The sequence below is a fragment of the Desulfobulbaceae bacterium DB1 genome (genome assembly GCA_001914235.1).
GTDB lineage: Bacteria > Desulfobacterota > Desulfobulbia > Desulfobulbales > SURF-16 > DB1.
This window is the reverse complement of sequence record MQUF01000022.1, coordinates 1-57,671: the sequence shown is the minus strand read 5'-3', so window position 1 is coordinate 57,671 and position 57,671 is coordinate 1. Positions and strand designations below refer to the sequence as shown.

Below are 57,671 nucleotides of genomic sequence, written 5' to 3'. Positions count from 1 at the left end.
CATGAAAAAATCAACCGGCAGGAACCGGAGGCCCTGAAACTGCTGGTCGCCCTGGCCAATGCCAGCGTCAGACCCGCGGGGTCAAAACCTGAACCTGCCCCAACTACGCCCAACGACGAGCTTGCTTCCTGGCTCGCGGCCCTGGATGATCTGCGGTTGCGGCGACCGGACGACTTGCATGTTCAGCTCAACAACGGCCAGGGTGTGGCGGACGCCCAGTATAAGGCCGTTCGTGCCCTGATTTTTTTGCATGAGCCGGACCCTGCCTTGCTCGCCTATGCACTGGACCGTGGCTGGCGCGTCCTCCATTTCCCTCCAGGCGCCGAGACGTGGCCCGCCCTGTTTGCCGAATATCCCGATATTTTCGGACAAGGCGAATAACTGGCGGATGATGAAGGGAAAATATGTTAAAGTCAGTCGTGATATTTAACGAGAGACACCCCAATTGATGGAGACGGCAAATGTACATTACCTGTCTGAAGTTGAAAAACTGGCGCAATTTTCGGGAAGCGGAAGCCCGTTTCGCCAACAATTCCTATATCATTGGCCCGAACGCTTCCGGCAAATCGAATCTGCTCGATGTATTTCGTTTTCTGCGCGATATCTGCAAGCCGGAGGGTGGCGGCCTGCAGAAGGCAGTGAAAGATCGGGGGAAAATTTCCAAACTGCGTTGCCTGCATGCCCGACGCGATCCCGAGGTGAGAATTGAAGTGCATTTTTCTGATCGGGTGGATGAGCCATCGCTCTTGTGGCGGTACGTGCTCGGGTTCAGGCCTGAAGGTACCGGAGCCCATCGGTTATTGGTTTCCATTGAAGAGGTATGGCATGGTAATGAGCGCATTCTATCCCGTCCTGACCCCGAGGACAAAAAAGACGGGCAGTTACTCACCGAAACACATTTGGAGCAAACGCGGGCGAATGGTCTCTTTCGAGAGATTGCCGATTACTTCAGCGGCGTTACTTACCTCCACCTGATTCCTCAGTTGCTTAAATTCGACGACAAGATCGGGGGAAATCGGCTTGAAGATGACCCCTTTGGGCAGGGTTTTTTGGAACGGATAGCCAAGTGCCCGGAAAAAACCCGCGACAAACGTCTGGAAAAGATCAGTAAAGCGCTGTCCGCCGCTGTGCCGCAATTCAAGGAATTACGCTTCAAGCCGGATGCCGTAACAGGCAGACCCCATCTTGAGGCCCTTTATGAACATCACCGCCCCAATGCCGGTTGGCAACGGGAAGATCAATTCTCCGACGGCACCTTACGGCTGCTTGGCATCCTGTGGTCTCTGCTGGAAGGCAATTCCCTGCTGCTCATCGAGGAACCGGAACTGTCGCTGCATCAGGCCGTCGTTGAACAGATACCGCTTTTGATCCAAACCATCCAGCGGGCATCCAAACAACGCCGTCAGATCATCATCAGTACGCATAGCCAGGCCATGCTTGATAACCCGGGGATTGACGCCCGTGGGGTTGTGGTGCTGGAACCGAGCCACGAGGGGACCCAGGTCCGCCGGGTTTCCGAGGCGGAGCAACAAGGTCTTGACGCAGGGTTGTCGGTCGCGGATGTGGTGTTGCCTCAAACACGTCCGAAAAAAGCCGTGCAGTTGGGCTTGTGGGGATGACCGGAATCTATATCGCCACCGAGGATGCCTTGAGCGAAGCAGTGGCTGATCGGCTTGTTGCGGAAACCAATCAGGGGCTGTGTGTCGCGGTACGGCTTGGCCGCAGAGGCAACAGCTATCTCAGGAAAAAGTTGCCTGAACTGGTCAGAACGGCGAAGGCTATTCCCGTGCTGTTGCTGACGGATCTGGATCGTATTGATTGCCCACCAACGCTGCTCGCCAATTGGCGCGGCGAGCAGATCATGCCGTCCGGCATGTTGTTCCGGGTGGCCGTGCGGGAGATTGAAGCCTGGCTGCTTGCCGACAGGGAAGGGTTTGCCGAATTTTGCGGGGCTCCTCTTGACAAGCTGCCGGAGCGACCGGAATTGCTTGCTGATCCCAAAAAGACGCTGCTTGACCTGGTTCGTCGCTACGGCAAACGGGTGATAAAGGCAGGGATTCTTCCTGAGCGTGGTTCTACCGCCAAGGTAGGTTTTATGTATAATCAGACTTTGGCCGGTTTCGTCTCGGATTCATGGTCTGTCGTCAGGGCTGCCCGCAATGCCGACAGCCTCGGTCGGACATGCCGCCGTCTTGATGAATTGGGCAAACGCTGCAATGAACAGGGGAGTATGAAAAAGGAAATACCATGAACAGCCTTGCCTTTGATTTTGCCCCCGGCGCGCTCATCCGTGCCCGTGGCCGGGAATGGGTGGTTCAGCCCCGGTCGGACGCCAATGTCCTGCGTCTGCGCCCCTTAGGCGGATCCGACGAAGACATGGTTACCCTGCTGCCGGAACTTGAACTCACCCCTCCAGAGCCCGCCACCTTTCCCTGGCCCGATCCAGCCCGGCCCGGCGCCCATGACGCCGCCATTCTTCTGCGCGACGCCCTGCAGCTTAAACTGCGTGCCGGTGCCGGGCCGTTCCGGTCGTTTGGCAACATTGCCGTCGAGCCCCGCGCCTACCAGCTGGTGCCGCTTTTAATGGCCCTGCGCCTGCCCACGGTGCGGCTCCTCATCGCCGATGATGTCGGCATCGGCAAGACCATTGAGGCGGGCTTGATTGTCCGCGAACTGCTTGACCGGGGCGAGATCGCTCGTCTCGCCGTGCTCTGCCCCCCGCACCTGGTGGAACAGTGGCAGCAGGAATTGCAGACCCATTTCCATCTCAAGGCCGTGGCATTGACCTCGGCCAGCGTTGCCCGTCTGGAGAAAAGCCTACCTCACGGCATCTCCCTGTTCGATCATCACCCCTTTGTCGTGGTCAGCCTCGATTACATCAAAAGCGAACGGCATCGGGAGCATTTTCTCGCTATCGCCCCGGAGTTCATCATTGTTGACGAAGCTCATACCTGCGCCACTGGCGGCCAGGGTAAACAACTGCGCTTTGAGCTCCTGCAGAGGCTGGCAGCCGATGAGGCCCGCCACCTGCTCATGCTCACCGCCACACCCCATTCCGGTGACGACACCGCCTTTCATAATCTGCTGTCGCTGCTCAAACCCGAGTTCTCCTCCCTGCAGGGAGTTGGCCCCGAGGCCAGAAAACCATTGCGCGAGGAACTGGCCCGTCACTTTGTCCAGCGGCGGCGCAAGGACATCGAGGAGTGGCAGGACGCAAATATCTTTCCCCGTCGTCTGACCGCTGAGGTCACCTATACCTTGACTGGCCGCTGGGGCAGATTTTTTGATGATGTTCAGGACTATTGTCTCGATCTCGCCAACCGCACCGAAAGACAAAGCGGCCAGGCGGCGCGCCTCATCTGGTACGCGACCCTTGCCTTGCTCCGCTGCGTGTCATCTTCGCCCCAGGCGGCGGTCAAGGCTCTATCCACCCGGCTTACCGGCACCATGGAGGAGATGGAGGCTCTGGCTGATGACGAACGGTTGCACGATGGGCATGGCGACGACCTCTCCGGTAGTGACCTTGAACCAGCCGCCGCCCTGGACGATGCCACTCGCCTCCAGGTCTTGATTGATCAGGCAACAGCACTTTCGGGCAGCCGAGATGATCCGAAACTCGCCGCCCTGATCCGCCACCTGGAACCCCTGATTGCCGCTGGCTTCCGGCCTGTGGTCTTCTGCCGTTATATCGCCACGGCCCATTATGTGGCCAACCACCTGCGCCACCACTTCCGCGAGGCCGCGCTCGATGCCATCACCGGTGAATACACCCCGGAGCAGCGGGATCACCGCATCGCCGAACTGGGCGAGAACGAGCACCCCATCCTGGTGGCCACCGATTGCCTCTCCGAGGGCATTAATCTCCAGCAGCACTTTAATGCCGTGGTGCACTATGATCTGGCCTGGAACCCCACCCGCCACGAGCAGCGGGAAGGCCGGGTGGACCGTTTCGGCCAGAAGGCGCGGGAGGTGCGCTGCGCCATGCTCTACGGCCAGGACAACCCGGTGGACGGCTTCATCCTGAATGTCATTCTCAGAAAAGCCGAGGCCATCCGCCTGGAACTGGGGGTCCTGGTCCCCATGCCCGAAGATGAACAACGCATCAACCAGGCCCTGATCAAGGCTTCATTGATGAAGCGCCAGCAGCGCCAGAGTCCGCAGCTGAGTTTGCTCGATTTTGTTGAACCGGCCAAGATCATGGAGCCGGTGGAGACCATGTGGCAGGACGCCATGGAAAAGGCCAAGGCCAACCGCACCGTCTTTGCCCAGCGTCGGCTGAAGCCGGAAGATGTCTTGCCGGAGTGGCGACGGCAGCGCGCAGTCCTTGGCAGCCAGGAGGATGTGGCCCGCTTTGTGAAAAACGCCTGCGCCCGCTTGAACGCCCCGCTCGAACCCTATCGAAAGACGGGCTTTCGCATCCTGCCCCAGCATCTGCCGCAAGCCATCAGGGAACGGTTGGCCCAGGAGGCGCATATCGATAAACCCCTGGCCATTGATTTTCAGTATCCGCCGTTGCCCGCCGCCCAGTTCGTCCATCGCAGCCACCCCTTGGTTGCCATGCTGGCCGATACCCTGCTGGAAGGAGCGCTTGCTGACGAACGACCCTTGGCCGCCAGGGCCGCCGCCACGGTCACCTGCGATGTCAAGATCGTTACGACCATTTATCTGCTCCGCTTTCGGCACCAGCTCACTTACAGCCGTAAAGGGGAGACCCGCACCCTGATGGCCGAGGAGACGGCGGCCATTGCCGTGCGCGGCAGGAGCAATCCGCAATGGATCGAGGCTGCCGAAGTCGCCTCCCTGCTCAATGTCACCCCCACCGCCAATTTAAGCCCTGAGCTGGCCAGCCGGGAGATCAACGTCGCACTCGAGTTTCTACGGGACAATCAAACCAGGTTGGAGGCCTTGGCCCTGGAGCGGGCCAATGCCCTGCTCGCCGATCATCGCCGGGTGCGCGAGGCGGCCCGTGATCTGGGCAGCTACTCGGTGCGACCCTGCCTGCCGGTGGACGTGATGGGGGTTTCCGTGTTGCTGCCGGATGGGTTATGAAGATGTGAATAGGGAAGATGAGGCAGGGGAAATATTATGAAGGAGAGAATAATGCCGGGAACTGAGGGAGTGCGGGCAAGCTGCGGTTACTGCGGCGCCACCGTCGGTGCGATCAGCGGCAGGACAGAGGAAGAAGTGCATGCTGTATATGACTGCGCGAAATGCGATACCTACTACTGTGACCAATGCAGCTACTTCAGCAAAGACGACCAAGTCCAGCGCTGCCTGCGTTGCGAGAGCGCCTTGGAAAAAATAATCTGACATGGCCAGAAAGATCCACGACACCCTGCCGTTTGACACCATGCTCCTCGAAGGGGCTCTCTTTGTCCCCGACCTCCTGGAGAAATGCGTCCGTGGTGAGCACACAGGGCAGCGGGAGAGCGACTACCATACCCCGAAAGGCCTGAAGCTCCATGATGAATACGGCCGGGCCTTCCAGATCGCCCTGGCTCAGTGGCAGGCCTTTGCTCCGGCCCTGAGCCGCCAGGATATTGACCAGGCTGCTGCCACCCGGACCTTTGCCTTTGAGTTTCTGCGCGACGCCCTGGGATATGCCGACCTGCACGAAGCCGGCGTCATTGAGATCAGTGGACGTGGCTACCCCGTCACCTTGTTGGCCTGCGGTCAGGTGCCGGTGGTGGTTGCTCCCTGCACCCTGTCGCTCGACGACCCTGATTCCCGTTTCGCCGTGGCAGGCTCCGGCAGCCGAAGAAAGAGCGCTTTTCGCCTTGCCCAGGAGTTCCTGAACGCCAGTGTCGAAAGCACCTGGGCCTTGGTGACCAACGGCCGCGAGCTTCGCCTGCTGCGTGATGCGGCAACCCTGACCCGGCCGAGTTTTCTGGAGTTTGACCTCGCCACCATCCTCGGCGCTGCCCGCTATCCGGACTTTGCCGCCCTTTGGCGTATCCTGCACAGCAGCCGGGTCGGAGAACCAGGCAGGCCAGGCTATAGCTGCATCTGGGAGGCCTGGCGGGAGGAGGGCAGGGGGCAGGGCACCAGGGTCCGCGAGGGACTGCGCCATGGTGTTACCCAGGCTCTCATCGCCTTGGGGGAAGGCTTTATCTCTCATCCGGCCAATGATTCCTTGCGCCGCGCCCTGGACGAGGGTGCCCTCTCCACAGACAGTTATTTCCAGGAGTTGCTGCGCCTGGTCTACCGTTGCCTCTTTCTGTTTACCCTGGAGGAGCGCGAATTGCTCCACCCAGGGGGCGACCGACCGGATGGAGGGAGTGTCGCGGGTGCCAGGGATGGCACAGGAGCGACCGACCGACCGACCGGCCGGCCCGAGGCCCACACCGCCCGCACCCTGTACGCCGAGGGCTATGCCGTGAGAAGGCTGCGGAATCGCGCCTTGCGCCGCACCGGCTTCGATGGTCACGACGACCTCTGGCAGGGGTTGCGCATCGTCTTCCGCAGTCTCTATCACGGCGAGCCGCGCCTGGCCCTGCCGGCCCTGGGCGGGCTCTTCGCCCCGGAGCAATGCCCGATGCTCGACCAGGGAATGCTTACTAACCGGGCGCTGCTCACCGCCATGTATCACCTGCGCTGGGCCACGATCGATGGGGCATTGTCGCCGGTGGATTACCGCAACATGGGGCCGGAAGAGCTGGGTTCGGTGTACGAAAGCCTGTTGGAACTGGTGCCCAGTGTCGATCTCGCCAGTCGGGGTTTCGGCTTTGTCGGTCTCACCGAGGAGGGGAATACCTTTGGCAATGACCGCAAAAAATCCGGCAGCTACTACACGCCGGATAGCCTGGTGCAGGAGCTGATCAAATCCGCCCTCGATCCGGTGATCGAGGCGCGGCTCGCGGCCCGGCCCGACAACCCCACCGAGGCGCTGCTCGCCATCAGTGTCATTGATCCGGCCTGCGGCTCCGGCCATTTTTTACTCGCCGCGGCCCGCCGCCTGGCTGAAAAACTGACGGAGTTCCGGGCCGTGGATGGCGCGGTAAAATCCGAGGATTTCCGTCATGCCCTGCGCGAGGTAATCGCGCATTGCATTTACGGGGTGGACAAGAACCCCATGGCACTCGAATTGGCCCGCACCGCCCTCTGGCTGGAGGGCTATGAGCCGGGCCGGCCCCTGTCGTTTCTCGATCATCATCTGGTCTGCGGGGATGCGCTGCTCGGATTGACTGATGTAAAGCAGCTTGCCGCCGGCATTGCCGATGCCGCTTTCAAGCCGCTCTCCGGGGACGACAAGGCGCTGTGCAGGACCTTGGCTCAAGCAAATCGGACCGGCCGCAGGTTGCTCGAAAAACGGCAGCGGGGGGTGTCGGGCCTTTTTGCGGAGCAGGGAGGTGAAGACATCCTCAGGCAACTCACAGCCCTGGAAAACATGCCGGACGGCATCCCGGCGGAAGTTGAGGCCAAAAAAGCTGCCTACGGCGCTTTTATGCAACAGGCCCGGGACAGCCGCCTGGCCCATGCCGCGGATCTGCTCATCGGGGCCTTTCTTGCCCCCAAAAATGATGAACAGGCCCTGGCCACGACACCCACCAATGAGAATCTGCTGGTCGAACTCTTCGGCGGCCAGGGCGACCCGGCGCATGAAATCCGTCTGGCAATGGCCCGGCAGCTCTGCTCCGAGGCCAGGGTGCTGCACTGGCCGCTCGCCTTTGCCCACCTTGCCCAGGGCGGTTTTGACTGCGTGCTGGCCAATCCTCCCTGGGAACGGATTAAACTGCAGGAGGAGGAGTTTTTCGCCACCCGCCATCCGGAGGTGGCGAAAGCCAAAAACAAGGCCGAACGCGGCCAGCGTATCCAGTGGCTCAGCCAGGGAATGCTCAATTATCACCTTTATCCCGAGCTCAGCCGTGACGACAAGGAGTGTGAGGCTGAACAGAGACTCTTCGCCGCCTTCATTCGCGCCCGCCGCACCGCCGAGGCCGCCAGCATTTACGCCCATCTGAAAGGTGACGAGGGAGGCCGCTTCCCGCTCACCGGGGTGGGTGATGTCAACACCTATGCCCTTTTTGCCGAGACCATCAGTCAAATTTCGGCCAGGGACGGGCGGGCCGGCTTTATCGTGCCCACCGGCATCGCCACCGACGACTCCACCAAGGCCTATTTCGCGCACATCGCCCAAATTAGCCGCCTGGTCAGCCTTTTTGATTTCGAGAACCGGGAAGGATTGTTCCCGGCCGTGGACAGCCGGATGAAATTCTGCCTGCTCACCCTTGGCGACAGCGCCAAGGCCCGCTTTAGTTTCTTTCTCACCGCCACGGCGCAACTGGCGGATGAGCGGCGCGGCTTTACCCTGAGCCCGGAGGATTTCCGCCGCATCAACCCCAACACCCGCACCTGCCCGGTGTTCCGCAGCCGGATGGACGCGGAGCTCACCCGCAAGATCTACAATGGGGTGCCGGTGCTGATCCGTGAGGCCGGCGACGACGGGCCGGAGGAGAACCCATGGGGAATCAGTTTCATGCGCATGCTGGATATGTCCAATGACAGCCATCTGTTCGCGGACCACGATGGCGACCGGCACTTGCCCCTGTACGAGGCCAAGATGATCCACCAGTTCGACCACCGCTGGGCCAGTTATCAACTCCCCTCGCCCTCAGGGAGAGGGGCCGGGGGTGAGGGCCTGTCGGCCGGCGATGTGGCCCTTGTCGATAAAGAAAATCCCGCCTTCATGGTGCAGCCCCGCTACTGGGTGGAGAAACGCCAGGTGCTGGCCCGCCTGGCCAACGTGCCGCACGCCATGGCCCAGGCCTATGCCGACGATGACGGGGAAAAGCTGCTGGCCGCCCTGGCCAACTGGCTGGTGGCCTGCCACCGGGAGATCGTGACGCTGACCACCGCCGCCCGGTTGCACGAGAACCTGCTCGCCCTGGCCGGCCCGCTCTTTGCCGCCCTGCCCCAGAACCCCAGGGACTGGCTGGACGAACGCACCCAGACCGAGGCCAGGAACCATCCTGCCCTGACCGGCGAAGAACTGCGCGCCCTGCGCCACGGGCAGGACCTCCAGCAGGCCGCCGACACCCTGATGGATGGCCGCAGTCCCCGCTGGCTCATGGGCTGGCGTGATATCTGCCGCGCCACAGACGAACGAACTGTGATCGCCAGCGTGTTGCCGAGGGTAGGGGTGGGGAATAACTTCCCGCTAATGTTGTTTGATCAACCCATTTTAACCAACAACTACGCAGCGCTACTTGGCAATCTCTCAGCGTTGGCGTTTGATTTTGTTGCCAGACATAAAGTTGGCGGCACTCATCTCAATTATTTTATCTATAAGCAGCTTCCCGTCCTCCCACCCGACACTTACACCGAAACAGACCTCGCCTTCATCGTCCCCCGTGTGCTGGAACTGACCTACACCAGCCACGACATGCAGCCCTGGGCCGAGGACCTGGGCTATTCCGGCCCGCCCTTTGCCTTTGAACCCGACCGCCGCGCCCAACTCCGCGCCGAACTTGACGCTTACTACGGCAGGCTTTACAATCTTACCCGCGACGAGCTGCGCTACATCCTTGATCCAGCCGATGTCATGGGTTTGGACTACCCCTCCGAAACCTTCCGGGTCCTCAAAAAAAACGAGGAAAGACAGTTCTGCGAATACCGCACCCGGCGGCTGGTGCTGGCGGCCTGGGATAGCTTGGAGAATCCATTGCAACATAAGGAGAACTCATGTTTACCAGTTTGACACTCAAAAATTTCAAGACATGGCGTGAAACAGGAAAGATAAACTTGGCTCCGGTTACTGTCCTGCTGGGGACCAATTCATCCGGCAAGTCTTCCCTGCTGCAGAGTCTGCTTCTCCTCAAGCAGACTGCCGCCTCGCCGGATCGCAGTATTCATCTGAACCTGGGCGGGGATGAAATCAACGACTACTTCAATTTTGGTCATTTTGACGATGTGTTAACCAAAGGGGCGTCGCCACGCCAGTTCGAAATCGCCTTTACTTTCCGCAGAGGGGGGCTGAGGAGAAGAATAGAACCTTTTTTCCGTGCGGTCTACGGCAAGACAGCAGCAGGTGCCGCTATCATACAGGAAATGGTCATGGGTGGCGGGAAGGGAAAAACGTTTAGTGTCATACGCCGGGAAAAAGGTGCCTACTCACTTTATATCAATGAAGAGGACCACGAGAGTGAGCTTCGCGGCAAGGGCCGTAATTACGCCCCAGAACGTTCGATAGCCTTACCTGTCGAGGCCATCCAACATCTTTCGGCGGACGGGCCACTGGCTGAGGACATCAGTCTCGCCATCCGCCGCGAGTTGGAGAACATCGCCTATCTTGGCCCGTTGCGCCGCAAGCCGGAACGGGACTACGCATGGAACAAGGGACGACCTGGTGACCTTGGCATTGACGGAAGCAGTGTCATTAATGCTATTCTAGCGAGCGCGCTCCTCCGTAACAAAGAGGAAAAGAGCGGGCAGATGATCAGCGATGTGTCGTCCTGGCTGGCCCGCATGGGAGTTGCCGAACGTCTTGAAGTCAAACAACTGGGGCATTCGACACGCTACGAAATCGTGGTCCATCGGGATGGCGTGGCTGCCAATCTGCGTGACGTGGGGATCGGTATTTCGCAAGTTTTGCCGGTGATCGTGCTGGCCTATTTCGTAGAATCCGGCTCGACCATCCTGCTTGAAGAACCGGAAATCCACCTCCATCCGCTAGCCCAATCGGTGCTTGCCGAACTCTTTGTTGAGGTCAGTAAGGAGAGAAGGGTGCAATTCATAGTAGAGACCCATTCCGAGCATCTTTTCCGCCGGCTGCAAACATTGGTGGCCAAAGAACAGTTAGAGCTGAGAGATTGCCGGCTTTACTTTGTCGAGCGCCAGGGCGCGGACGCCGTCCTTAAAAATCTGGAGCTTGATCCGTATGGCCGCGTTAAGGAATGGCCGGCCAATTTCTTTGGAGATGCACTTGGCGAAACCAGTGAACAGACCCGCCTGATGTTCGAACGGCAGAAACGGGAGCGTCAGCAATGAAACCTCGCTATGTCGTGGACACCAATGTCTTGATTGCGGCCAGCGCCGTTGATGCTGATTCTCCTTTAGCAGGAGACGCGACGCCAAAAGACCCGGAGTTGCGCTTAAAGGTATGGGGCTGGCTGGACTCTTTCCGGGCTTCAAGTTCCCATCTGGTTCTTGACGGGCAGGGCGGCATCGAAAAAGAATATCGACACAAGGTTGGTTTTAACGATTTTGGCCGGCAGGTGGTGATCCACAAGTACAGCACCTGCGCCGTTGACATTGTGGATGTTCTGTATGACGAGAACGGCGACGGCGTGCTTGATGAACCGTTGCAGAGTGTAGTTCATGACCGTGCCGACCGGAAGATGGTGGCTGCCGCCCTGGATGCCTTGAACATCCATGGAGAGAGCGCCATCGCTTTTGCCGGTGAGAGCGACTGGCACGGCTGGGAGGGTGATCTTCTGGCTGCGGGGTTGGAATTGGAGCCGATTATTCCTGAATGGTCCCGCGCCAAATATAAGGAAAAGTATGGCAAATGAAAGACTTTTTCCGTTTTCCGCATACCCCCCACCTCATATGGCTGGGCAAGGGAACACCGAGGGACGACAAGGTTCTCGCTCCCGCCGAGGCCGCTGATTTTTTGTCAGCCGAGGTGGTGGTGGAAGAAAAACTCGATGGCGCCAACATGGGCATATCCGTGAGCCCGGAGGGGGAAGTGCGCATACAGAATCGCGGGCAGTATCTGGCCGCCCACCATGCCGGTCAGTTCAAGAAGCTGGATGCCTGGCTTGCACTCCATGCGGATGCGCTGTTTGATGCTTTGGGAGAGGACTTGATTCTGTTCGGCGAGTGGTGCGCCGCCCGCCACAGCCTCGATTATAACAGACTGCCGGACTGGTTTCTGGTGTTTGATGTGTACGACCGCAAGTCTCGGCGTTTCTGGAGTACGGCGCGACGGGATATGCTGGCGAAACATCTTGGCCTGCCAGTGGTGCCGGTGCTTTTACGCGGCACGTTTTCGTTGAGCACATTGAAGGATTTTCTGCTCAAGCAGTCCAGTGCCTTCCGTCCCGGTGTCCTGGAGGGAATTATTGTCCGGCGTGAAGCCGGTGACTGGCTGGAAGCCCGCGCCAAGCTGGTGCGCCCGGATTTTACCCAGGCCATCGGTGAGCATTGGCAGCGACGTGCTATTGAGTGGAACAGGCTGGACAGGGATTGGCCGGTCAATGCTGGCCGAAACTGTTGTCAAGCTGTAAACCGGGAAGGGTCATGAAACGAAGCATACCCCATGCCTTGAAAAAAAGATGAACACCCTGGACCGCGCACTGATCGAAAAAGCCGCCTGCGAGCATGGCTGGGAGAACGTCCTCGAAAGCCAGGCCTCGGCCATTGTGCTGGCCTCGGCCCGGCATCGGGCAACGGCCCGGATTGTCCCCTGTGCAACAGGCCCCGGCTGGTGGATAGAGGTACCGGCCGGTCTCATCCGCCAGGAACTGGCGCGATCCCTGCCTGGGGCTGTTGGACAAGAGAGTGTCATGGCGGCGGATGACATCGACGATTTGTCACGCATCCTGCGCCGGACTGCGGAACTCGCCATGTCCCTTCCCAACCAGGCGGCACTGACCTACCGGGAAGCTGTCAGCAGGGAACTGAAAAAGTCCCGCGTCAATGCCACTGAAGTGGAGCGCCTGGTTAAACAACGGATCGGACAGGAGACTTTCCGGCAGGCACTCATGGACTATTGGGGCGGCGCCTGTGCCGTCACCGGCATCGATCTGCCCGAGGTGCTGCGGGCGAGCCATGCCAAACCGTGGGCGGCCTGCGAGAGCGACGAGGAGCGGCTGAATGTCTTTAATGGGTTTCTCCTCACCGCGCATCTCGATGCCTTGTTCGACCGGGGGCTGATTACCTTTGCTGACAGCGGTCTCATGCTATGTTCACCCCGAATCAGCAATGATCAACAATACGCTCTTCATCTTGACAAGAGGCTTGCATTGCGCTGGCTGTCACAGGAGCACCAGCCCTATCTCGCATGGCACCGTAAAAATGTGTTTTTCGCTGCAAAGTAGGGGAAGAGTGGAAGACTTTGGATTACAATGCAAGGCTATCAGGGATATGGCCTCCCAAGATATTTCAGTTTTTTGAGGAAGCTGATTCGTACTGACCCGACCGACCAGGGGCTTTATTCTGAATGGGAGCAGCAAGCAGGCAAATGATACTGATAAAAGGTTCTGATTCTCCGGCAAAAAGCAATATGGCCAGGAAGGTCAGCCAAAGCGTTGACCGGGAAGTGAAACGTTATCTGGAGACCGGCGAGCATGAGCAAAACTATTCAGCTTGGCCATCGCATAACATCATCGAGTGCGCCAGGGAGATGAACCAGATATTGGTCAATGCTCTTGTTGCGGAAGTTCTGCGTCGAGAAAGCGGGGCCAGGCGACATCAATTACCCGAGGGGTTCAGTCCTATCACGTTTGCTCGACGGAAGCTCAGGCCCATGGTGAATGGGCTTTTTCCCACCAGGGAGCGGCAGACGATTCTCGATCTGCTCGAAAAGTCACTGGTCTTTTTGACGCATGATAACATTGAACAGGTGTTGCGTAACGAGACATGGAAGTGCACAGCCTGGGATCTGGCCAATCTTTATCTCGGCAGTATCGGCGCCCAATGCCTTGACGGCAAGCCCTGCCGATTAGTCGGTTTGAGCCAGGAAACAACCTGTTACATCTCCATGGCCTATTTCGAAGAGGATGATCCCTTTGCCGATTTCGTGGTTCACGAAGCGGCCCACGTTTTTCATAATTGTAAACGTCAGCGGGTAGGCCTCCCTCACACCCGCTTCCGCGAATGGTTGTTGCAGATCGATTTCTGCAAACGGGAAACTTTCGCCTATGCCTGCGAAGCATATGGCAAAATCCTGGAACGGGCCAGGAGGCCGGCTGACCGGAAACGTCTCCAGGCTGAATATATTGAAAAATGGCTCCCTGCCGCCGATGGTCGAATTGATCGGGAGGAGCTTGCAAACATTGTCGCGGAAGCCGCTGCTGCGCGAAATGGGTGGAAGCGGATACTGGCTCGCTGTGCGCCACGCAACCGGGTTGTCTCCCCTGAATTTCAGTAAATTCTTGAATGAGACGAGAGGAATACCTTCTGGCGGTAAAAAAAGTTTGGATCACTGCTCGCCGGAAGGAATGGAAAGATGCCGTGGAAGCAATTGGTGCGGAGAGAAGTTCGGAGAAAATCATGAGGCTTTAAAGAATATTCCTGAGCTTTTCGCACTTGAGGTGGCTGGCCGATTTTGGGAGTGGAAAGCACAGATAGTAAAGTTGCGGGAAGAAGGAAGAATCGCCGGGTCGGCCCTGCCAAGGGCGGGCATTGGGAAGTCCTTTAATAGACGGTTTTTTTGAAAGAAATGATTAAATTCAAATACCAAATATCGGGTAAAACCGCCGAGGAGATCTGGGTCTGTGAAACCTGCAGGAAAGAGAAAAACGAGCTGATCTTGACAGGGAAATGGAAACTTGTCGACCGGTGTGACCACAGCGGAATCCCCTGTGCCATCTGTAAAGGTGATAAGGTTACAGCAACAAACGAGACTTGACTTGTGAGAATAAACTGCCGATATTGAGCAAAAGGAAAAAAGATTTGATAGTAAGACAGAACAAGATGACAACCGCTTTTGAAACAGATAGTGTTCTTTGCCCGCACTGCGGGGCGGAACCGATGGACGACGATGAGCTGTGCCGGTTCTGCGGCAAGGCTGTGGTGCCGGTGGGGTCTGCCCAAAGTGCATCTACTATCGTGAGTGCCGGGTTGCGGTCTTTAAAGGAAAAGATCAGACCGATGACTGCCGAAGAACTTGAGGAACATGAGGTTGCGCCAGCCAATTTTTCCGATCCTGCCGATCCGATATGGGATGATTGGCAGAGGGTGTAAAATAGTTTGTGTAAATGGCTATGACTGAGTAAGTCAAAAAACTACCCTTTAAAAAGGAGCTCATATGGCCATTGATAAAGAAATTTTGGATCGTTTACTTGCCGACTACAATTACCAGAAGCCCGAAGAACTGATCGGTGAAAACGGGCTGCTCAAGCAGCTCACCAAGGCCTTACTGGAGCGGGCGTTACAGGCGGAAATGACCGTCCACCTGGGCCACGAAAAACATGGAACCATCGTCACCAAAGGCGGTAATGCCCGAAATGGTAACTCTGCAAAGACCATCAAGGGCGACTTCGGTAAAATGCCGATTGAGGTCCCGCGCGACCGCGACAGCAGTTTCGATCCGGTCATCATTCCCAAAGGGCAAACCCGCTTTCCCGGCTTTGACGACAAGATTATCTCTCTCTACTCCCGAGGGATGACTACCAGGGAGATTCAGGGGCACTTGGAAGACATTTACGGAGTTGATGTCTCTCCCACCCTGATTTCAACGGTCACCGATGCCGTTGCTGACGAGGTTAAAGTTTGGCAAAATCGCCCGTTGGACCCCATTTATCCCATTGTTTACATGGACGCTATCCGGGTTAAGGTGCGCGACAATGGGCATGTTAAGAACAAGGCGGTCTATCTGGCTATTGGCATCACCATGGACGGCGTCAAGGATGTCCTGGGAATGTGGGTTGCCGAAAACGAGGGCGCCAAGTTCTGGTTGCAGGTAGTGACTGAGCTAAGAAACCGTGGCGTGCAGGATATTTTCATTGCCTGCGTCGATGGCCTCAAGGGTTTTCCTGAAGCCATTGAGACGGTTTTCCCCTTCACCCAGGTCCAGCTCTGTCTCGTCCACATGGTGCGCAATTCCCTGAAATATGTCTCATGGAAACAGCGCAAAGAGGTGGCTGCGGATCTCAAGGCCATTTACCAATCGCCAACAGCCGAGCAGGCCGAAATGGAACTGATGACCTTTGAAGAAAAATGGGACAAAACGCATCCGTCCATCGGCCAATCCTGGCGAAGAAATTGGGAAAGAATCACCCCATTTTTTGCGTATTCGCCCGAGATACGCAAGGTGATATATACCACCAATGCTATTGAGTCGTTGAACATGTCACTGCGCAAAGTTACCAAGAACCGGGGTTCATTTCCCAATGACGAGTCGATGCTTAAACTGCTTTACATGGCGCTGAACAATATCGCCAAAAAATGGACTATGCCAATCAGAGACTGGAAGGCTGCCTTGAACCGCTTTTCAATCTTGTTCGGCGACAGAATGCCTGCATATTGAAAATTAAAAATGAAAACCATTTACACAAAATTCTTTACAGGCCCGATTGGCACATGGATTCGTGATTTTTATTTGTTTTCCTCTTCTTTCTTGAGTGCTTCCTCAAAAGTTGCCGGAGCCGGGTTTTGATCTGCCTCAACAACCCCAGGCGGTAAGGCGCGAGGTTGATCGGGGGCACCGATATCCATGACATCTTGCTGAGGCCGCTCCGGCTTCCCGACAATTTTGCCTATGGCGCGATCAATTTTGCCAATGCCTTGGCCTGCCATGCCGACGACATTGGTTTGAATATGGCCTTGTCCTGTTCGTTCCCGTTCGAAGAATTCCTGTCTGGCCTCGATTTTTGAATCAACTTTGTGCTTGTTGGGCTCCACCACTCTTCCGTCAAATGGTCCGTTTGAAGCCAGCCCGTTGATATCACCGGTTTTCTCTATTGCCGTTTCCGCAACAGAATGAGCCTCACCACGTAAATGCTCTTGTGATGTCTGCATCGTGTGGGTTGCGTGCTCGATGACCTTGCCAGCGCCGGTTGTGCCAATGGTGCCGAATCGGCCCCTCAAAAAATCATTGGCTAGTTCTTGCAGATGGCGTTGATCTTCCTGGGAGCCAATGGCCTGGCCGTTCAGGAATGTCATGGCCTTCTGTACGTTTTCCGGGCTATCCGTGCCGTATCGATACGCGGCATAGTCTTTGATGAAGGCTGTCGCCATATTGTTGTTGTACGAGGCGGAATCAGTATTTATCCGCTGGGCCTCGCTCAGATAGGAATGGGCTTCGGACGCTCCGATGGATTTGGAAAGATTGTCCGCGTAAGACAGGCTTTGGGTGCTCTGAAGAGTTTCGGTCAAAGCTTCAGCCCGTACTCGTTGCCGATTTTCTTCAAAAGCCTGTGCTTCCTTGGAGGACAAGGAAAAACTTATCTTCTCTCCATCATTGCCAACGCCTTGAATTTTGTAGCCACCGCCAGCTCTTACAACACCCAAATTAAACCCGGAAGCTCCATTGCCTTCTAAAATTTCTCTTTTCGTCTGATCCTTGATCATCGAAAACGCCGACCCATTGTCCACGCTCTGGGACCATTTTTCCTGCTCGGCGTTGCTGAGCTGCTTGCTGAAAGAACGGGCCTCGGTGCTGGTGCGGCTGTCCTGCCTGAGCCGGCTGAGCATGTTGGAATAATTTTCGCTGCTGGCCAGGGAATGGGCCGCTTTTTCAAGATTGCGTTCCTCCTGTTTACTGGCAAAATTCATATCCATATTTCTGACATTGGCGCTGGTCACGGTCTCTGCTCCGTCCTGGCCTTCAGTCACCAGGGTGCCGGCGCCGCCGGTATAAGTCGAGACGCTGGAGCCGTCCCGGCCTGTCTGGTCCTGTCGGACAAAGCCCTGGCCGGTCATTGCCTTGGTGCTGCTGAAAACGAGATTGCCGGCATGATCGGTGCTCAACTGGGCCGGGCCCTGGTCGCCACCGATGGATCGATTGGCGGTAAACATGGATTTGGCGGCCTCGATATTTCCCATGTCACCGGGAATGACACCGGCGTCCCTGGCCGCGTCCAGAGTCTGCCAGTCCGCCGCCGTTGACTGCACACCCTTGTGGGCCTGCCATTGGCGACTCGCCGCCTGGGTGGAGAATCCGTAATGATTGGCCATTTCTAGGGGCACCGTGGCGCTGACCTGCTGATCGAGAGCTGCGGCCTTGCCTTCCGGGGTGAGCAGAGCCCCGGCCTTTGCCCCAGCGCCTTGGATGGCTGATTGCAGACTGCCGGCCATCATGGCCATGGCATGACCGCCGAAGCGGATCAACATCATGGACAGAAAACTCGCCAGCATGATGCCGGAAGATCTGACAATGCCGAACATGGCAAGGGCCTTGGTGGATGTCTCGGGTAAGGTGACGCAGGCATAGAGGCCGAGTCCGCTCTGGCGGATATCTTCATAGGCTTCAACTGCATAATCCAGGGCCGCTCCATGGAGGATCGCATCGGAGATCCCCCAGGTGGTCAAAAACACAAAAAAACCAGCCATCACGGAAAGGGCCTTACCCAACAGGGGCGTGGGCAGGAATAATGCCAGAAAGGGGATGAGACCGATAGCCACCGCAGTCATGATCGCCCGCATCACCGGCAGCCACTCATTCATGGCGGCGGCCATGCCCAGGCCGGAAGAGACCACTTGGCGGTTGGTCTGCAGGAGCATGGCGGTTTGTGGATCGGCCTGGTTGAGCACCTGGAATATGAGGTTGGTGAGACTGGCCTGCCGGATGAAGTTTTCCGGGGTGACCGCCATACCGGTGGTCTGAGTCAGGGTATCGCTGATCAGATTCCGGCAGGTATTCAGTTCGGCGGCGTTGTTCGGGTCGAACGTCGAAGCGCCGCACACGCTTCGTACCGCGTCCGTGAAGGTGGCAGCGTTATTGTAGATGGGAAAGATATTCGACCAGGCATCCTGGCAGGTCATGGTCTGGCCCTGGGGATTGGCTGCGTCATAGTAGACCGTGAATACCGCCGGGCTGTTGGCCTTGGCAAGCTCCGGCAAAAAGTCGGAGGTGTTGTACAGCATAGTGTCGGCGGAAAAAGTGGTGCCGGGCCGGACCATCTCGAACATAACGCAATCTTTGAAATACGTGGCCATGCTCTGTTTGGCATAGGCGTCCTTGGGGCCAGCGGCCATGGCGGCCTTGAGCGCGGTGAAGCCGATGCCGCCTGCCGCTTCCTGATACTTGGCACCTGGCACTGCGGCGGTATCGATGATATCCACCAGGCCGCGCTCAATCTTATTGAGAATGCCGGCGGTGGCCACTACCCCGTTGGGAATGCCGCCGATGGTGTCAAAGCGGTTCAATACCGGATCAAAAACCGTTATCGCCCCCTTGGGTACGAACAGGCCTAGATAAAGCACCACGCCGAAGAGAACCGGCGCGGCCCAAACCAGGGGGACGATTCTGGCCCCGGTGGCCATCTTGACGGTAAAGGCCATGGCCCCGAAGACGATTCCCAGGACCGCCGCCGTAAAAAACAAGCCCAGATAGCCACCATCGGAAAAAATGAGCGCCAGCTTGCGGAATGCCTGACTCACCGGACCGAAGCCGTTGTAAGTGTAAAATTCCATGTCCAGGGCCCAGGCGGTGTCGGCCGCACAGAAGACGACAAAACCAACCAGGGCGGTAATAACCATCATTGAAGCCCCTGGACTGATACTGTGACGCAACCGGCAGCTCATCGCAAAGTCCGCTCCGCCACGCCGGCCCCGTATTTTTTGGCAATGAGGGCATACAACTGACTGTCCACGCTCTGCATGTGGTTCAGGATCTTGAAAATGGTGGCCAGCTCCGTGGCCGAAGCGGAATAGCTCGCCCTGGAGGCAAGTTGCAGGCGGTATATCTTTTCGTTCATGCCGGCCACCTGAACGTCGAGATTGTCGGCGAAGATGGCGGCCTTGCAGTTTTCCGAATCCTGGCCCGCGGCGGCACTCGACCTTTTGCTGAGCAGTTCCTTGGCTTTTTCCATGACCAGGGTTGCCCGGTTATAGAGATCGACCAGCATTTGCAGGACGTAGGCTTTGGCTGTCAAATCTGACAGGGTGGCGATGGTGGCCGCTTCCTGTTCGGTGCCCACGGCGGTTTTGAGCACAAGGCCGAGAGAGAGCGGGCTGTTCCGGATAAAGGCGGTGTCCGTGGCATCGAGGGCCGCCTTGGTTTTTATCTTGCCGGCCACCGAATTCATCCTGGTTTGCACATAGCGCACCAGGTCCGCGTTGGCGTCGGCGATCTGGGCGCAGGCGCCGGCCGCGTCCTTGGCCATGACATTGCCCTCGATGAAGGCTTTGACATCATCCGGATTGTTCTGCGGACAGGGGGAAACAAAGGTGACCTTGAAGGCGTTGTCCGGTCCTTCGATACGGATATCGCCGACCAGGCCTCGGATCAGACCGACATAATCGGCGGAAAGGGCAAGCTTGCCCACCCCCAGATTGTCAAGCAGAGAGCCGCCGCTGTCCACGAGGTTCGAGAGGAAGATTTCCTTGATTTCGGCATTGCAGCCGGACACAGCCCGCAACACATCGGGCTTCTGGGCCAGGTTCCGGTTGGCCCGATCCTCTTCGGTGATGGTCTGGTAGAGATCGGCCAGCCCCTGGCTCAATTTATTTTCCTTAATAGCATTCCCAAGCCGTCGCTCGATGGTGTCCATGGAGGCAAATCCTTGGCCGTCGCTGCTCTGCAGCACCGCCTTGATATCCTTGGCCGCCGCGCATTCATCGAGCTGCAGGCTGTTCAGTTTATCGGCAATGGCCTCGAAGGATTTAATCGAGGTGGCGCACGGCTCGCACAGGGTTTTCAGGGCCAGATCGAAGGCCACCGCTCCGCCGCTCATAAGAATGCGCTGAAGTTTCTGAACCAGGTACTCGAAATTCAGGAAGCTGAAACCGCCCAGGAAGATGTCGATGCCGCCGCAGCCGCTCTTGATGCGGGGCGGCTCTATGGTAATGGGATAGGTGGCGTTGTTGGGCCACCGGGCGCTGAAGCTGCCGCCTGAGTAATAGCCGCGTTTCTGTCCGGCAAAATAATCCGGAGGATTGGAGGTGTTCTGGGTCAGCCAGTCATCGACCCAGCCGGCGGCCCCGGCAGGAACCGGTACCAACAACACCGCGGTCAGCAGCACAGCAAGCAATTTTCTAATTCGATTGGATTGCATCAGAATTCCTTTTGTTTACTGAAACCGTGAGTGTTCAAATGGACCCCAAATGCGCGGAAGAGATTGTCCGGCAATAGTAAAGCTATGCCGGACCGGCGATGACAAAGCAGTTGGGGTTTCAGAGGGGCGCTCATGGTTTCAGCAGGATGGATTCGGGGTCAAGCCCGCCCCCTTTCTGAAAGTCGTATACGGAATATCCCTGCGGGGTGATCTGGCCGTTCAGCAGGCGGATCGAGCGGTACAGCCGCCGTTCCAGTTCATCCAGGGCCACAACTCCGGAGGCCACCGGGATATATTCTTCACGTCCTTTCCCGATCAGAAGCAGGGTCGGGGTGATGGTTATGTTGAACCGGGCCGCAACACCCGGGTTTTCTCCAACATCGATGCTCTTCACCTGCCAGCCGTAATGATCGGTGAAAAAACGCAGGATCTGCTGCTGCTCCGTACAATAGGGACAATCAGGGCTGTAAAAATAGAGAAGCGCATGGTCTTCGGCAGCCGTTTGGATAGTGGCCGCGATCTCCTCTTTCTGCATCTTCACCCGGGCAATGACACCGGGGGCTGTCACCGGATAATCCCGGCCCATATCGAGACCGGCATTTTTCTGGAGGACATACGATGCGACATTGGCATAGACCGCCGCCTTCCGCCGGGCCATGTCCTGCATGGTCAGATATTCAAGGACATTCTGTTCCGTCGGTTTCTGCACCGCCTTTTTCTGAAACTCCATGAGCAGGGCCTGGAAATCATCCGGGTGCATGTCCCATAGCTGCTCGGTGGAATAATCGGTCAAAGTCGGCAGCGGTCTGGTCGCCGGGAGTTCGGTCTCTTCTTCGGGTTCAGGCGCCGGTTCCCTGTACCAAAACCATCCCTGCTTGGCATCGTTGTAAAATTTTTGTTCCATCCCCATTGTGATCTTCGGCAACCCGCTTAAAACCGCCGCCAAGAAGCAGAACAGCAGCACCGCTCTACCAGATGGGATATGCTTGTTTGAGAACGCTGTCTGCATGGATGAATCCGAAATATTTGCTGTCGTAACTGCGCGGGTGGTTGCCGACCATGAACAGGCTGCCAGCAGGGACAGGCCCGTTATAAATGAACTGTGGCAACTGCTTGCCCTTGGAATCGTTGGCAAGGGCATGGCCGAGATATTTTTCACCGCAGTAATACTCGCTATTTGTGACCCTTAATAATTGGCCGGGGGCACAGCCGACCATTTTCAGCAACTGGTCCGTTTGGGTCTGATTGAGCTGTTTATGAAACAAGAGATAGTCTCCTTCTTCGAAATTCAGGGACTCCGGCTCCACCAAAAAGAAAATCCGGTGTCCGAGAGACGGTGTGACCGTCACGCTGATATGCGCCGGAAGCCATAGGCCCACGACCAAGGCCGCGGTCAAGATCATTATGATTTTCCATGGAGGCGGCCCTTTATGGTTTGATTTCCCTGGCATTCCGTAGCACCACCTCTTTCAAAAGTACGATGTGATTGGTCGGTTCAGCCAGCAGCGCTGCTTCCATGGCGTCGATGTTCTTGCGTAACTCTTCATCGGATATTTCGCCGCTTACAGCCTTGTCCCGCTGGTCACGGATATACCCCTGCAAATCCATGGTGACGATTTTCTGGGCGTATCGTTGATCGTAGAAGGCAACCACAGCCATGGCTGTAACTATGCTTACCGCCAAGGCGATAAGGGCTGTGGTTATAAGGCCATGCCCGTTTTTTTTTGGAGTCTCGGTTGTTTTTTTGTTTGATTCGTTATCCATTTCATTCTCCATTCCCTATTCCACCTCTCAATGCGGCAATCAGCGTGTTCAGATCTGCACTTTTTGCTTCTCGGTTGATTCGTTCCAGCAGGTAATCCAGGCTGGCATCGCCGGTTATGATTATCTGTTCTGCCTGCTTTACTTCTTCTTTGCCCACGCTGATCGGCAAATACGCCAGCGCTGGGACCTCTTCGATTCCGAAACGCTGAAAAAGCTGAGGATCAACCTGGATGTTGACCTGATAGCTATTGCATTTTTCTTTCGTGATATCGCAAGTCGAATCCTTTTTCATAATCTCTGCGATAAATTCCATAGTCGGCCTGATTTTTTTCATGCCACCGACAAAGCCGCGCAACACCATGATTACCTGGCCGGTACGGGCACGATCAATCATGGCCGCATAATTCCGAAGGGTGGAGAGAGGCACTGAACTCGAAACAAAAAGATAAATTCCCTCTTCGTTGGCCTCAGTTTCCGCCGGAGAATTTTGATCACCCTGGGGCAGGGATTCGGTAAGGATATCCTTGAATATGGTTTCTTGCAGGCGTTGCTGTTCGTCACGAATCTTTGCTTTGAAGTCCGGGGAGTTGAATTTTTCCATGACCTTTCCTGCCTTTTCCTGGCAGCCGCAAGTATCTCCTTGGTCATTATTTGGAAGCTGCAATTTCTGGGCGTTCTTCTGTGCCTCTTTCAAAACGCCGGAGATATCGTTCATCTTGAGCTCCGGGGGTGTCTTATCGTCAGCAAAGGCCTGTCCGGCAAAAAGATAAAACACGAGGCCAATGACTATCCCAGCTATGACGGCTATTCTATTCAAAACGCGCAACATGCTCTTTTCCTAAAAACCATCCACAAAAATTCATCTCCCGGCCCCTTGGTTCCCCGGAATGGTGGATTGAGATTGGAGCCGTAAAAAAAGGCGCTCTTGCCGATGGGCCAGGCCTTTTTTCGGACCGCCGGGCGCATGGCGTGAAGTTTGTAATTGGGCTTGTACCAGATAGGCGTCGGCACGCAGGAACAGAGATCAAGGCCGGTGTCGCAGATCAGAAGCTCCCGAGCCAATTTGTAAATCATTCGGGCAGCAATAGTTGCATTGGCCTGGATAATATTTTCATCGTTCACGTGACCAGTCATGGGATAGGCCGAACCTCCGCTGCCCACGCACCAGAAAAGAGCCTCAAGAGGGCGATAAGCGTTTACCGCCACCGAATCGGCAATGCAGGCCATCTGTGCAAATGGGTTGGCAAAAAGCAGGGCCTCGGGCTGAATGATGAAGGCCAACTCGTCATCCTGCCAGAGCGGATCCAGTTCGGTGATGTAGGCTACGTCAAAGCCGGAGTGTTCTACACAGACAAAATCGGTCAACAGACCCAAAATACTCCAGACCGGAAAGAGCAGATAATGAGCCTGAGCAAAGGTGGACTGCTCTGGCAGTGCATCGTTCAAGCTGTGGTTCTTGCCGGACAGAAAACCCTTTGTTGAGTCGAAATCAAGTCCGAATCCGAGGGATGGGAAATAATAGGGTGTGGCCACGGTTTCAATCAACCTCGCCGGCTCCCAGAAACTGATGGGGATACCGATCCGGTAAAAAATAGGCGGCGGTGCCGGACAGGCACAAACAGGATAGGAGGCGGGATCAGGAGTGTCATAATTACTAGAGGCCCCAGCTATGGTGATGCCGGCGATCTTGATCGGGAAAATCTCCTGCCAGGCCACATCCGTGATAGGATTGATGAACTGGCCGCTCTTGAGCGCCGCCATGGCGTCAGCACTACAAAACACCAACAAGCAGAGAATGGGAAGGAGGAGTCTATTCATGTGGCACCCTCACTTCGCTAACTTGCAGCATATTATCCTGCTGCCTGATCACGGATGGCACTGCCATGAGCTGCAACCGCCTGGCTACGGTGTCCACCAGATAGAAAACCGGCCTGTCAAGTTCCTCTGTGAGATCGTAATAATCACCTCCGGAGAGAATCAGCCTGGTTCGGTAATCCTCGGCATAGGGCGAGGATTTGAACCATTGAATTTGCTGTGGCTCACCGGCATCGATAACCACCAGAAGGCTCGTGAGTTTGACATAATCCAAGGGATTGAAGGAAAAGCCCTTTGGATAAAGCACACCCCCTTTGCCGTCCGGAATATCGGCATCCAGGGTATAGGTCATATCAACCAGGAAAGACCTGTCCGCCTTTGCGACCGGCAGGGGATGCAGATCACTGGGCCGGAAGTCCTTGATCATCGTTAGCTTCTTTTGCCGGTCGATTACCTTTTCCCAATCCACCCGCGCGGCCGCCTCCCTGATCTCGGCCAAAGCGTCCGGCTCCACAACAGGATAGACGTTCCCCACCGTGCCGAGATGCCTGGCAAAAGAGGCATGAACACTCGAAATACAGATAAATATTGCGATTACAAAGATTGTCAGAAAACGCACGTCTTCCCCGCCGATAAAAAGTTGCAATTGTAGCGGCAAATGGTCCGCTACTTACTTTTTTCCGGGGATGTGACGTTTTTAGTAGGGCTATAGGGGGTGCAGTGACTACAATGGGTTTTTCTTGTTGTTCATTTCTTTTGACAGACTAAGCAAAGTCCGCAATTCTAAGAAGTGGCGTTCGTCATAGTGGATTGTGCAATCAACATTCAATATCTTGAAATGAATTATTAAATTTCCTGTGCCTCCTTCCGCTTTAAGGCGGAGTTTACTGATTTGGGTTGGAATATTTTCGGTCGGTTGTTTTGCAGCATGCTGCCACTGGGCAGAGTGCTCAGCACAGAGACAGAGCGCATTGCCTGGATTGTCCAGCCATCTGGAATGGCGGCGCTTTACAAGGTAAGTCGCAACAAAAAAAGGCTCCCCATTTCTTTTTGGCCATGTCTTTCCACAGATCTGGCACTTGCCGTTGTACCACCCAAAAAGTGCAGCTCGTACCTCATTGTTCGGCTCTTCAAGTACGTCACCCTCTCTAGGCCGGCGGCGATCTTTTGGAGAAGGTTCGTCTTCTATTTCATCACGGAATTTATCTTTGAGTGCCTGACTACGACGGGCAAGATTTTTCACACCGGATGCCCCGGGTGACATCGAGTCATCGTTGATTTCTGTCGCGCCGTCTTTATCGAAAGCGTTCTCGATTGCGTCGCTGAAATTAATATGCGGCTTCCCGTAGCCTCCCTGCGAACTTGGTTGGCATCCATCATCGCCGCGACCCTCATCTAATGGTTCATTGTGTGTTTGTTCGTTTTCCTCATTGACAGAGGCCTCTTCTCCTGGCACAGGTAAGATAATGTTTGCAATGTCATTATTGCCGTAAATACGATTTGCAGGTTTACTTTCAGCTAGGGGAATAGTGGGCGACTGAGGGCGAGGAATACCGGGAATCGGTTCAGCCGGTAGTGGATTGTTATAGCGTACTTCTTCGAGATTTTGATCCGAATCATCACACGCGACAGATAAAGGTGAATCATCGGTAATTTGGTGCGGGTTAGATGCGGCCTCCTTGCCACACATAGCGGAAATTTCCCGCGGAACGCTCCAACCTTGGCGCTTTAATCTTTTCGTGTCGAAGCTTTCCAGTACATTTTCAATCCAACTTGCCAATTCCTGATTATCCGCCGACAGTATGCCGCTTGCTAATTCCTTGGCGAGTTGATCTTTGGCTGCGGATGAGGTGTAATAGAGGGTGTTACGGGCAGCATCCCAGAACACAGGATAGTCTTCTGACTTGGAGCCGTAATCGTATGAATCAGTTTCAAGGTGGTACCCAACCCGGATCAACTTTTCGGTCCTTTCTTCTTTAAGTGAAAAAAGCTGCTGAAAAATTTTCTCGGAGAACAAACGATCATAATCCGCCCGACGCTTTTCCCTTAACCATGCGGCAATCATTTGAACAGCCGAAACAGTTACGAAGATGTTTTCCCCCAGGTATTCAGGATTGTCACATTCCTCTAAACGCTTGGTGACCGACTCGGAAAGGAGGGGGATGCCGAAGGCCTTGTAAAACGGCAACCAATCATTGAAAGAGTCATCGCCGGGGCGCCATGTGAATTCGACATCGTCATGCTTTACAAAAATTCGCCGCAGTTCCCCGTCGTCCGGCACGAGAAGGGCATCCGGCTCACAAAATTTGTCTGACTGGCTATAAAGTTTCGCATTGCCGTAGAAACCTATCCACCAGGCCGGACGACTCGCTTCCGGCTCTTTGATGACCGACTTGAGTCTGCGGTAGATTTTCTCAATTAGTATTCGTTGTTGCGCTGTATCCGGCAAAGGAGCCTCTTGAAGCGCAAGCAACCGTCTTGCAAAACATTCTATATCAACCCTTTCCTTGACGCCCACGATCTCGATAAAGAAATCTCTCAGCCTCGGGTACTGGTGCTCAAGATAGGTAAAATCATTGCCGAGTATCTCGGTGGCATCCTCCCATACACAGTAGGTAGTCGTGTGCCACAATGAATTACCTTTGTCTACGTTTTTGAAAATCAGGGGTTTGCCCGCAAAAGCCTGATGGATCTGATTCTTGCTACCAGAAGAAGATGAGCGATTGTTCAATTCCGTGTAAATGCGTTGAGGTAATTCTGGGTCCACTTCTCGACCCGAATTATTTTGAAGTATCCCAAGAAGCTTACTGACAGATACCTCGGATTGTATGTTGAGCAATTCAAGAACATCTTCAGGCAACTCGCCCTTGAAATATGGAACTGTTTTACCCAACACTTCCTCAATGCCTGATCGTGGAAGAAAAGCTTCCTTCGGTGCGACCAGTCCTTTGGTTGTCGGCAGCCAAGGCAGAGACCTTATTTTTTCGAGTAGGCTCGATGTCTGACGCTTCCAATGAGAACCACGATATTCGTAGCGACCAATCGCTTGAGAATAGCGATTCAAATTCCCTTTGTTTTTGAGGAAGTTAAACAGAGATGCGGATAATTCCTTACTGCAACTCCCTTTTGTAAATGAACTGGGTATTTCGTAGGATGTTATAGTGGAGTCATATTCTCGTGATTGAGCGGCAGATTGACGGCATTGATCCAATAGGTATGAGGGTGTAAAATAGTTTGTGTAAATGGCTATGACTGAGTAAGTCAAAAAACTACCCTTTAAAAAGGAGCTCATATGGCCATTGATAAAGAAATTTTGGATCGTTTACTTGCCGACTACAATTACCAGAAGCCCGAAGAACTGATCGGTGAAAACGGGCTGCTCAAGCAGCTCACCAAGGCCTTACTGGAGCGGGCGTTACAGGCGGAAATGACCGTCCACCTGGGCCACGAAAAACATGGAACCATCGTCACCAAAGGCGGTAATGCCCGAAATGGTAACTCTGCAAAGACCATCAAGGGCGACTTCGGTAAAATGCCGATTGAGGTCCCGCGCGACCGCGACAGCAGTTTCGATCCGGTCATCATTCCCAAAGGGCAAACCCGCTTTCCCGGCTTTGACGACAAGATTATCTCTCTCTACTCCCGAGGGATGACTACCAGGGAGATTCAGGGGCACTTGGAAGACATTTACGGAGTTGATGTCTCTCCCACCCTGATTTCAACGGTCACCGATGCCGTTGCTGACGAGGTTAAAGTTTGGCAAAATCGCCCGTTGGACCCCATTTATCCCATTGTTTACATGGACGCTATCCGGGTTAAGGTGCGCGACAATGGGCATGTTAAGAACAAGGCGGTCTATCTGGCTATTGGCATCACCATGGACGGCGTCAAGGATGTCCTGGGAATGTGGGTTGCCGAAAACGAGGGCGCCAAGTTCTGGTTGCAGGTAGTGACTGAGCTAAGAAACCGTGGCGTGCAGGATATTTTCATTGCCTGCGTCGATGGCCTCAAGGGTTTTCCTGAAGCCATTGAGACGGTTTTCCCCTTCACCCAGGTCCAGCTCTGTCTCGTCCACATGGTGCGCAATTCCCTGAAATATGTCTCATGGAAACAGCGCAAAGAGGTGGCTGCGGATCTCAAGGCCATTTACCAATCGCCAACAGCCGAGCAGGCCGAAATGGAACTGATGACCTTTGAAGAAAAATGGGACAAAACGCATCCGTCCATCGGCCAATCCTGGCGAAGAAATTGGGAAAGAATCACCCCATTTTTTGCGTATTCGCCCGAGATACGCAAGGTGATATATACCACCAATGCTATTGAGTCGTTGAACATGTCACTGCGCAAAGTTACCAAGAACCGGGGTTCATTTCCCAATGACGAGTCGATGCTTAAACTGCTTTACATGGCGCTGAACAATATCGCCAAAAAATGGACTATGCCAATCAGAGACTGGAAGGCTGCCTTGAACCGCTTTTCAATCTTGTTCGGCGACAGAATGCCTGCATATTGAAAATTAAAAATGAAAACCATTTACACAAAATTCTTTACAGGCCCATACCTTCGAAACGAAGACTGGGGCTTTTTTTCTCCTGATAGTCATTGTCCTCGGCATTCTGGATTAACTCGAAGATAAAATGGGTGTCCTTGGCGTACAGATCATCCGCCAGGGTTTTTATGCTGCTTGCCAAACTTCTTCTCGGCAGGTCACGCAGGCCGGTATATTCTTTGCGAATGGCTCTAATCTGGTCAGACTTCGTCATGCCTCTGCCTCCACTCGAATAACCCCAAACACCACCGGGGTGGCATGAATATCCCCGCCACTCGCGGCCCTCTCAAGTTCCTGCATTCTGCGCTCGTAATCCGCATTGGCGCGGGCCAGCTCGCTTTGCTTCATCAAGCGGATTTTATCGTTGGTCGCCCGGCTCAACTGATCTTCTATTGCTTTGCATCGGGCGAGATGGCTCACGATCAGGCTTTGCCGACGGTACTCCACCAGTTGGCGATTTTCCACGATGTGGTTGGCCTGGGCCTCAGTCCATTGTCTATGGTGATGAGCATCCAAGGCGTCGAATAGATTTTCGGCGGGAAGCTCCTCGATATCAACGGAATGTGCTGCTTGCAGGAGAGAAAAAAGCTTGGTAGCGATGATCGGCTCCGAAGTCACCGGGATCAAATTTTCGTCCTGCTTGACACCTTGTTTGGTCCAACGGTACACCCCGAACTGATATTTGCCGGGCGGCACTTCCGAGGTTCTGACCGCCAGGGTGGTGTAAACATGTTCCGACACATTGAGATACGAGGCGGCTTGCCGTACCAAGGGGTGGGTCACGGTGAGCAGGACCGTTTTTGGATTTTCGGTGGCGGTTTCCTGGGCAAAGGTCACCGGCAGCATGGGATCTGCGCCCTTCAGCCATTTTTCCCATTCCCTGAATATCGGCTCCACGAGTTTGGGCAATCGGTGAAAGTCTTCCAATAATTTGTTTCTGGCTTCCAGGCTAAGGCGCAGAGTCTTGAGCGGCTTTTCGCCAAGCAAATAATCCTGTTGCTCTCCAAGCCGATCGGCCAAGTAAACCGTAACACAACGTTGAATCGCCGATGGCGAGAGCCAGTAATTGTCCGCCGCCGCCACCTCTTTGTCCCATTCCAGGCCGGGAATGTTCAGTCCGAAGAGTTCGGCCTGTTTGGCCTCAAGCTCCTGCTCTTCCTGAATTTGGCGAATGCTGTTGTCGGAAAGCTGGATCAGTCGCTTTTCACGCTCCTCCGGGGTAAGTTCAAAATTTTCGGCAATATCGTGAATCTCTTGGGTGATTTCTCCCAGAATTTCTTCGTTGCCGCCGATGGCGTGTTTGAAGACGCCAATCCTCAACAGGCATCGCTCGTAAATATCCGCATCCACGGTGCCGGGGGTGATGAAATTGACAATGGCAACTGTTTTACTTTCCTGCCCATAACGGTCAATCCTGCCGATCCGTTGCTCGATCCGCATGGGATTCCAGGGCAGGTCGTAATTGATAAGAAAGTCGCAGAATTGGAAGTCAAGCCCTTCGCAGCCGACTTCGGAAGAAAGCAGCACATCAAGAGCGTCCGGGTTTTCCTTGGGAAAGGCGAAACGCCGCCTGAGGTCGGAGCGTTCATCATCCGGCACTTCACCATGGATCAGGCCGAAACGAAACCCTGCCTGTTGGGTATGTTTGGCGAGATATTGCAGGGTATGCCGAAAGGTGCTGAACACCAAAGCCTTGTTGTTGGCTCTGGTCTGCTTGTCCCGTATCACCTTGAGAAAAGCCTCGACTTTTGGATCGTACTCGTTCAGCTTTTTGGCCTTTACGATCAACTCCTCAATGTCCGCCCTCACCTGACCGACGAAACTGAAATCCGCGTCGGCATCACCGTCCTCGGCGGCATAAACTTCCACGCTGTTCAGCTTTCCGGCCAAAATACCTTCCAAAAGCGGTGCCAAACCGTAAAGACAGCTTGCCGCTTGCCGCCGGATCGTGGTCATCATAAATTTGACATTCTGGGTGCCGTGACAATAAGCCATAATTCTGGCGATAATATCGAGCAGCGAGTCATGCAGCTCTTGTTGTTGCGGGCTAAAAAGAACCGTCAGGGTATCAGGTTTGCGGGTGGTGAATTCGCCGATATCCCGTCGGCGGGTGCGGTTGATGAGCGGACTGAAGGTGTAGCATTCTTCAATAGCACGGATCAACAGTACTCGAGCGACATCATCAAGTGGGGCTTCGGCGAGTTGGTCATAAATTTTCTGAAAGGCGGGCGATTCCCGCAGGAAGAAACGCCCCCACTCTGTTTGGGCCGCTTCCGTCAGGGCGTTTCGTGCATCTTGCTCCCATCCGGGGTTGCCCGTCCGGCAGTGCTGTACCGCCCCATTAATAAAACGGTTTGGCTCGGCCATCCGGGTGAAGCTGACCGGATCAATGATAAGGTCCGGGCGTAGAACATTCAGGAGGGTGTAAAGATCGGCGCTGCCAAGCTGTACTGGGGTGGCGGTCATAAAAACTACGGCCTCGGCATTGTCGCAGAAATATTTGATCCCCTGGTGCAGATAGGTGGCAGGATTACGGATATGGTGGGCTTCATCGACAATGATCAGATCAAATTTGGGCGGCGTATCTAGCTGTAGAAGACCTTGCCTCTTTGGGCGAGTACGCCCCTTACCGTCGCGACCATAGATCAATTCGGCATCAAAGAGAGAGAAAGGAAGAATTGCCTTGGCATACTGCTCCGGCCATTCACCGTCAAGATCGTTTTCCCGCAGGCAGTGACGCAGTAGTCGGCCATCCAAAGCGGTGAAATGTTCCTCAAAACGCTTCATCTCCAGAAACCACTTTCTTTCCGCCACCAACGCCTTTGGAGAGATAATGAGCACGGATGACAAATCCATGCGGGCCTTGAGTTCCTTGATGATGAGCCCTGCTTCGATGGTTTTGCCGACCCCGACTTCATCCGCTATAAGCAGCCTTGGGCGATCTGCCCGAATCAATTTGAGTACCGGCCGGTATTGATAGGGAATAAATTTGATCCGACCGGAACGAAGTGAATAGAGATTAGCCGTGGAGGGGGCCAAAATTTGCAGTCCGGTCAAGTAAGCGTGTAATTCTTCTGCGGTAATTCTTTGCCGGTCCTCTTCGACGGTGCTGACCGCCTGCAACTGACTTTCGTAATAGATTGCCCTGGCGTTATTCTGGAAAACCCGGTAACGCGGCTCGCCTGAACCGGAAGTAAGGACTTCGATGACTGGCATCACTGTTGCCGGATTGGATTTCAAGCAAACGAGCTCGCCAATGGCAAACCGTGAAGAGTTTGTTGGTTTCGTAGGTTCTTGATTAGCAGCAGGGCTCACTGCCTGAGTAGCGGACTTAGCAGCGACGGGGGGCATTGAGTGAGCGTCCGCCAGAGCCTTAAGAGTCTCCGACTTTGCTTGCTCTATGTAAGCGCCCAATTAACCCCTTCTTGTTTGCCACCGTGACCTCTGGCATGATGACCTCCATCAAAATTCTGGAGGTGGATCATGAAGAATGGAAACAAGGAGCGGGAGCGTTTTTGGCAAGCGCATCTGTCGGCATGGGAACGGTCTGGGCTTACACAGCAGGAGTACTGTAAGCAACAGGGGATAAAAGAGTGGTCGTTCAGTTCGTGGAAGCGACGGCTTGTTAAGCTTAACCAGAGCGCGGTCAGCGGTTTTGTTCCGGTAGCGGTGACAGACAGAAATGCGCCTGCACCTGTTGCTTTCCCCAAAGCGCGCCAACATCCTCTCACCCTGGTGGTTGGCAACCGTTATCGTGTTGAGATCGCCGAGGGGTTTTCGAGTGAGACATTGGCTCAGCTGCTCGTGCTGCTCGGAGGTTCTTGATGTTTTTCACGAACGAAATGCGGGTGTATGTGGCGGTTGGCAGCGTTGATATGCGAAAAAGCATTGACGGGCTTTCAATGCTGGTGGCGAGAGAATTCAACCTTGATCCCCTCGGCGGTCAGCTGTTTGTTTTTGGCAACCGGCGTCGGAACATGGTGAAAGTACTGTACTGGGATCGCAACGGGTTCTGTCTGTGGCAGAAACGGCTGGAGAGAGACCGGTTCCGTTGGCCGGAAAATGGGGAGGAAATTCTGGAATTGGAGTCGCGTCAGCTACAGTGGTTGCTTGATGGGCTTGAGCCCAGCCAACGCGGACACGGGCGGTTGCATTATCGCCATGTTTTTTGAGAAAAAGCGTGGGTGTTTTGTTGATTTTTGCTGTGTAATTTCAGTAAGATATGATATATTCCCCGCATGGTTGAATTGATACAACAGATAGATTTTCTGCGTGGTCGAGTGCAGCGAGTCGAGAAAGAAAATGACTTCCTGCGGGAGCAGTTGCGCCTGCTGACCGCGCAGCTTTATGGCCGCAAATCGGAACGGTTGCCGCAAGGCGAAAACCCACAACTGATGCTTTTTGACGAACCGGCTGGTGAGGTAGAGGTCGGGGAAAGGGAAGAGGAAGTCCAAGAGACCATCGCTGTTCCTGCCCACCGGCGTACCAGGACAGGCCGCAAGCCGCTGCCCGAGAATCTGCCACGGGTGGAGATCGTCCATGATGTGACTGAAGAAGAGAAGCGTTGCGGTTGCGGTGCTGTAAAAAGCCGGATCGGCGAAGATGTCGCGGAACAGTTGGATGTCGTTCCTGCCCGAGTTCAGGTGTTACGTCATATCCGGCCGAAATACGCCTGTCGTCATTGTGAGGGGGTTGAGGATAACGGTCCATCGGTGGTGATCGCGCCGCCGCCGGCCCAGCTGATTCCGAAAAGCATGGCCAGTGCCGGGTTGCTGGCCTACATTCTGGTCGGCAAATTCGCCGATGCGTTGCCGTTCTATCGCCAGGAAGGGATGTTCAAGCGTCTTGGTGTGGAAGTCAACCGAACCTCAATGTGCAACTGGTCGGTACAGGCCGGTCTTGCCTGCCAGCCCTTGCTGGAATTGCTCCGCAAGGAGATCAGGTCCGGACCGTTGATTAATATCGACGAGACGACGGTGCAGGTTTTGAATGAACCTCGACGGAGTCCGGCCAGCAAATCATACATGTGGATATTCCGAGGCGGCGTCCCTGATAAACCGGCGCTGGAGTTTTTCTACTATCCAGGTCGGGATGGGAAGGTCGCTACCGATTATCTTGCCGACTACCATGGGTACGTGCAGACTGACGGCTACATCGGTTATGATTTTCTTGATCGCCGTGACACTATTGTTCATCTGGGTTGCTGGGCGCATGTGCGACGTAAATTTGTCGATGTGCTGAAAGCTGCGGGCAACCTGCGGTCAAAGAAAAAGACCGGAGTCGCCGAGGAGGCGGTGGATCGGATCAAGGCACTATACGATATCGAGCACGCAGCCAGGGAGGCGAAACTTGATTCGGATGCCATTGCCAAAATGCGTCAGGAGAAGGCTGAGCCATTGATCAAATCAATGCATGAGTGGTTTCTGGGTCTGTTTCGTGAAGTGCCGCCGAAGAGCCTGCTCGGCAAGGCGATCTCCTATGCCCTTGGCCAATGGCCCCGACTGAGCCATTATCTCAAGGATGGTCGCCTCCGGCCGGACAACAACCTTGCCGAGAATGCAATCCGTCCCTTTGTCGTCGGCAGGAAGAACTGGCTGTTTTCCGGTAATGCCGAAGGGGCTCAGGCCAGCGCCACCCTTTACAGCCTGATTGAGACGGCCAAGGCGAATAAGCTCGAACCATACTGGTATCTGCGCCACGTCTTCGAGCGGTTGCCGCTGGCCACAACCGAGGAGGACCTCCGGGCGCTGTTGCCGCAATACATCGACCGCAACTTGATTGCTATCACCATTCCGGCGTGACAGGGCGGTTTATTTGGCGCTTACTGCTCTATTTCGGCCAAGGATTCTGGTGACCCGCCAATAGCAGACAACAAGCGGCCGGTGGTATCGAGATCGCGGAATATGTCGGTAGCAGGCATGATCTGGCCTGAACGGTGCGCCCACTTGTTCCGAATGGTCTGAAGCTCCTTGACCCAGTTGCGGGCCTCTCTAGGGAGGGAGCCCTCCCGTCCAGAAAGCTCAAACCAGTTTTGGTCGAAGATACGGAGCAGGGCCGCAAGATCAAGGTCTTCAAGTTTTGTTAACCCTTTTTCTTGGGCTATGCGTTGTTGCTGAAAGGAGAGGCGATCAATTACATGTTTTCGCCACCATTCCGCATCCAGAGCTGGCAGGTTCTTTGCCAGATAACGCCTGATTTCAACGGCCGTAACGTGCAGAAAATTGTCCATCCAAGCCCCCAGTTGCCAAAATCGTTATTTTATGCCCCACTCTGTGCCTTATATCATGCCACCTCGGTCAAATGGTGTCCTATGTCCCATTGGGGGTAACATATTTTTTGAGGCTCATCATCCCTTACCCATTCAAGGGCAGACTACAAAAGAAGAAAGAACTTGACTGTTTCTCTAAAATTTCTTGCAGGTGGCATTGTTCAGCCTCCTTTACTTCCAAGGGCCGGGCGCTGTCAAACTGGAAGGCGTTGCCTTTCCTGACCGAGTCGTGCCTGGCCTTGTTGAGCAGACGTTGGCGGACCGAGGCTGCGATATTTCTCGGCGTTTTTCCATTCATACCATCGCCTCCAGGTAAGGCTTCATGATTTTGGCCACCCTGCATACATGCCCATACCGCAGCAGCTCTTCTGTATTGAATCGCCCCCGTTCCTTATAGAGTTTGAGAGCTTCCAGGACGACATCAAGCCCCATTTTATTGCGGAATTTGAAACAATCGGCAATTGTCTTTTCCGGGCCATAGACAAGAATTTCCACCCCATCGATTTCGTGTTTTTCAACGCCGGCATAATAGGCTTCCTTGGTGAACCGGTGAATGGAAACAGGAGGGAAATCAATCCTGGGGGATTCCGTCCCTCTTTCAAGCGCGATGGCAACCTCATGAGGGACCTGGGTGGTAAGGTGATGGAAAGAAAGTGCTGAAATCAGACAAATCACTGCCTTGGGAACCCGAAGGGCGACGGATACGAGATCCGGGTTTGATATAGGTGGCAGGTCGGAAAGTCTGAATACGCCACGCGATACCTGCTCGATTCTGCCCTGATCCCGAAGAGAGTAAAGAACCCTCGGGTGAATCCCGGCCTTGAGAGCCTCACCTGTTCGCAGGGTTCCCCCATGTTCTTTCAGGATCTGCGTTGCTTTATCATGAGCAGTTTGTTGTGCCGAACGTTTTTCCATGGATAAAGATCCTTACACTTATTAATTTGTGTAAGTAATTTTATCCATAACAAGGTTAAGGTCAAGCGGTTTCTTCGATGGAAAAACTATATTCTGTTTGCAACAGGTTATGACTTCAAGCGCATTTTGCACATAAAATATGATTATCCCCTACCGCACCACTGCTGTCTCATAGTTTTTTAAAGAATGGATAGTCGATTTTGGCCTTGAATTTCAGGAAGGCCAGGAGATAGGGGGTTAATGAAAGCCCCGAAGAGATCGAGGCCATAACAGAGACCTGATCAATGGTGACATACCTTAAGGGTGAGGTGTTCAATCGAGCTGCATTTGTTGAGGATGCTGACGAAATTTTTCAGCGTAGGATTTCCCTTTGGCCCGAGCATTCGGCGCAGACTTTTCTCGTTTATCTGTAATTCACGGGCGACATCGGCTATGGACTCGGTGCCGTTCAGGTAATCCCGCAGCAGCGCTTTTCCTGTTTCCACATCGCCGCCAAGGAAAGCGTTGGTTGCTTCGATAATCAACTCGCTCCTGAAATCCTGATCTGATTTGGCCCGTGCCATGACTGTTTCTCTGAAATCTCTTGTCAGCGGCATATGTTCAGCCTCCCTTATCGATGGTTTTCTTGCGTTTCTTGTAATCCGCCCAGTGGCTCCCGGCATTTTTGATATCCGATGACTGTCGCTTCTTTGTCCCACCACCGACCAGAATGACCAGCTCTTTTCCATCCATTCCGAAATAGACTCTATAGCCGGGACCGTAATCAATTTTGCATTCGTGGACACCATCTCCCACGCTTTTGACGTTCGAAGTATTTCCCATTCCCAGTCTTATCAGCGCGGTTGTCACCTTGGCGGCCGCTCGACTTTCGAGTCCGTCAAACCAGTCACGAAAGGGGCTTCCGCCGTCAGGGGTGAGATATTCAACGATTTTCATAGATAATCCTTGCATCAAATAGTAACATTTAAGTTACCACATGTAAAGTTTTCCTTTGTATTTATGCGGCCCCCTCACCGCACCTTATTCTGAAAATCGTTGATCGCACCCTGGACATCATTTTCCATCTGGGCCGCAGGCAACGGGGCGATGTCGCCGAACATCTCCGACAGGTCAATCTTCGAAAAATCGAGCATCTGAAACTGCTCCGGGGTCAACCCTGCACAGTTGGGCGAACGAGCCCTGCCCCAGTTGCCGTGTGGATTGAAGCTCTGCAACTGCACCCGCCCCTGTTCGTGGATGATGCGGCCCAGTTTTGAGTTGAAAACACAGTAAACTTCCGCCTCCTGCACGCACCCGATAAATTCTATGTCTTTTTTGCAGTAGGTGCCGATATAATGGGCCTCGCCCGCCTGTTTGGCAAGCACCGTTTCCACACTGGATTCAGGGCAATGTTCCTGGAGAAACAGAAAGTTGCCGATGGAATCGTCACAGCAGTCGAAAAATGAGGTAGACCAGCCACTCTGAAGACATTCCATCCGCTGACCTTCAAAGATTCTGATCTCACCCAGACAGTCGCCGGTCGCGGTTGTTCCCCCTTCGACACAGGTCATGTCATCGCCGGCTTCATCCAGCACCATCATGACCGAGGCGGCCTCGGCGAATTCATCGAGACACTGGCAGTCATCGACTATCTCTTCTCCCGGACCCGCGGGGCAGGAGTTGTCCAGCCCGCAGACATGGTAAAAGGTATCATAGCGGGCCGGCGTGTTCTGGTAATCCGTGGTCACTCCTGAAAGAGAGGCCTGGGTATCCTGCACCAGCTTTCTGGTCTTGCAGACAAATTCGCAGTCCGGTGGGGGATCGACCGGGTTGATCTCAACGGTCTGGTCATCCGTCGTCCATATCCCGGTGTCGGTGTCCTGACGGGCATCCGTGAAATCAAAGGTCGATTGACCAAGGCTGTTTCCGTCTAGGGTACCGGTGATCGTGTCCACCCGGCGGGCGGCGTCGCTGAAATCAAAGGTGTTATTGCTGGTGCAGCGGTATGTCCGTTCCTTTTCCCACCAGTCGCGGGTGATATTCTTGCTGCAACTGGCGCTGGCCGAAATCGTCCGGGTGCTTGGCTGCGGATCGTTGCCGGTTGGATTGAAATTCCGGTAGGTCTGCACTCCGTCCACGAATTCCTCCTGGAGTTCACAGTTGCTGTCCGCCTCCAGGGCAGCACAGTTGTCGGTTATGACATCATCGAGGGTCTGGCAGAGATTGTTCACCCCTACCTCGACATAGGCGTAGCCCTCGCCGCCGCCGGCGACCGACACCCTGATCCTGGTATCGACAAGCCCGGCCTGCTGAAAATACTGGGTCACATCAATGTTTGGATTGACGTTCCAAGAAGTAGAAAGCTCGCAGGGCCCGCCGGTCTCGGGCGGGAAATTACCATTCGGTCCGTTATAGACCTTGGCGCCGCCGATCCAGACCTGTATGTAATCGTCCCAGATGGCCCGCATCAGGGTGGCATGTCGGATGAGGTCCGGTTTGTTGACATACACCTTGTAGTTTTCTTCATAGATGGAGCAATACCCTGACCAGTAGTTATCTCCCTGCCTGCCGAGGATGAGCCTGATGCAGTCGGTGCCGCAGATCTGCACCGCACCGGTGCCGCCCGCCGGGGTGATGATGTCGGACAAGCTCACCTCCTGGACAGAGACCTCTCTGGATACGGTGCAACTCTGCACCCCGGTGTTCGTGCCCTTGCCGGAGAAGCTCGCGGTCACCATGGAGTAATAGCTGTTCGGATCACCGGCCTGGTTGGCAACCTCGGTGTGCGCGTCCCCGGACATCGAACTCGGATCGGAGAAATAGGCGGTCTGAGGTACGGCGCCGTTCGGCGAACCGCTGCTGTCCTGACCGTAATAGCTGATGGCCGAGGCATTGAGTTCCACCCGGGAAATAACGTAACCGCCTTTCTGCTGCTGGACCACCCCGGCAACCGCTCCGCCCAGATCCTTGAGCATGGTCTCGGAATTGTTGTTGCCGCCGCAGCTCTGATTGACGCAATAACAGCCGGCCATCTGATTCATCGGCACACCTCGCAGGGTCGCCCGTGCCGTGGCATCGGCGGACCAGGCGAAGCCCCGGCAATTCTCCCATGTCCCCGCGTCACAGGAAATGATACCGTTGGCGCAGATCCCCGAAACAGGAAAAGGAACCTGATAGGCGTAATCAAATACGCCGTCGAAATCGAGATCCTGGGAAACCCGCACCGGCACGAGGTCGCCGGTTGCACCCTTCCGGATCGAGACCGCGAGAAAGGCGTTGGAGGAGGGGTTGCTGATCTGCACGGCTGCGGAATCCGAGCCGTCTATGGTCGAGAGCTGGGCGCTGTCGGAGGCAAGAGGCAGGGAGGCGTTCTCTCTGATGCCGTCGGCGGAGCCGAATTGCTGTAAAACGGCCCCGGCCGCGTCCCGGGCGGCTGTGGCCGGATCGGCGGCCTGGATATGACCTGGCAGCAGACTAAGCGCGATGCAGGCGCACCATCTCACGGATGGCTTGATCATAGTTTTTGCCCTCTCTAACCAGTTTTTCAATGGCGGCGATTTCCCGGGGATTGGAGGTGTAGAGATAATAGGTGTAGGGATCGACCACCAACCGCAGTACCCCGTTGCCGAAGGGGGTGTCGAAAAACAATTCCGAATATTTCGGTGGCTTTGATTTGACGCTTTTCAGCAACTCGGTGGTGAAATCGTCGTAATCGATAAGCCCTTCCTGCTTGGCGGCGCTGAAGTCCTGGGATTCCAGCAGGATCTTGAAGGCGGAGTTCGACTTGATCACCTCGCCCACCGCACCGAAGCTTTTCAGATCGAAAAGCGACTGGGTGATGACCATGAACGAGCCCTGGTATTTCCGGGCCCGGCGATAGCCCTCGCTGATCACCGGGGCCAGCATGGCGGCTTCGCCCATGAACTGCCAGGCCTCATCAAAAATGATCAATCTGGGCCGGGAGCGGTCGGAGAGATAGAGATCCTGGGTCACGGCGTTGATGACGAGAAGGGTCACCACTCGGTAGAGTTCCGGCTGCACCTTGAGATGCTCCAGTTCCAGGACTACGAATTCATCCTGGCGAATGTCGAAGGTGGATGGGCCGGTAAAAAACTTGGCATGAGCGCCCCGACTGGTAAACTCCCTGATATTGAAAGCGAGCTTGCTTGCCGCATCAACGAGCTTCCGGTTGCCGGCGATCTCGCCGAGGTCCGCGTCCGGCACATCCGGAAAACGGGACAGAAAGCGGTAGACGGTGTCGGCATCCGCGCGGTTACCCTCCTGCTGCCAGGCCCAACGCACCGCGTTTCTGATCAGATTCATTTCCGTATCATCCGGCCGGCTGGTCGCGGAATTGGAATAGGCCATCTGGGCGAAAACAGCGGTGACGCTTTTGAGTTCCTCGTCCGCATCCACGATATGGGTGAAGGGATTGAGGCACACTTTGGTGCCCGGCTTAAAATCAAGGTACCTCGCCCCCAGCATGGTGGTCATTTTCTTGTAGCTGCCGCCGATATCGACAATGCGGATCAATGCCCCGGTTGCGTAATAGTTGAACGTGATGGAGTTGACCAGAAAGCTCTTGCCGCTGCCGGAACTGGCGCAGCAGAAGACATTCTGGTTGATGGCCCCGGCATCGAAGAAGTCGATGCCGGCCAGTTGCCCCTTGCGGCCCAGAAAGAGCAGCTTCGGCTGACCGGCCCCGGCGAAATCGGCCTGAACCGGTAAGATGGCTGTCACCGTTGGCACCGGGGCAATGAAATCACGGTTGATGCTCGCGAGCGTCCGGCCCTCGGTGTAAAGACCGAAGGGGAGAGCGGCCAGGAACATGATCTTCAGAATGCCCCAGTCCTGCTGCATGGTGTAACCACAACTCTCCCACATGCGCCGAGTCCGAACCATGGCATCCAGGGCCTTGTCTTTGTCCGTGCTCCATGTCCAGAGAATGGGCATGACCTTGACAAACGGGATGCCCTTGTCGAGATCGTCGGCGGCGTGCAGGTATTCGTCCTGCTTGCGCCGCAGTGACGGGGAAAAAGAGCCCACCGCTTCCTGCTGTAGCACCAGATTGCATTTGGCATGCAGGGTGCTGGACAATGGCTCGAAAATGACATTCACCGCATAAAGGAAACCGGTCTTGATCTGGTCGGCGTCCGATATCAGGCCCCAGATGCCGCCGAAAAGGGTATTGGTTTGGAGGGGATCGACCTCCTTGGGAAACACCTTGGGCGTGGTGCAGCAGAAATATCTGTCGCCCACCTTGAGAGAGTCGCCCTCGTCCCTGATCACCGTGTCGCTGGTGATGATCTGCTTGCGGATGGGCATGGAAGGGTCATACTGGCCGAAATTCCGGTCCGGATACCCTTCCGGATAGCGGTTGATGAAACGGCGGCACCATTCCAGCAGTTGTTCCGGCTCCATGCTGCGGGGATGGAGATGGGCGGCTGCCAGGGTCTCGTGAATCTGCCGCCTGATCTCCCTTATCACGCTGTCCCTGGCTTCCCGGCTTTTCTGGGACAATTTCACTGCCACGAACAGCCGGAAATTGCGGATGGGAATGCCAGCGCTTTCCCGCACTCCTTCACCCCCCTGGCGGACAAAGGCGTTGACCGCCTCCAGATTGGCGAGCACCAGGGGGTGATTGCGGATACGTGAGCGCTGAAATAATGCAAGTGTCGGTTCAACATGGGGATCGGCATGGAAGATGAACTGTAGCACCGCATCCATGGGCAGCCCGGCCCGGAACAGTCCTTCCAGGATTTTCAGGCTCCTGATTCCGGCAAAGGCGAGCGGAGTGCACTCCCACAGCATGCCGACCGTGTTGTCCTGGTTGCGGTAGGTCGCGGTTTCCGGATCATAGGCGACATAGTTGAGGTAATTGGAAAAGGAATCCCGCCGCACCATCTTCCTGAGCTCGGCGAACGTCAAACCGCCTTCGCGGCCAAAGAGGAGACGTTCAAGAAAGGGGATCATTTTGGCGCGCTATCCTCATCGATGTCACTGAGCACCCATCTGGATGATTCCACCTGAAGATAGGCGTAGCGGGCCATGAACAGATCGGCATTTGCTTTATAAGGCAGGATCAGTACCCGCAGAACCCGGGGCGGGGTGATCATGGGCGTCTGAGGTTCTTCCAGCAACTCGGACAATTTTTCAAGGCGTGCCTGATCGACATCATTCGCCATGCCGGCTTTCCCCTGTGTCACCATCTGATTGAGGCCGACAGCCTCCGCATAGGCGGACGGGGTATCGACACATTTTCCCGAATCGTCGGGCGCCTGGCAGTTGAAATTTTCGTGGTAAGGATTGAGTGCCGCCCCGCAGCCGGAGAGCAGGAGCAGAACAAATAAACCGAAGGGTGTCAGCTTTTTGGATGATCTCATCAGTAAAGTTCCCGGAATATGGATTGCCTGAAAAACCTTTCTCGTCTTCTCTTTTTTAGGGGGATGACCTGGAAAACAGGGAAAACGTCATGAAAGAGGTGGATTTTACGCAGATATCGACTGACCTGATTGCCGGCAGGATACGTGTGCCCCTCATTCATTAATTAATTCTTATGTTAATTTTCTATTGTATTAAATTAAGTTATTAGTTAATAATAACAAAAAACAATTAAGCTAATGGTTAATAAAATGAAGCCTCAACATAAACGATTGATCCGTGAACAGCTCGAAACCACACTGGGCCGGCTTTCATGCCTGCGCGATATGCAACGTCCGGCCAAGGGCTGGTTGCGTGCTGTCCGGGAAGCTCTGGGAATGTCGGGGAAACAGTTTGCCCGGCGGTTGGGAGTTTCGGCGCCTTGGACCACAGTCCTTGAAAAAAAGGAGCTGACCGGTTCCGTTACCATCAAGACCATGCGTCAGGCGGCCGAGGCCCTGGATTGCGTTTTTGTCTATGCCCTGGTGCCCCGTGACAGTCTGGCGGATACTGTGCGCAAACAAGCTGAAATCCTGGCGAAAAAACGGCTGGCAAGAGTCTCGCATTCCATGCTCCTTGAAGCGCAGCAACTTTCCGACTCGGATCAGCAAAAGGCGATTGAAGCGGAGGTGGAGGCGCTGATCCGGAATATGCCGAAAGAACTATGGGACGATGACGATGAATTATGATTACCCGCCCGGGGCAACGCCGATAGACGCTGACGAGGCGGAAGGTCTGCTTCTCCCCCATATCACCAATCGTGCCGAACTTGACCGCTGGGAGCAGGACAATATTGTCGAGGCGGAGACCTGGGCTTTCCGCCGTAAACCACGGGATCTGCTCAGTGTTGATTTTGCCTGCCGCCTCCACCGGCGAATGTTCGACAACGTCTGGAGATGGGCGGGAGAGTTTCGCAGGAGCGGAAAGAACATCGGGGTGGAATGGTGGTCCATAGGTCCGGCGCTGAAAAATCTGCTGGCGAATGTGGAGACCTGGATCGATATGAAGGTCTATCCTCCTGATGAAATCGCGGCCAGGTTCCATCATCGTCTCGTCTCCATACATCTCTTTGCCAACGGCAATGGCCGGCATGCCAGACTCATGGCCGATCTGCTTCTGGTCCATGTTCTCGGCCGGCCTCGTTTCACCTGGGGCAGCGAGAATCTGGTTCAGGCCGGAGACTGCCGGCAACGTTACATTACCGCACTCCAGGCTGCGGATCGGCATCAATACGGTCCGTTACTTGACTTTGTCCGTTCATGAATTGTCTACAGCTTTTCACTCTCAATCTCTTTAATCTCAAGTTCCTTGCCTTCCGAAATAACTACCGTCACCTCTTTGGCGGCCCCTACCTCGATTACCGGCGTGGCCTGCTTGGCCAGATCGAGGTAAAGTTCCTGCAGGGTCTTGGCCCCTTCGGAAAGCCCGCCGCCGGCCGCCGACTTGGCCAGCTGATCCGTGTCAACAAAGCTTGTGGTGCCGAGGGGCGAAGTCGATTGGGTAAGCGTTGAAGCCTGCAGGGCGTCGCCCGCTCCGCCGAAGATGCCGGCCACCACCGCCCTGGCCGTGGCTGCTCCCATTTTGGAGACCACCCGGCCGGAGAGCCCGACCTTGCTGTCGCTGTCCGTCACAAAGCCCTTGACCGTGGTATCGATCACCGCCTGGCCGTCTCTTCCGATGCAGGAAAGTGACACCAACCGCACATCGGCCCTCTCCTTGTTAAGCCGGCCCACTGCCTCGGCAATGATGAAGCAGCCTCGCAGGTTCGCCTTCACGTCATTGGGCAGCATGGCCGGGGCCTGGATGCGCAACAACAGGGGTTCCGGATTGTTCTTGCCGTCCCCCGAAGTAGAAGCGTCGAAACCGGTCAGCAACATGGCCTCCATAAAAGAAGGCGGCAGATAGACCGTCCGGGTCTCTTTTTTTTTATCCGCCTGGACAGCGGCAACCGGAGCCAGACCACTCTGGCTGGAGAGAATGCCGATGCCGCCGATGATTTTTTCTTCTCCCGGCGGCGGTGGAGTCTGCCGAATCGGAGGAGCCGGAAATGAGTGGGAAACCGGAACCGCGAAAGAGGGAGAGGATGCTGTCTGTTCCACCTGATCCGCGGAAGGGATCGCCGGCAATTGGTTTTCGGCTGGAGGCGGTGGCGGAAAATTTTCCGGGGTTCGCCTTTCTTCCTCATTATCTGCGAGTTTTTTGATCTGGGCCTGCATGGCCTCGATTTCCTTGCGTTGTTCCCGCAGCATGGTTTTCTGGATCAGATCCGGGTCGAGCGAGATCTCCCGCGTTTTTTCAAGTCTTGCGGTTGCCTCCGATTCCGGACTTCGGCTGGTCTTGTATCCAGCGACCACGACAACCAGCACTGCCGCGCCCACCAGGGACCAGACGCAGATTTTCTTCTGGAGAGGATTCAGACTGTTGAAACGTTCTTTCAGACTCACGATTCCTCTCCCCGTTGCTCGACGATGAAAACGAGGGACGACTTGCCTGGCGCAATCTCATGGTCTTCGACCGCCACGGCAATGATCCGTTCACCAAGCCGGGATTTCAGAAAGTCCTTTTCCGTGACATGGACAGGTGCACCCGCCGCCGGCCGTACCAGATATTCCTTCAAACGCAGGCCCACCCCTTCGACAACAACGATTTTCTTCAGGCGGACGGTCAGATCCGCGGAGATGTTGACTTCCTCCTCAGCCGCGGTTATCCGGTAGTTATCCGGATACTCCTGCAAACAGGCCTCGCGAATCAACTGCAGCACCTTTTTCTCAAAGGGTAAGGCCTGATAGTGGTCGATATTCCGCTTCAGGTTCTGGGAGGGGGAGGGGGCAAGGCGCAGGGTGACGGAGGGAATTCTTTTCGGCGTGGCAATCAGGGTGTAAATGGTGCTGTTGCAGCTCACGAACAGCTCGCTGGGAGTATTCGCGTAGAGTTTCTCGTCATCCTGTATGGTGATGGTAAATTTGACAAAGGCGTTACTCCCGGCAAAATGACCTTCTATACCCTTTTCCTTGGAAAAAATCAGATCATTGATCGTGCCGGGGCAAACGATCCGATTGACATCGGACGAGGACAGCTCCACCGCTGTCGTCACCTCGGGCGGAATGGGGCCGGAGAGTTGATCGGCGTAAACAGGCGCCGCACCAAACAGGGCCACCAACATGATCGAACAGGTTTTGTGCATCTTCTCTCTCCACTTCCCCAGCTATGAACGTTTTTCAAGAAATGAGACGAGGAAAAACCGGCCATCCTCGATTCGGTATCTGGCCTCATAGGTCTTGCGGCCTGATTCGATGAAACGGTCCTCGGCAAACTGCCGCTGGTCGCCGCTGAATTCCAGCCGCTGATTTTTGCTGTCCAGCATTAGGTTCTTCATGTAAAAGACCGTGCTGACCTGGCTTTCCTCCACCCGGCCGGCCAGGGCGTACCATACCTTTGCGGCGTCTGGATAGGCGTCTGGGGCGTAAAATCCGAGAAATTCATCAAATTGATTCCTGGCCGTGGCCGGTGAATACGTCGCGGCAAGATTCACCATTCTCCGGGCCAGATCACGGATGTACTGGTCGGAAGGTTTGCCTTCCACGAATTCGATGTTGCCGGTAAGTTTGGGCGGAATCAGGATGACCCGCTGGTATCGGATGGCCCGGCTCACCAGAAAGGAGTTGACCGCCACGGCCATGGCAAGCACGACGATGACAAATTTCAAAAGTCTGTTTTCGGTAAACAGGTTACTGGTTTTCTGCAGAAAAATATTCATGTGCATGATGGCCTATTCGATGAAAACCTTTTCAAAATACGCCGGATAGTTTTTCATCCGGATCAGTCCCGCCATGTAGAGCAGATGACAGAGAAAGCCCCGCGGTTTCTGCCGTTTGATCCGGCTGTAAACGTAAGGCCCGGGAATGAGCAGCAGCCAGAATACATTGCCGTACATCAGGGCCAGCACCAGAAAGAACATGAACAGGGCCAGTTCGTCGCTTTCGTACCAGAGGATCTGAAACGGGGCGGAGAGATACTGGGGAAAGGGCCTTTTTATGCTGTCCGCCATATTGTCTACCCGACCAGCGCGCCCAGCGAAGCGACAACACTATCGGCCTTCAGGAGAAAGGCCCCGCCCAGCACGGTCGCGGCGGCAGGCAACAGCATTTGTCGGATGGCCATGACCGAGGCGGCCACCATGGAGCCGACCCCGGCGGCAAAACCGATGGGGCCTTTGAGGATCTGATTGATGCCGATGTCATAGATATCAAAAGCGAAGGTTCCCGCCGCCGGTGCGTTGAAGGCGTCCGCCCGGCTCGCGGCCACCAGACAGGCCGCCCCGAGGACCGACAAGGCAGCGATGGTCTTTTTGCGTTTGAGGCCGGCAGGGAACAACGACACCGAGCCCATTCCCCGTGGTTGTGATTTGATGTATTGCATTTTGGACTTTCTCCCTTGGGTGTGTTTTTTACTGTGCGCCGCCGGCGGCAGATGGCGAAGTGATTTCGATCTCCACCCGGCGGTTCAAATGCCGCATGCCGGGATCACGCGACACATAGTCTTGTTTCCCCTTGCCCAGAACGGCACCAACCCTGAAACCATGGAACTTCAACAGCCCGCCAACCGCCTTCGCCCGTTCCATGGCCAGAGCATCGTTAACCTGCTGCGCGCCAAGATCGCAGGTGTAGCCCGTAACCTGAAGCGGGGTGGTTTTGTCGATTCTCTTTCCAAGAGCGGCCAGAAGTTCTTCCTCTGTTTTCTCTGCCAGGCTTGTACTGGCCAGATCAAAGAGCACCGGCGGGACGAGTGGGTGCGCAATCCGGATGCGTTTTTCATCCACGTCATCCGTCTCTCTCGTCCTGAGAGACAGAAGCATTTTGTTTTTCTCGGCGACCGAGACATCAGCCTGAGCCCGCAGCTTTTTGGCGTTAACGAATGCACCGATTGCGAAGGTACGGACAGGAACATCCCGGGTAACAGCCATCCTGAAAACGTAGTGCTGTTCCGTGACGGCCATCGCCGCCAACCCGTTGACCGGGATCATTGCCATCGCCACTGCCGATATCACACTGCCGGAAATCCATTTTCGCATCGTCTTTGCTTTTACCTCTGTTTTCTTTTTCCAGGGCATGTGACCTGACCGACCGATTTTTTTCGAAAAAGTACCCTTGGTATAAGTTGACTTCATCCATCCGGTAAGCGCCAATAAATGCTGTTTTTTACTTATTTGTTTGCGCTCTGTAAGAGCGGTTCGTTTTGCTTTTCCGCAATATTTTTTTCTCGATGCCGGGCGACCTGGGCCCGGTTGCGGATCTTGTAAAGTCGCTCGATCTGCTGTTTGTTCAGACTGAAACCGAAAGTGATTTCGATCTCCTCCACCACGGTTCGCATGGCCAGGCCTTTACTCTCTTCCTGGTTCCTGAACCGGGTGTATGCGTAGCGTTCCCATTTGCTAGGCAGATCAGCCGTCCTGATGAAGTTGACCCGGGCCTTCATGGAGAGTTTGGCCATTTGGGGGCGGAGCACCTCTTTTCTGCCCCAGATCTTTTCGAGAAGCTGAAGCCCGATATGGTCTTCCCGGCAAAGAGGGTCCTGAATAATCCCTTCCCGGTTCAGATAGAGAAGCACGCCCTTTGGGATAAGGGAATCTTTGGCAAACTCCCTGATAGTCACACTCATCACGAAGCGCCGGCTATCCGTTTGATGCTGTTGCTGATCAACCGGCAGGCATGGCGACGGCTGATGTTGAATTCCCTGGCCAGTTCCGGGGTGCTTGCCGGTTCGGGTTGTTCGAGCAGCCAGATGCAGATCTCACGTTGCCGTTTGCTCACTGTTTTCAGCGCCTCTTCAACCGTTTCACTGTCTTCAAGTTCCTCCTGTTCTTTTCCGCGAGTAGGACCCGGAAGATTGTGGACTTCCAGGCAGTATTCGGTTTGAATGCCGGATGCCAGCCTTATGCAGTTGGTCTTGAAAATGACCCTGAAGAAGGGAACGAACTGCTTGGGTTTCTCTTTCTTGCTGGCGGCCAGCAGGGCTTTGTATGCCGCTATGGTGGCCTCTTGCACAAGATCAACGTTTTCCGCCGCCATGTACCGGCGGTAAGGGGAGGCAATCTGCCCGATAAGTTTCCGGTTGGCGGCAACCCACTGCATGGCCGTCGCCCACATTTCATTGCTGGTTGCCTGCTGATCGATAAAAACCGGACGTGTCATTTTTTCCGAACCTTTTACGGACTCCCTTTCTTTTAAGATTAAAAATAGATTAAAGATGATTAGGCTGATGCGGCATCCTTCGTAATCTCCATGGCTGCAAAGGATTAGGGGGATTTGTCAACTTTGATTTGCGACCGCTATGCCCACCATTACGACCGCTATGCCTCCCATGCGTGACTGCTATGCCCCCTCCTTACGACCGTTATGCCCCCTCGCTGTGACTGTTGTGCCCACCCCGTGCGACCGCTATGCCCCTAATTTTTTTCATTGGTGCTGATATTTTTTTTCTTTAGAACATGAACCTTGTCTAGCTGATCAATTTCCCAGGATTCAAGAGCGCCGCAATTTCTCAATTCTTCCAATGCAGTTCGTAACTTGCCCCGAAAGTCAGACAAGCGATTGCATTCAGAACCGCATAAGTGTCTCAAGGTGGCCGTTTTCACCGGATAAGGGACGGCATGACTTGCGTAAAAGCCGTGTAGCCATTTCGCCAGATCGGTCTTGAGGAGAATTCGTTGTGGCCACTGCAACATTGTCCATCCTGAATCAAACAGGAAAGCGAGCTTGGGATTTATTTTCAGGAAATAGGTTTTATCCCGGGCATTGTAGTAAAATTCATCGATCAACGAACCAGCATAAGTGCATGATTCCACCCGGCATCCGTACCGGATCTCCGCTTTGATCTCAACTGCCGAGGCGGTTAAGCGCCGCAGGGAATCTTTCAGCCAGTCCCGCCCGGATTTACCGAACTTGCGGCCTATTGCCCGTAGAAAACCTTTGGCTGAAAACTGCACATGACATGTAGGTGATTTTTCCTGTTGCCGGGAGGCAAGATGGAGTGCGTGAGCCAAAACGTCAAAATCACCCTGATCCAGACGCCAGCCGGTATAACGAATATCAAGACCCTTTACCGCAGCAACCAGCTCACCCTTAACGGCCTTTCTGCGACCACGCTGAATAACCCCAAAGAGGGCTGATCGCAGACATGGATTTGGTACGCCACGGGTCTCCTCATGCCAGACAGGCAACAGCGGGTTTTCGGCCAGCTCCTTTATCTTTTTCTGAAGTTCTGGGGATAAATTCTTCAGGCCGGCCATGAAACTATTGTCACCTGCATCCACGCTGTTTTCACCACAACCGAATATTTTTTGATTTTCTCTTGCGGCCTGGTTGTTTCAATTCTTTTTCCCCTTTTATTGACGAGTCCAGAAATTTGTCCAGATCTGCTTTCCTAAACAATAACTTGCCTTTTTGCTGACCGGACGGTCTGGAAAAAGGGATAATGCGGTGCTCAACAGCCAACCGGCGGAAATGGTCCGGTGAATAACCGGCGTAGTCCGCCGCCTGCTTCAGGTTCATGATCATTGGCGAAGAATTATTCCCATTGCTCAACAATCTGAGTATTTCACGCTGGCTCTCCTCTATGGCTGCGAGACGGGATTCAATATCCATTACTCATCCTGCTTTTGAGAGGTGTTCAGTGAGTGCCGATCTGATTTCCTCTGGGCTGCCCCACACCCAAGTCACCCTGCTGATACCTGTCGCTTCCTCAAGTCGCAAGGCAACTGACGGAGGACAACGCCGTCGGCCACGAATAATATGACTCAAAAAATCAGGCCCAATTTGTGCCGATTTGGCTATCTCTTTTTGTGTAATTTTTTCCGATGTAGTCTTCATGGCCAATTTTGTTATTAAAAATAGTCTATCATGTCAACAAAAATTTATAACAAAAGAGGAAATTTAAGTTTTCCCTTCCATTTGTTGAGCATATGGTCTATTGTTGACCTATGGATCAATCAGTTACACAACAATTCCAGGCAGCACTGGTTCATTTATTGACTCAGGAGGGGCGAGGAGCGCAAAGTCGTCTTGCGGGCCAACAAAACATTGACCGGGGCTATCTCAATGCCATTGTCAAAGGCCGCAAACCAGGCTCGGAAGAGGTTCGGGCCAAGATTGCCGGTCATTTCAATATGACCTACGAGAGCATGCTTGCTCTGGGGCGAGGCCTTCTCGGCAAGGCTAAAGGTGAGACTTCGTTGAAAATGAAAGGTGGGGAAGAGATTTCGGCGCCTCCGCTTGACGATGCCATCTGGGACAAAAGCGTTGTTGGATTTAAGTCGCCTAGAAAATCCAGGGATTCTCGGTCCGGTATTTCAGAAAAAATCCTGAAGGTTGTGGAGATTCTGGAATCGAACACCCGTTTTCGCGATATGCTGACGGAATTGATCGATGCTTTTCATGAATCGGTCAGCATGAAGAACGAAAACCTGAAGTTACAGAACCAGATGAAGGAAATGGAAGCACGGATCGCCAGCCTGGAAAAAGCGCTGGCTTTTGAAAAAGACCGGATTCAGAAATCCGCATAAAACTTCCCGCGGATCAATGGGAAAGAAGCGAGGGCGGAAAGATTGTCCGGCCGTTCAAGATATTCAGGTGACGTTTTCTTTGTCAGCTATTCTTGGGCAGATGGAACAAAAATGGAACAAATAGATATATTTAAAATATAAAACTTATTAATTGCGATATGTTACGAGTTGCTAAGCAACACACTTAAAATCCCTCGGCTCTTTGTAGCTGTGCGAGTTCGATTCTCGCTCCGGGCACCAGTAACTTTTCTCAAGTTCTCGTATTTTTTTCAGGTCCGGGGAGAGAGCCATCTTTCCATGTCCAGGAAAGGCTAATTCGCCACTCTCAGCATCAGGAAGGGTGAGAAAGGCGTGCATGTCATCTTCTGGAAATTCCTGCCCCTGCGGGCAGAGAGCGATCCACCCGATTTTGACCCGGAGCCGGATGAAAACAGGCAACAGAAGGTTATCCCCTTTGCCAGGGCTTACACGGTCTTCAACGTGGAGCAGTGCGAAGGGCTCGATCTTCCCGCCCTTGCACCCGGCGCGGTCGTTGGTCAGGAAGACAATGAAATGGCGGAAAGGATCCTGACCCTGCCCGTGCTGAAACATGGAGGTGGCCGGGCCTGTTATGTGCCGTCCGCCGACAGGATCAACCTGCCGCCGCGCACCGCCTTCGAGAATCTCGATTTCTATTACTCCACCGCCTATCACGAAATCATCCACTGGACCGGACATCCGGCCCGGCTGGCCCGGACCTTCGGCAAACGCTTCGGCGACAATGACTATGCCTTCGAGGAACTGGTGGCCGAGATCGGCGCCGCCTTCCTGGGCACCGCAACCGCTATCCCTTTCGAGGAGATGCGTTACCCGGAATACATCAATTCCTGGCTGCAGATCCTCAAAGGCGACAACCGGGCGATCTTCACCGCCGCAGCCAAGGCGCAGAACGCCGCCGACTTTGTCCTGGACAAGGCCGGCCTGGCTGCGGGGGAAGAAGAGAATCTTCCCGAAGCGGCATGAACGAAACCATGTAACGCAAAACGGCTGTTTCCAACCTTTGTGGTTGGGCAGCCGTTTTTTTATTGCCTGTACATTCTGTATCGGCTAAATAATATAGACTATATATATCGTATATACTTTGATGGGGTTATGCTATGAGCATCACAGTTTTCGGCGGAGAAAAAGGCGGCACCGGCAAGACGACTCTGGCGGTCAACATCGCGGCCATGCTGGCCATGAAGGGAAAGGACGTACTACTGCTGGACACCGACCGGCAAGGGACAGCCTCCTTCTGGGCCACGGTCCGGGATGAGGAAAACATCGAGCCCCGGGTGGCCTGTGTGCAGAAATTCGGCAAGGGCCTGCCGGCCCAGGTCCGTGATCTGGCTGAACGATACGACGAGATCATCATCGATGCCGGCGGCCGCGATTCCATGGAGCTGCGCTACGCCCTCGGCGTGGCCGACCGGGCCTACATACCGGTGCAGCCCTTCCAGTTTGACATCTGGACTATCCGCCAGATGGATACCCTGGTGGAGATGGCAAAGGGGTTGAACGAAGAACTTGCCGCCTTCATCGTCATCAACCGGGTCGCCACCAATCCGGCCATCCGGGAGGACCGGGAGACCCGGGAATTCATCACCCGGGAAAATTTTCAGCATCTGACCCTGGCCCAATCCATGATCCGGGACCGCATCGCCTTCCGCAAGGCGGCCAGAGACGGCCTGGCCGTGGTCGAGTACGGCCAGGACCGCAAGGCGGTTAACGAAATGAACCAATTGTACGAGGAGATCTATGGTGACTAAAAAGAAAAGCAGCCCCCTGCGCGGCGTGCCGGCAGCAAAAGACAAGGACGCGGCCCTGGACGCCTTTGCCGCCGGCGCCGTGCAGCCGACTATCGCCCCGCCCGCTCCGATCCAAACGGTCTACCCCTGGGAGGAACCATATGTGCGCGAGGATGTCATGAAACAGGTTCTTCTCAAGATGCCGGAGCCACTGTACCTGAAGCTCAAACACATCACCAATTACACCCCCTACAACATGACCTCCTTCATCATCGAAAAGATTACCCCGGAGATCGAAAAGGAAATCGCCAGGATGACCGGCCGGGGATGAAATCCGGAGATGGATGCAGGTGCAGCTTGAAAATTGTACAAGTAACCCTAAAAAAATTACGGGTTACTTGTATTATCCTCAAATGGTACATTTTTATATTGACGCGCAGCACTAAAGCGTGACACTTATTTCCAATCTTCCAGAACATATCAATACAAGGTATTTTTTTACGTGTATCGTGTCATTTCTGCAAATTAATCCACGGAAAAACCAAGATATCCTTTGACATATTATTTATGCACCAGTAATAATATTACCTGTTTCTGAAAAAATATTAAACATGGTGATTCGATGCGCACCAAAGAATTCTTTGCCACCCATCCGGTATTCACCCACGCCGAATTCACAAGGTTTCTGGAAGCCGGAGGGAGCAGCAATGTAAAAACAAAAGAGTCTCTTCTGAAATACCATGTCAAGCAGGGCAACCTGTTACGCATCCGGAGAGGACTCTATATGACGGTTCCGCTTGGCATGAAACCCGAAACATGCCCGGCCGATCCATACCTCATAGCGGCAAAAATGACCGATGATGCAGTACTGGCCTATCACACAGCTTTAGAATTTCACGGCAAGGCCTATTCCGTGTTTACGCAGTATCAATATCTGACCTGCCAAGGAGGACGTCACACCACCTTCAGATCGTATACCTTTTCCGGCATTCGCCCTCCTGGGAAATTAAAAAATCCTCTGCAGCCTGGTGTCAAAACCGTGGACCATAATGGGCTGGACATAAAAGTCACAAGTCTGGAAAGGACTCTGGTCGACCTTCTGGATCGGCCACGCCTGGGGGGGAGCTGGGAAGAAATCTGGAGATCTCTGGAAGGAGTGGAATTCTTTGATTTAAAAATGGTGATTGAATATGCCCTGCAGCTCCATAATGCCACAACCATATCCCGGGTGGGCTTCTTTCTTGAACAGCACCAGGATACGCTTATGGTGAGGGATCAACATCTTGAACAGCTTCGCAGGCACAAACCCAAAAGACCGCAGTATTTTGAACGCGGCAAATCCGGGCGCCTGGTTAAATCATGGAATCTTATGGTTCCGGAATCAATCCTGGATCGTTCCTGGCAGGAGGTTATGTGAAAGTTTCAAGGGAAAAACTGCATCGCGAAGCGCAGGCAACTGGGTTTCGGCCAGAGATTCTGGAGAAGGTGATTCATCTTCTCAACCTTCTTGAAGCATTCCAGGGCCACCCTTTTATTGAGGGTCGTTTAGCCCTCAAGGGCGGGACTGCTCTCAATCTTTTCTATTTTGATGTGCCGAGGCTATCAGTTGATATAGATCTCAATTATGTCGGAGCACCAGACAGGGAAACGATGCTCGAAGAGCGGCCAAAGCTCGAAGAGGCTGTTGCCGCCGTTTGTGCAAGAGAAGGGTTCACCCTTCGCCGTCTACCCACGGATCATGCCGGAGGAAAATGGCGAATGAGCTATGAAAGCAGCCTCACCCAGTCCGGGAACCTGGAAGTTGACCTGAACTTCATGTTTCGTGTGCCTCTGTGGCCGATAGGCTTGATGGATTCTCATCCCATCGGGTCATATCAGGCTTCCGCGGTACCGATTCTGGATATCCATGAGATAGCAGCCGGTAAAATAGCAGCGCTCCTTGCCAGGCAGGCAAGCCGGGATCTTTTTGATGTCCACCTGCTCCTGACTCAGCAAAAGCTGGACTCTGCTATGCTCCGCTTAGCCTTTGTTCTTTATGGCGCCATGAATAGAAAAGACTGGCGGAATGTATCAATTGGTGATGTCAATTTCAGTGTACAGGAACTTGAAAACAGCCTGCTCCCGGTTCTCAGGGAAAACGCTGTTGGCGGGCAGGGCAGAGAGATCTGGGCAAATAATTTAGTCGGAGAGTGCAAGAAAGCCCTTTCAGTCGTTCTTCCCCTGGAACCAAATGAAAATGAATTTCTTGATCTGCTGCTTGATCATGGAGAAATTGATTCGACAATTCTGACCAGTGACACCACCCTGCAACAGCGTATTCAGAAACAACCACTTCTCGAGTGGAAGGCGGTCAATGTCCGAAAACATAAGGGACTGTAGCAATTGAAAAATCCTTGTCCGCAAATTGGAAGGAACGAATAAACCAAGAAACCCGGTCAGCGACCGGAAGAAAGAAGAAACGGCGTGTTGGAAGAAACGAAGAAACAGGTCATGTTTTCAGCCAGATAAGAAACATAAACAGATTGACAGAACCATTCGTATTTTCTATGGCAATCAGAGTGCCTTATTCTGTACATAGGATAATAAACTCAAAAAGGAACCACTGGCCCTATCAACAGGAATAACCAATAATAGCGATGAAGGCTCCTGGTAACTGGGTATAACACATGCAAGAAAATGAAACAGTTGAATTTAAGAAAAGCCTTTCTCAGCTCAAGGCCGGCCTTGTTTCAATCGCTGCCATTCTGAATAAACATGGCGCCGGTGAACTGTGGTTCGGTATGAGCAATGACGGCAAGGCCGTGGGGCTGGAGGCGAACGAAAAAACCCTGCGGGACCTCTCCCAGTCAATAGCTGCCCGCATCGAACCCAGAATTTTTCCTCATGTGAGTTTCGAAACTATTAATAAGGCAACCTGCATCAAGGTTGCATTCAACGGCAAGGATGGCCCCTATTTCTCGCCTATGGCCGCGCCTACATGCGAGTGGCTGATGAAGACCGGCAACTGAGTTCTAAGGAACTGGAAAACCTGATTCTTGCCAGAAACCGTGACGCACTGCGCTGGGACAACCAAGTAAGTGGTTTGGGTATTGAAGATCTGGATGAGGGCAAGATTAAAACCTGAATCCGTGAGGTATCCCGGATTCTCCCTAAAAATTGTGGGGCGCGAAAAAATTTCAACACCGCGACCGCCAGAAATTTATATATTGCCAGCATATTGCTGGTAAATTGGGACATCGTCCCCGTTGTTCTTTGAAAAATTGCTATATTTGCCTGTTTTTAGGCGTATTTTCCCGGCAGGGCCTGCTGTTCAGCCACTTTCCGGCAAATTTCTCTTCTGTTCTTGCATTAGCCAAAGGCAAGCCGGTTATAAACGGCCTGAAACGAGTCAAATGCGCAACAGTGGCGGCTGAACCGCAGCTTCAGTTTCCTGCCGGTCTCAATCAGTCTGGCTGCACGGTACATGAGTTCCTGAATAACGGTACGAATTCTCCTGCGCTTTGCCGAGTGGCGCACTGGTGAGCGATCACCGAGAAGGCCAAGCTGGCCGATAAACCGCAAGATGTTATAAGCCAAGCCGGCCAAGGACATGATCAAGGAATTGGTCGCAAATTTTCCCGAAGGCAACCGCTCAAGATCCATGTCGGTTTTAAATTCGCTGTGAAACTGCTCGCTTGTGCCGTGGTCCCGGTAGAGCTTGATGATCTCTTTTTCCGGCAGGTAAAGGGATGTCCACCAGCCCTCAAGTTCTATATCCGGCACCAGCAGCAACTGGCCGCGTTTGTCAATGGTACGTTCAATCACGCGGACGATCAGGCGGGTACTGAACTCCTTGCCCTCGTGCTCCTGAAGCTGGTTGAAACTGAATACGGCAACCCGTTTGCCGCGTCGTGGTTCGCTCACTTCTCCTTCTTGCAGCCCACGGGCCAGCCAGGCGGGAAGGTCCTGCTTGCGGGGATTCCATTTCAGGATGTAATCGACCTTTTTGTGGCCATAAAGCGTTGCTCGGGTCTCGACAGCATCGTGTCCGGAGTCAAGCCTGAATAACAGTGACTTTTTGGTTAAAGACTTGGCACGGGAGATGGTTTCCTGCAGAAAAGGAATAAAATTGTTTTGGCTGTGCTGGCTGCCCTCCCGGAACTCAAGATTAATACACCAGCCTTCCTCTCCCATGTAGGCGGCTATTGGCGCATAGCCGTCATAACCGTGATAGGTATGCTTGGAACCTTCTTTTTTGGTGCCGGAGTTGTCCATGCAAAAGACGTCCATATCGACGGCGACATGACCCATGGCCAAGGGGGTTACTTTTCCTTTGGCATTGCGGATGAACTCCGTGTAGGTGGAGGAAGCAATTGGCTGAAAAACTGTTGCGGTTTCGTCAAGGCGCTGGCGCAAGGTTTCGGGCGAAGGAACCGCTTTGATGCCAAGTGATTGCTGGAAATACCTGTCGTCTTTCATGTCGGCAATGGCTTCGAAATCGCTTTTGCCAAGCGAGAGGAGCCCGAGATAACTGCGAATGACATCTGTATTGGCAATGTCCTTGGTGTCGGGTATCGCCTTTTTCAGCTTGGCGTTCAAGCTGGTAAAGCGATTGATACCGAGCCCGATCAGGGCCAGGCCGGAATGAGAGGTATAAAATTCGTCCGATGAGCGTTCAAGAATAAATCGTTTCATTTTTTCACCTGCAGAGTGATGTTTTTAGACAGGCGAATATTGCAATATTTTTTGTTAAATTTCAACATGTTATTTGAAA

Annotated in this window: 60 protein-coding genes (1 of these 60 running past the window's edge); 28 read left to right on the top strand and 32 right to left on the bottom strand. The window is 54.3% G+C overall.

Annotated features, from left to right (window positions below; genetic code table 11):
* The 15 genes from BM485_16210 to BM485_16140 form a co-directional block, all read left to right on the top strand.
* A protein-coding gene (locus BM485_16210; protein OKY73994.1) for a DEAD/DEAH box helicase crosses the window boundary here: on the top strand, positions 1–381 show its 3' end. Its footprint begins 4,899 nt before the window's first position; the window shows 381 of its 5,280 coding nt (coding positions 4,900–5,280); its start codon lies beyond the left edge, outside the window; it ends in the stop codon at positions 379–381.
* Positions 382–461: 80 nt separating this feature from the next.
* Complete coding sequence (locus BM485_16205; GenBank protein OKY73993.1) at positions 462–1,619, top strand: chromosome segregation protein SMC; 1,158 nt, start codon at positions 462–464, stop codon at positions 1,617–1,619.
* On the top strand, positions 1,616–2,251 hold the full coding sequence (locus BM485_16200) for a hypothetical protein (protein OKY73992.1): 636 nt from the start codon (positions 1,616–1,618) through the stop codon (positions 2,249–2,251). Before BM485_16205 ends, BM485_16200 begins: the two co-directional genes overlap by 4 nt.
* Entirely contained in the window at positions 2,248–5,049 is a 2,802-nt protein-coding gene (locus BM485_16195) for a helicase SNF2 (protein OKY73991.1), read from the top strand. Before BM485_16200 ends, BM485_16195 begins: the two co-directional genes overlap by 4 nt.
* Before the next feature lie 51 nt (positions 5,050–5,100).
* The gene (locus tag BM485_16190) at positions 5,101–5,310 is read left to right on the top strand and encodes a hypothetical protein (protein ID OKY73990.1); all 210 of its coding nucleotides are present in this window, start codon (positions 5,101–5,103) and stop codon (positions 5,308–5,310) included.
* A 1-nt stretch (position 5,311) separates the two neighbouring features.
* Complete coding sequence (locus tag BM485_16185) at positions 5,312–9,697, top strand: restriction endonuclease (GenBank protein ID OKY73989.1); 4,386 nt, start codon at positions 5,312–5,314, stop codon at positions 9,695–9,697.
* Positions 9,682–10,986: a hypothetical protein gene (locus BM485_16180; protein OKY73988.1), complete on the top strand. Its 1,305-nt coding sequence runs from the start codon at positions 9,682–9,684 to the stop codon at positions 10,984–10,986. Before BM485_16185 ends, BM485_16180 begins: the two co-directional genes overlap by 16 nt.
* Positions 10,983–11,510, top strand: a complete 528-nt coding sequence (locus BM485_16175) for a hypothetical protein (GenBank protein OKY73987.1) — start codon at positions 10,983–10,985, stop codon at positions 11,508–11,510. Before BM485_16180 ends, BM485_16175 begins: the two co-directional genes overlap by 4 nt.
* On the top strand, positions 11,507–12,244 hold the full coding sequence (locus tag BM485_16170) for a DNA ligase (GenBank protein ID OKY73986.1): 738 nt from the start codon (positions 11,507–11,509) through the stop codon (positions 12,242–12,244). The genes BM485_16175 and BM485_16170 overlap by 4 nt, the downstream gene beginning before the upstream one ends.
* 31 nt (positions 12,245–12,275) lie before the next feature.
* Positions 12,276–13,040 carry a restriction endonuclease gene (locus tag BM485_16165; GenBank protein ID OKY73985.1) on the top strand — a complete coding sequence of 255 codons (765 nt, stop codon included), beginning with the start codon at positions 12,276–12,278 and terminating at the stop codon, positions 13,038–13,040.
* A 185-nt stretch (positions 13,041–13,225) separates the two neighbouring features.
* Complete coding sequence (locus BM485_16160; protein ID OKY74004.1) at positions 13,226–14,092, top strand: hypothetical protein; 867 nt, start codon at positions 13,226–13,228, stop codon at positions 14,090–14,092.
* A 70-nt stretch (positions 14,093–14,162) separates the two neighbouring features.
* Positions 14,163–14,378, top strand: coding sequence for a hypothetical protein (locus tag BM485_16155; protein ID OKY73984.1), 216 nt, complete (start codon positions 14,163–14,165; stop codon positions 14,376–14,378).
* Positions 14,379–14,383: 5 nt separating this feature from the next.
* A complete protein-coding gene (locus BM485_16150) occupies positions 14,384–14,572 on the top strand; it encodes a hypothetical protein (protein ID OKY73983.1) in 189 nt (62 codons plus the stop codon).
* Positions 14,573–14,616: 44 nt separating this feature from the next.
* Positions 14,617–14,907 carry a hypothetical protein gene (locus tag BM485_16145; GenBank protein OKY73982.1) on the top strand — a complete coding sequence of 97 codons (291 nt, stop codon included), beginning with the start codon at positions 14,617–14,619 and terminating at the stop codon, positions 14,905–14,907.
* A gap of 64 nt (positions 14,908–14,971) precedes the next feature.
* A complete protein-coding gene (locus BM485_16140) occupies positions 14,972–16,192 on the top strand; it encodes an IS256 family transposase (GenBank protein OKY73981.1) in 1,221 nt (406 codons plus the stop codon).
* Between the two features lie 68 nt (positions 16,193–16,260).
* Here BM485_16140 and BM485_16135 read toward each other — a convergent pair whose 3' ends face one another.
* The 9 genes from BM485_16135 to BM485_16095 all read right to left on the bottom strand — a co-directional run bounded on the left by BM485_16135 (position 16,261) and on the right by BM485_16095 (position 27,357).
* Entirely contained in the window at positions 16,261–19,368 is a 3,108-nt protein-coding gene (locus tag BM485_16135; protein OKY73980.1) for a hypothetical protein, read from the bottom strand.
* Positions 19,369–19,406: 38 nt separating this feature from the next.
* Entirely contained in the window at positions 19,407–20,882 is a 1,476-nt protein-coding gene (locus BM485_16130; protein OKY73979.1) for a hypothetical protein, read from the bottom strand.
* Between the two features lie 130 nt (positions 20,883–21,012).
* Positions 21,013–21,792, bottom strand: a complete 780-nt coding sequence (locus BM485_16125) for a hypothetical protein (protein OKY74003.1) — start codon at positions 21,790–21,792, stop codon at positions 21,013–21,015.
* 58 nt (positions 21,793–21,850) lie between these two features.
* Complete coding sequence (locus BM485_16120) at positions 21,851–22,285, bottom strand: hypothetical protein (GenBank protein OKY73978.1); 435 nt, start codon at positions 22,283–22,285, stop codon at positions 21,851–21,853.
* A gap of 25 nt (positions 22,286–22,310) precedes the next feature.
* The gene (locus tag BM485_16115) at positions 22,311–22,646 is read right to left on the bottom strand and encodes a hypothetical protein (protein ID OKY73977.1); all 336 of its coding nucleotides are present in this window, start codon (positions 22,644–22,646) and stop codon (positions 22,311–22,313) included.
* A 1-nt stretch (position 22,647) separates the two neighbouring features.
* Positions 22,648–23,421 carry a hypothetical protein gene (locus BM485_16110; protein OKY73976.1) on the bottom strand — a complete coding sequence of 258 codons (774 nt, stop codon included), beginning with the start codon at positions 23,419–23,421 and terminating at the stop codon, positions 22,648–22,650.
* A 38-nt stretch (positions 23,422–23,459) separates the two neighbouring features.
* Positions 23,460–24,464 (bottom strand): hypothetical protein, encoded by a 1,005-nt coding sequence (locus tag BM485_16105; protein ID OKY73975.1) that lies wholly within the window; start codon positions 24,462–24,464, stop codon positions 23,460–23,462.
* Positions 24,457–25,080, bottom strand: coding sequence for a hypothetical protein (locus tag BM485_16100; protein ID OKY74002.1), 624 nt, complete (start codon positions 25,078–25,080; stop codon positions 24,457–24,459). The genes BM485_16105 and BM485_16100 overlap by 8 nt, the downstream gene beginning before the upstream one ends.
* Positions 25,081–25,185: 105 nt before the next feature.
* Positions 25,186–27,357: a hypothetical protein gene (locus tag BM485_16095; protein ID OKY73974.1), complete on the bottom strand. Its 2,172-nt coding sequence runs from the start codon at positions 27,355–27,357 to the stop codon at positions 25,186–25,188.
* 396 nt (positions 27,358–27,753) lie between these two features.
* Between BM485_16095 and BM485_16090 the strand changes: the two genes are divergently transcribed.
* Positions 27,754–28,974: an IS256 family transposase gene (locus BM485_16090; protein OKY73973.1), complete on the top strand. Its 1,221-nt coding sequence runs from the start codon at positions 27,754–27,756 to the stop codon at positions 28,972–28,974.
* Between the two features lie 34 nt (positions 28,975–29,008).
* Here BM485_16090 and BM485_16085 read toward each other — a convergent pair whose 3' ends face one another.
* Both BM485_16085 and BM485_16080 read right to left on the bottom strand, forming a co-directional pair.
* Positions 29,009–29,224, bottom strand: a complete 216-nt coding sequence (locus BM485_16085) for a hypothetical protein (protein ID OKY73972.1) — start codon at positions 29,222–29,224, stop codon at positions 29,009–29,011.
* The gene (locus tag BM485_16080) at positions 29,221–32,325 is read right to left on the bottom strand and encodes a helicase (protein OKY73971.1); all 3,105 of its coding nucleotides are present in this window, start codon (positions 32,323–32,325) and stop codon (positions 29,221–29,223) included. The genes BM485_16085 and BM485_16080 overlap by 4 nt, the downstream gene beginning before the upstream one ends.
* Positions 32,326–32,493: 168 nt before the next feature.
* Here BM485_16080 and BM485_16075 point away from each other — a divergent pair, with 168 nt between their 5' ends.
* From BM485_16075 to BM485_16065, 3 genes are all read left to right on the top strand, one after another.
* Complete coding sequence (locus BM485_16075) at positions 32,494–32,835, top strand: hypothetical protein (protein ID OKY73970.1); 342 nt, start codon at positions 32,494–32,496, stop codon at positions 32,833–32,835.
* Positions 32,835–33,182: a hypothetical protein gene (locus tag BM485_16070; protein ID OKY73969.1), complete on the top strand. Its 348-nt coding sequence runs from the start codon at positions 32,835–32,837 to the stop codon at positions 33,180–33,182. The genes BM485_16075 and BM485_16070 overlap by 1 nt, the downstream gene beginning before the upstream one ends.
* Before the next feature lie 66 nt (positions 33,183–33,248).
* Complete coding sequence (locus tag BM485_16065; protein ID OKY73968.1) at positions 33,249–34,811, top strand: transposase; 1,563 nt, start codon at positions 33,249–33,251, stop codon at positions 34,809–34,811.
* A gap of 20 nt (positions 34,812–34,831) precedes the next feature.
* Here the strand turns inward: BM485_16065 and BM485_16060 are convergent, their stop codons facing one another.
* The 8 genes from BM485_16060 to BM485_16025 form a co-directional block, all read right to left on the bottom strand.
* The gene (locus tag BM485_16060) at positions 34,832–35,239 is read right to left on the bottom strand and encodes a hypothetical protein (GenBank protein ID OKY73967.1); all 408 of its coding nucleotides are present in this window, start codon (positions 35,237–35,239) and stop codon (positions 34,832–34,834) included.
* 124 nt (positions 35,240–35,363) lie between these two features.
* Entirely contained in the window at positions 35,364–35,576 is a 213-nt protein-coding gene (locus BM485_16055) for a hypothetical protein (protein ID OKY73966.1), read from the bottom strand.
* Positions 35,573–36,193 (bottom strand): transcriptional regulator, encoded by a 621-nt coding sequence (locus BM485_16050; protein OKY73965.1) that lies wholly within the window; start codon positions 36,191–36,193, stop codon positions 35,573–35,575. Before BM485_16050 ends, BM485_16055 begins: the two co-directional genes overlap by 4 nt.
* 281 nt (positions 36,194–36,474) lie before the next feature.
* Positions 36,475–36,789, bottom strand: a complete 315-nt coding sequence (locus BM485_16045; protein OKY73964.1) for a hypothetical protein — start codon at positions 36,787–36,789, stop codon at positions 36,475–36,477.
* A 4-nt stretch (positions 36,790–36,793) separates the two neighbouring features.
* On the bottom strand, positions 36,794–37,129 hold the full coding sequence (locus BM485_16040; protein ID OKY73963.1) for an addiction module protein: 336 nt from the start codon (positions 37,127–37,129) through the stop codon (positions 36,794–36,796).
* A gap of 74 nt (positions 37,130–37,203) precedes the next feature.
* Positions 37,204–39,690, bottom strand: coding sequence for a hypothetical protein (locus tag BM485_16035; protein OKY73962.1), 2,487 nt, complete (start codon positions 39,688–39,690; stop codon positions 37,204–37,206).
* Positions 39,647–42,145: a conjugal transfer protein TraC gene (locus BM485_16030; protein OKY73961.1), complete on the bottom strand. Its 2,499-nt coding sequence runs from the start codon at positions 42,143–42,145 to the stop codon at positions 39,647–39,649. The genes BM485_16035 and BM485_16030 overlap by 44 nt, the downstream gene beginning before the upstream one ends.
* A complete protein-coding gene (locus tag BM485_16025; GenBank protein OKY73960.1) occupies positions 42,142–42,555 on the bottom strand; it encodes a hypothetical protein in 414 nt (137 codons plus the stop codon). The genes BM485_16030 and BM485_16025 overlap by 4 nt, the downstream gene beginning before the upstream one ends.
* A gap of 249 nt (positions 42,556–42,804) precedes the next feature.
* Between BM485_16025 and BM485_16020 the strand changes: the two genes are divergently transcribed.
* Together BM485_16020 and BM485_16015 are read left to right on the top strand one after the other, a co-directional pair.
* A complete protein-coding gene (locus BM485_16020; protein OKY74001.1) occupies positions 42,805–43,281 on the top strand; it encodes a DNA-binding protein in 477 nt (158 codons plus the stop codon).
* On the top strand, positions 43,271–43,855 hold the full coding sequence (locus tag BM485_16015; protein OKY73959.1) for a cell filamentation protein Fic: 585 nt from the start codon (positions 43,271–43,273) through the stop codon (positions 43,853–43,855). Before BM485_16020 ends, BM485_16015 begins: the two co-directional genes overlap by 11 nt.
* A 5-nt stretch (positions 43,856–43,860) precedes the next feature.
* Here the strand turns inward: BM485_16015 and BM485_16010 are convergent, their stop codons facing one another.
* The 11 genes from BM485_16010 to BM485_15960 all read right to left on the bottom strand — a co-directional run bounded on the left by BM485_16010 (position 43,861) and on the right by BM485_15960 (position 50,460).
* Positions 43,861–45,030, bottom strand: a complete 1,170-nt coding sequence (locus BM485_16010; protein OKY74000.1) for a hypothetical protein — start codon at positions 45,028–45,030, stop codon at positions 43,861–43,863.
* A gap of 2 nt (positions 45,031–45,032) precedes the next feature.
* Complete coding sequence (locus BM485_16005) at positions 45,033–45,776, bottom strand: hypothetical protein (protein OKY73958.1); 744 nt, start codon at positions 45,774–45,776, stop codon at positions 45,033–45,035.
* Positions 45,777–45,797: 21 nt separating this feature from the next.
* A complete protein-coding gene (locus tag BM485_16000) occupies positions 45,798–46,355 on the bottom strand; it encodes a hypothetical protein (protein ID OKY73957.1) in 558 nt (185 codons plus the stop codon).
* A gap of 6 nt (positions 46,356–46,361) precedes the next feature.
* Positions 46,362–46,628 (bottom strand): type IV conjugative transfer system protein TraL, encoded by a 267-nt coding sequence (locus BM485_15995; protein ID OKY73999.1) that lies wholly within the window; start codon positions 46,626–46,628, stop codon positions 46,362–46,364.
* Positions 46,629–46,645: 17 nt separating this feature from the next.
* Entirely contained in the window at positions 46,646–46,981 is a 336-nt protein-coding gene (locus tag BM485_15990; protein ID OKY73956.1) for a hypothetical protein, read from the bottom strand.
* Positions 46,982–47,039: 58 nt separating this feature from the next.
* A complete protein-coding gene (locus tag BM485_15985) occupies positions 47,040–47,759 on the bottom strand; it encodes a hypothetical protein (protein OKY73955.1) in 720 nt (239 codons plus the stop codon).
* Positions 47,760–47,794: 35 nt separating this feature from the next.
* Positions 47,795–48,250, bottom strand: a complete 456-nt coding sequence (locus BM485_15980; protein OKY73954.1) for a hypothetical protein — start codon at positions 48,248–48,250, stop codon at positions 47,795–47,797.
* On the bottom strand, positions 48,250–48,783 hold the full coding sequence (locus tag BM485_15975; GenBank protein OKY73953.1) for a hypothetical protein: 534 nt from the start codon (positions 48,781–48,783) through the stop codon (positions 48,250–48,252). Before BM485_15975 ends, BM485_15980 begins: the two co-directional genes overlap by 1 nt.
* Before the next feature lie 254 nt (positions 48,784–49,037).
* Positions 49,038–49,880, bottom strand: coding sequence for a hypothetical protein (locus BM485_15970; GenBank protein OKY73952.1), 843 nt, complete (start codon positions 49,878–49,880; stop codon positions 49,038–49,040).
* 31 nt (positions 49,881–49,911) lie between these two features.
* Complete coding sequence (locus BM485_15965; GenBank protein OKY73951.1) at positions 49,912–50,235, bottom strand: hypothetical protein; 324 nt, start codon at positions 50,233–50,235, stop codon at positions 49,912–49,914.
* Positions 50,236–50,238: 3 nt separating this feature from the next.
* A complete protein-coding gene (locus BM485_15960; protein ID OKY73950.1) occupies positions 50,239–50,460 on the bottom strand; it encodes a hypothetical protein in 222 nt (73 codons plus the stop codon).
* A 158-nt stretch (positions 50,461–50,618) separates the two neighbouring features.
* Between BM485_15960 and BM485_15955 the strand changes: the two genes are divergently transcribed.
* A complete protein-coding gene (locus tag BM485_15955; GenBank protein ID OKY73949.1) occupies positions 50,619–51,152 on the top strand; it encodes a hypothetical protein in 534 nt (177 codons plus the stop codon).
* Positions 51,153–51,323: 171 nt separating this feature from the next.
* Here the strand turns inward: BM485_15955 and BM485_15950 are convergent, their stop codons facing one another.
* Positions 51,324–51,509, bottom strand: coding sequence for a hypothetical protein (locus tag BM485_15950; GenBank protein OKY73948.1), 186 nt, complete (start codon positions 51,507–51,509; stop codon positions 51,324–51,326).
* On the opposite strand from BM485_15950, the gene BM485_15945 reads away from it, so the two are divergent.
* From BM485_15945 to BM485_15920, 6 genes are all read left to right on the top strand, one after another.
* Entirely contained in the window at positions 51,504–52,154 is a 651-nt protein-coding gene (locus BM485_15945; GenBank protein OKY73947.1) for a hypothetical protein, read from the top strand. The genes BM485_15950 and BM485_15945 overlap by 6 nt on opposite strands.
* A gap of 134 nt (positions 52,155–52,288) precedes the next feature.
* Positions 52,289–52,939, top strand: coding sequence for a chromosome partitioning protein (locus BM485_15940; GenBank protein OKY73946.1), 651 nt, complete (start codon positions 52,289–52,291; stop codon positions 52,937–52,939).
* The gene (locus BM485_15935; GenBank protein ID OKY73945.1) at positions 52,929–53,249 is read left to right on the top strand and encodes a hypothetical protein; all 321 of its coding nucleotides are present in this window, start codon (positions 52,929–52,931) and stop codon (positions 53,247–53,249) included. Before BM485_15940 ends, BM485_15935 begins: the two co-directional genes overlap by 11 nt.
* Before the next feature lie 291 nt (positions 53,250–53,540).
* Positions 53,541–54,335, top strand: a complete 795-nt coding sequence (locus tag BM485_15930) for a transcriptional regulator (protein OKY73944.1) — start codon at positions 53,541–53,543, stop codon at positions 54,333–54,335.
* On the top strand, positions 54,278–55,297 hold the full coding sequence (locus BM485_15925) for a hypothetical protein (GenBank protein ID OKY73943.1): 1,020 nt from the start codon (positions 54,278–54,280) through the stop codon (positions 55,295–55,297). Before BM485_15930 ends, BM485_15925 begins: the two co-directional genes overlap by 58 nt.
* 287 nt (positions 55,298–55,584) lie before the next feature.
* Positions 55,585–55,926 carry a hypothetical protein gene (locus BM485_15920; protein ID OKY73942.1) on the top strand — a complete coding sequence of 114 codons (342 nt, stop codon included), beginning with the start codon at positions 55,585–55,587 and terminating at the stop codon, positions 55,924–55,926.
* 340 nt (positions 55,927–56,266) lie between these two features.
* Here the strand turns inward: BM485_15920 and BM485_15915 are convergent, their stop codons facing one another.
* Complete coding sequence (locus tag BM485_15915) at positions 56,267–57,592, bottom strand: transposase (GenBank protein ID OKY73941.1); 1,326 nt, start codon at positions 57,590–57,592, stop codon at positions 56,267–56,269.
* Positions 57,593–57,671: the final 79 nt, after the last annotated feature.

Coding starts and splice junctions, on each gene's coding strand:
- BM485_16205 (OKY73993.1), top strand. CDS start 462: ATGTACATTACCTGTCTGAAGTTGAAAAACTGGCGCAATTTTCGGGAA.
- BM485_16200 (OKY73992.1), top strand. CDS start 1,616: ATGACCGGAATCTATATCGCCACCGAGGATGCCTTGAGCGAAGCAGTG.
- BM485_16195 (OKY73991.1), top strand. CDS start 2,248: ATGAACAGCCTTGCCTTTGATTTTGCCCCCGGCGCGCTCATCCGTGCC.
- BM485_16190 (OKY73990.1), top strand. CDS start 5,101: ATGCCGGGAACTGAGGGAGTGCGGGCAAGCTGCGGTTACTGCGGCGCC.
- BM485_16185 (OKY73989.1), top strand. CDS start 5,312: ATGGCCAGAAAGATCCACGACACCCTGCCGTTTGACACCATGCTCCTC.
- BM485_16180 (OKY73988.1), top strand. CDS start 9,682: ATGTTTACCAGTTTGACACTCAAAAATTTCAAGACATGGCGTGAAACA.
- BM485_16175 (OKY73987.1), top strand. CDS start 10,983: ATGAAACCTCGCTATGTCGTGGACACCAATGTCTTGATTGCGGCCAGC.
- BM485_16170 (OKY73986.1), top strand. CDS start 11,507: ATGAAAGACTTTTTCCGTTTTCCGCATACCCCCCACCTCATATGGCTG.
- BM485_16165 (OKY73985.1), top strand. CDS start 12,276: ATGAACACCCTGGACCGCGCACTGATCGAAAAAGCCGCCTGCGAGCAT.
- BM485_16160 (OKY74004.1), top strand. CDS start 13,226: ATGGCCAGGAAGGTCAGCCAAAGCGTTGACCGGGAAGTGAAACGTTAT.
- BM485_16155 (OKY73984.1), top strand. CDS start 14,163: ATGGAAAGATGCCGTGGAAGCAATTGGTGCGGAGAGAAGTTCGGAGAA.
- BM485_16150 (OKY73983.1), top strand. CDS start 14,384: ATGATTAAATTCAAATACCAAATATCGGGTAAAACCGCCGAGGAGATC.
- BM485_16140 (OKY73981.1), top strand. CDS start 14,972: ATGGCCATTGATAAAGAAATTTTGGATCGTTTACTTGCCGACTACAAT.
- BM485_16135 (OKY73980.1), bottom strand. CDS start 19,368: ATGATGGTTATTACCGCCCTGGTTGGTTTTGTCGTCTTCTGTGCGGCC.
- BM485_16130 (OKY73979.1), bottom strand. CDS start 20,882: ATGCAATCCAATCGAATTAGAAAATTGCTTGCTGTGCTGCTGACCGCG.
- BM485_16125 (OKY74003.1), bottom strand. CDS start 21,792: ATGGGGATGGAACAAAAATTTTACAACGATGCCAAGCAGGGATGGTTT.
- BM485_16120 (OKY73978.1), bottom strand. CDS start 22,285: ATGATCTTGACCGCGGCCTTGGTCGTGGGCCTATGGCTTCCGGCGCAT.
- BM485_16115 (OKY73977.1), bottom strand. CDS start 22,646: ATGGATAACGAATCAAACAAAAAAACAACCGAGACTCCAAAAAAAAAC.
- BM485_16105 (OKY73975.1), bottom strand. CDS start 24,464: ATGAATAGACTCCTCCTTCCCATTCTCTGCTTGTTGGTGTTTTGTAGT.
- BM485_16090 (OKY73973.1), top strand. CDS start 27,754: ATGGCCATTGATAAAGAAATTTTGGATCGTTTACTTGCCGACTACAAT.
- BM485_16085 (OKY73972.1), bottom strand. CDS start 29,224: ATGACGAAGTCTGACCAGATTAGAGCCATTCGCAAAGAATATACCGGC.
- BM485_16075 (OKY73970.1), top strand. CDS start 32,494: ATGAAGAATGGAAACAAGGAGCGGGAGCGTTTTTGGCAAGCGCATCTG.
- BM485_16070 (OKY73969.1), top strand. CDS start 32,835: ATGTTTTTCACGAACGAAATGCGGGTGTATGTGGCGGTTGGCAGCGTT.
- BM485_16065 (OKY73968.1), top strand. CDS start 33,249: ATGGTTGAATTGATACAACAGATAGATTTTCTGCGTGGTCGAGTGCAG.
- BM485_16060 (OKY73967.1), bottom strand. CDS start 35,239: ATGGACAATTTTCTGCACGTTACGGCCGTTGAAATCAGGCGTTATCTG.
- BM485_16055 (OKY73966.1), bottom strand. CDS start 35,576: ATGAATGGAAAAACGCCGAGAAATATCGCAGCCTCGGTCCGCCAACGT.
- BM485_16050 (OKY73965.1), bottom strand. CDS start 36,193: ATGGAAAAACGTTCGGCACAACAAACTGCTCATGATAAAGCAACGCAG.
- BM485_16045 (OKY73964.1), bottom strand. CDS start 36,789: ATGCCGCTGACAAGAGATTTCAGAGAAACAGTCATGGCACGGGCCAAA.
- BM485_16040 (OKY73963.1), bottom strand. CDS start 37,129: ATGAAAATCGTTGAATATCTCACCCCTGACGGCGGAAGCCCCTTTCGT.
- BM485_16035 (OKY73962.1), bottom strand. CDS start 39,690: ATGATCAAGCCATCCGTGAGATGGTGCGCCTGCATCGCGCTTAGTCTG.
- BM485_16030 (OKY73961.1), bottom strand. CDS start 42,145: ATGATCCCCTTTCTTGAACGTCTCCTCTTTGGCCGCGAAGGCGGTTTG.
- BM485_16025 (OKY73960.1), bottom strand. CDS start 42,555: ATGAGATCATCCAAAAAGCTGACACCCTTCGGTTTATTTGTTCTGCTC.
- BM485_16020 (OKY74001.1), top strand. CDS start 42,805: ATGAAGCCTCAACATAAACGATTGATCCGTGAACAGCTCGAAACCACA.
- BM485_16015 (OKY73959.1), top strand. CDS start 43,271: ATGAATTATGATTACCCGCCCGGGGCAACGCCGATAGACGCTGACGAG.
- BM485_16005 (OKY73958.1), bottom strand. CDS start 45,776: ATGCACAAAACCTGTTCGATCATGTTGGTGGCCCTGTTTGGTGCGGCG.
- BM485_16000 (OKY73957.1), bottom strand. CDS start 46,355: ATGCACATGAATATTTTTCTGCAGAAAACCAGTAACCTGTTTACCGAA.
- BM485_15990 (OKY73956.1), bottom strand. CDS start 46,981: ATGGGCTCGGTGTCGTTGTTCCCTGCCGGCCTCAAACGCAAAAAGACC.
- BM485_15985 (OKY73955.1), bottom strand. CDS start 47,759: ATGAAGTCAACTTATACCAAGGGTACTTTTTCGAAAAAAATCGGTCGG.
- BM485_15980 (OKY73954.1), bottom strand. CDS start 48,250: ATGAGTGTGACTATCAGGGAGTTTGCCAAAGATTCCCTTATCCCAAAG.
- BM485_15975 (OKY73953.1), bottom strand. CDS start 48,783: ATGACACGTCCGGTTTTTATCGATCAGCAGGCAACCAGCAATGAAATG.
- BM485_15970 (OKY73952.1), bottom strand. CDS start 49,880: ATGGCCGGCCTGAAGAATTTATCCCCAGAACTTCAGAAAAAGATAAAG.
- BM485_15965 (OKY73951.1), bottom strand. CDS start 50,235: ATGGATATTGAATCCCGTCTCGCAGCCATAGAGGAGAGCCAGCGTGAA.
- BM485_15960 (OKY73950.1), bottom strand. CDS start 50,460: ATGAAGACTACATCGGAAAAAATTACACAAAAAGAGATAGCCAAATCG.
- BM485_15950 (OKY73948.1), bottom strand. CDS start 51,509: ATGCACGCCTTTCTCACCCTTCCTGATGCTGAGAGTGGCGAATTAGCC.
- BM485_15940 (OKY73946.1), top strand. CDS start 52,289: ATGAGCATCACAGTTTTCGGCGGAGAAAAAGGCGGCACCGGCAAGACG.
- BM485_15935 (OKY73945.1), top strand. CDS start 52,929: ATGGTGACTAAAAAGAAAAGCAGCCCCCTGCGCGGCGTGCCGGCAGCA.
- BM485_15930 (OKY73944.1), top strand. CDS start 53,541: ATGCGCACCAAAGAATTCTTTGCCACCCATCCGGTATTCACCCACGCC.
- BM485_15925 (OKY73943.1), top strand. CDS start 54,278: ATGGAATCTTATGGTTCCGGAATCAATCCTGGATCGTTCCTGGCAGGA.
- BM485_15920 (OKY73942.1), top strand. CDS start 55,585: ATGCAAGAAAATGAAACAGTTGAATTTAAGAAAAGCCTTTCTCAGCTC.
- BM485_15915 (OKY73941.1), bottom strand. CDS start 57,592: ATGAAACGATTTATTCTTGAACGCTCATCGGACGAATTTTATACCTCT.